Origin of the sequence: Streptomyces sp. NPDC048257 (assembly GCF_043201855.1) — a bacterium.
Lineage (GTDB): Bacteria > Actinomycetota > Actinomycetes > Streptomycetales > Streptomycetaceae > Streptomyces.
This window is the reverse complement of record NZ_JBICZI010000005.1, coordinates 389,304-446,974: the sequence shown is the minus strand read 5'-3', so window position 1 is coordinate 446,974 and position 57,671 is coordinate 389,304. Positions and strand designations below refer to the sequence as shown.

Genomic DNA, 57,671 nt, shown 5'->3' with positions numbered 1-57,671 from the left:
CCGTCCATGGCCTCGCCCCAGGCATCCGCGTCCCAGCCGGACTCGGAGTCCAGCTCGCCCAGCACGTTGACGTGGTCGAGGGCGGCCAGCTCCACCCGGCGGAACATGGCGTTGCGGACCAGGACGCGGAAGGCGCGCGCGTTCGCGGTGACCGGCTTGACCTGGTCGGCCTTCTCCTGGGCCTGCTCCGCCGTCTCCACCTCGGGGTTCGCCAGCTGCTCCCACTCGTCCAGCAGGCTGGAGTCGACCTGGCGGACCAGCTCGCCGAGCCAGGCGATCAGGTCCTGGAGGTCCTCGGACTTGAGGTCGTCGGGGATGGTGTGGTCCAGCGCCTTGAACGCGCTCGCCAGGTAGCGCAGCACGATGCCCTCGGTGCGGGCCAGCTCGTAGAAGGAGGTGAACTCGGTGAAGGTCATCGCGCGTTCGTACATGTCGCGGATGATCGACTTCGGGGAGACCGGGTGGTCGCGCACCCACGGGTGGCTCTTGGCGTACACGTCGTAGGCGTGCGAGAGCAGTTCTTCGAGGGGCTTGGGATAGGTGACGTCCTGGAGCCGTTCCATCCGCTCCTCGTACTCGATCCCGTCGGCCTTCATCTGGCCGACCTGGATGCCGCGCTCCTTGTTCTGCTGCGCGGCGAGGATCTGGCGCGGGTCGTCCAGCGTGGACTCCACGACCGACACCATGTCCAGCGCGTAGGAGGGGGACTCCGGGTCCAGCAGGTCGAAGGAGGCCAGGGCGAAGGTGGAGAGCGGCTGGTTGAGCGCGAAGTCCTGCTGGAGGTCGACGGTGAGCCGGATGGTGCGGCCCTCCGCGTCCGGGGTGTCGAGCTTCTCGACCACACCGCCGTCGAGCAGCGAGCGGTAGATCGCGATGGCCCGGCGGATGTGCCGCAGCTGGGCCTTGCGGGGCTCGTGGTTGTCCTCCAGGAGGTGGCGCATCGCCTGGAAGGCGTCGCCCGGCCGGGCGATGACCGACAGCAGCATGATGTTGGTGACCTTGAAGCGCGAGGTCAGCGCCTCAGGGTCGGCGGCGATGAGCTTCTCGAAGGTGGTGTCCGACCAGGCGACGAAGCCCTCGGGAGCCTTCTTGCGCACCACCTTGCGGCGCTTCTTCGGGTCGTCGCCCGCCTTCGCGAGCGCCTTCTCGTTCTCGATGACGTGCTCGGGCGCCTGCGCGACCACATAGCCCGCGGTGTCGAAGCCGGCCCGGCCGGCGCGTCCGGCGATCTGGTGGAACTCGCGGGCGCGCAGGGTGCGGACCCGGTTGCCGTCGTACTTGGTGAGCGCCGTGAACAGCACCGTGCGGATCGGGACGTTGACGCCGACGCCGAGGGTGTCCGTACCGCAGATGACCTTCAGCAGACCGGCCTGGGCGAGCTTCTCGACCAGGCGGCGGTACTTGGGCAGCATGCCGGCGTGGTGCACACCGATGCCGTGCCGGACGTAGCGGGAGAGGTTCTGGCCGAACTTGGTGGTGAAGCGGAAGTTGCCGATGAGGTCGGCGATCTTGTCCTTCTCCTCGCGCGTGCACATGTTGATGCTCATGAGCGACTGCGCCCGCTCGACCGCCTGGGCCTGGGTGAAGTGCACGATGTAGACCGGAGCCTGCCGGGTCTCCAGCAGCTCGGTGATCGTGTCGGTGATCGGCGTGGTGACGTACTCGTACGAGAGCGGGACGGGCCGGGTCGCGGAACGGACCACCGTGGTGGGCCGGCCGGTGCGCCGGGTCAGGTCCTCCTCGAACCGCTTCATGTCGCCGAGGGTCGCCGACATCAGGATGAACTGTGCCTGCGGGAGCTCCAGCAGCGGGATCTGCCAGGCCCAGCCGCGGTCCGGCTCGGCATAGAAGTGGAACTCGTCCATCACGACCTGGCCGATGTCGGCGTGCTTGCCGTCGCGCAGGGCGATGGAGGCCAGCACCTCGGCGGTGCAGCAGATCACCGGGGCGTCCGCGTTCACGGAGGCGTCGCCGGTCAGCATGCCGACGTTCTCGGTGCCGAAGAGCTTGCACAGGTCGAAGAACTTCTCCGACACCAGCGCCTTGATCGGGGCGGTGTAGAAGGTGACCTTGTCCTGGGCCAGGGCGGTGAAGTGCGCGCCGGCCGCGACCAGGCTCTTGCCGGAGCCGGTCGGGGTGGAAAGGATCACGTTCGCCCCGGAGACGACCTCGATCAGCGCCTCCTCCTGAGCCGGGTACAGGGTGATGCCCTGGTCCTCCGCCCACGAGGAGAAAGCCTCGAAGAGGGCGTCGGGGTCGGCGTTCGGCGGGAGCTGATCAATGAGGGTCACACCCCCCATCTTGCCTGGCTTCCGCCCGGATCAGGGAACCGGCGGACGGAATGAAGATCACCGACGGTACGCTGTGCCGTCGATGCGGCCCGAGCGAAACAGTCAACAGGGCCCGACCACACACCAGCGGGGCGGGAAACGACCATGATGGGTCCGGCGCACTCACTGTCCGGGGCAGCGGCCTGGCTGGGGGTGGGTGCGGCCACCGCGGCCGCCGGGCACCCCATGCCCTGGCCGGTCCTCGTCGTCGGCGCGCTGATCTGCGCCGGGGCGGCCCTCGCCCCCGACCTCGACCACAAGTCGGCGACGATCTCACGCGCCTTCGGCCCGCTCTCCAGGGGCCTGTGCGAGGTGGTCGACAAGATCTCCTACGCCCTCTACAAGGGCACACGGTCCAAGAAGGACGCCCGCCGCACGGGCGGCCACCGCACGCTGACGCACACCTGGCTCTGGGCGGTCCTGATCGGGGGCGGCGCCTCCGTGCTCGCCGTCACCACCGAGCGCTGGGGAGTGCTCGCGCTGCTCTTCGTGCACCTGGTGCTGGCGGTCGAAGGCCTGCTGTGGCGCGCCGCCCGGATGTCCAGCGACGTCCTGGTCTGGCTGCTCGGCGCGACCAGCGCCTGGATCCTGGCCGGAGTCCTCGACCAGCCGGGCAACGGCGCGAACTGGCTGTTCACCGGACCGGGCCAGGAGTACCTCTGGCTCGGCCTGCCGATCGTGCTCGGGGCCCTGGTCCACGACATCGGCGACGCGCTCACCGTCTCCGGCTGCCCGGTCCTGTGGCCGCTGCCGATCGCAGGCAAGCGCTGGTACCCGATCGGCCCGCCGAAGGCGTTGCGGTTCCGGGCCGGCAGCTGGGTGGAGCTCAAGGTCCTCATGCCGGTCTTCATCCTGCTGGGCGGCTTCGGCGGGGCCTCGGCCCTCGGCTTCATCTGAGTCACCCACCACCGCCTGCACCGTCACCCGCCCGGTCGTCTGGACCTGTGCGCGCAAGCGGGCCTTCGGCCCGGCCGCGGCCGGCCGGCCGCCGGATCCGGCAGCCGGGCGGCGGGCCGGACCAGGTCAGGTCCCGCCCGCCGCCCGCCCACTCCGGTCCCTACGCGGTCCGGCTCAGCCGTGCCAGGACCGCCACAGCGCCGCGTACGTCCCGTCGGCCGCGACCAGCTCGTCGTGCGAGCCGAGTTCGCTGATCCGGCCGCCCTCGACCACCGCGATCACATCCGCGTCGTGTGCGGTGTGCAGCCGGTGGGCGATGGCAATGACCGTACGGCCGTCCAGCACCCGGGCCAGCGAACGCTCCAGGTGCCGGGCCGCGCGCGGGTCCAGCAGCGAGGTGGCCTCGTCGAGCACCAGCGTGTGCGGATCCGCCAGCACCAGCCGGGCCAGCGCGATCTGCTGAGCCTGCGCCGGGGTCAGCGCCGTGCCGCCCGAACCGACCTCGGTGTCCAGCCCGGCCTCCATGGCCCGCGCCCAGCCGTCGGCGTCCACCGCGCCCAGCGCCGCCCACAACTCGGCGTCCGCGGCGCCCGTCCGCGCCAGGCGGAGGTTGTCCCGCAGCGTGCCCACGAAGACGTGGTGCTCCTGGTTGACCAGGGCCACGTGCTCGCGCACCCGCTCCGCCGGCATCCGTGACAGCCGCGCCCCGCCGAGGGTGACCTCGCCGGTCCGGGGCGCGTAGATGCCCGCGAGCAGCCGTCCCAGCGTGGACTTGCCCGCCCCCGAGGGCCCGACGAGCGCCATCCGGGTGCCCGGCGGCACGGACATCGACACCTGGTGCAGGACGTCCACGCCCTCCCGGTAGCCGAAGTGGACCTCCTGCGCCCGCACGTCCCGGCCCTCGGGCGCCACCTTCGCGTCCCCCGCGTCCGGTTCGATCTCCCGCACGCCCACCAGCCGGCCCAGCGAGACCTGGGCGACCTGCAGTTCGTCGTACCAGCGCAGGATCAGACCGATCGGATCGACCAGCATCTGCGCCAGCAGCGCCCCCGTGGTCAGCTGCCCGACCGACATCCAGCCCTGCAGCACGCAGTAGCCGCCGATCAGCAGCACCGAGCCGAGGATCGTCACGAAGGTGACGTTGATGACGGGGAAGAGGACCGTCCGCAGGAACAGCGTGTACCGCTCCCATGCGACCCACTGCGAGATCCGCCGTTCCGACAGCGCGATCCGCTCCGGCCCGAGGCGGTGCGCCTCGACCGTGCGGCCCGCGTCCACCGTCTCGGTGAGCACGGCCGAGACCGCCGCGTAGCCGGCCGCCTCCGAGCGGTACGCCGACGGCGCCCTCCGGAAGTACCACCGGCAGCCGATCACCAGCACCGGCAGTGCCACCAGCGCGGCCAGCGCCAGCGGCGGCGCGGTCACCGCGAGCGCCCCGAACAGCAGACCCGCCCACACCACACCGATGGCCAGCTGCGGCACGGCCTCCCGCATGGCGTTCGCCAGCCGGTCGATGTCGGTGGTGATGCGCGACAGCAGGTCACCGGTACCGGCCCGCTCCAGCACGCCCGGCGGCAGACCCACCGACCGCACCAGGAAGTCCTCGCGCAGATCGGCCAGCATCTCCTCGCCCAGCATCGCCCCGCGCAGCCGGACCAGCCGGACGAAGAACGTCTGGACCGCCAGCGCCAGCGCGAACAGCAGCGCCACGCGCCCCAGATGCAGCTCGCGCGCCCCCGCGGAGAGGTCGTCCACGATCCGGCCCAGCAGGTACGGGCCGACCATGGAGGCGATCACCGCGGCCGCGTTGACGCTCACCAGCACCACGAAGGCCCGCCGGTGGCGCCGGAACAGGCCGCGCACATAGCCCCGTACGGTCGCCGACGTGCCCACGGGCAGGGTCGCGGCCGCATCGGGGGCCGCCGGGTCGTACTGCGGCGGCGCCACGCCGATCATGCGGATTCCTCGATCTCTGTGAGTACGTCTTCCAGCTCTGTCAGTTCCAGCCCGCCGAGCCGCTGCTCCTCGTCGGTCTCGCGGGTGACGACCGCCCGGTAGCGCGGCTCGCCGTGCAGCAGCTCGCGGTGGGTACCGACCGCCGCCACCGTGTCCCCGTCGATGAGCACGACCCGGTCCGCGCGGTCCAGCAGCAGCGGCGAGGACGCCAGGACCACCGTGGTCCGCCCGGCGCGCAGGGCCGCGATCCCGTCCGCGATCCGCGCCTCGGTGTGCGAGTCGACCGCGGAGGTCGGCTCGTCGAGCACCAGCACCTCCGGGTCGGTGACCAGGGACCGCGCCAGCGCCAGACGCTGGCGCTGGCCGCCCGACAGGGACCGGCCGCGCTCGGTGATCCGCGCGTCCATCGGGTCCTCGACCCCGTCCGGCGCCGACTGCAGCAGCGCGTCCAGGACGTCCGTGCACTGCGCCGCGTCCAGAGCGGCGGCGGACTCGACCGCTCCGGAGGCCGGTACGTCGAACAGCTCCCGCAGGGTCCCGGACAGCAGTACCGGGTCCTTGTCCTGTACGAGGACCAGGGCGCGCGCGGTGTCCAGTTCGAGCTCGTCCAGCGCGACCCCGCCGAGGAGCACGGACGGCGTGCCGTCCGCCGCGCCGGGCTCCGATCCGGGCCCCCCACCGGAAGCCGGGTCCCCGTCCATCGGGTGGCCGCCGAGGCGTTCGGCGAGCCGTCCCGCCAGGTCCGGGTCCCCGCACACGACGGCGGTGAACCGGCCCGCGGGGGCCAGCAGCCCGGTCTGGGGGTCGTAGAGGTCCCCGCCCGGGGCCGGTGCCCCCACCGGTCCGGTGCGCGCGGGACGCGCGGCGCCGTCCGTCCGGGTCAGCGACAGCACCCGGGCGGCCCGCTTGGCGGAGGGACGCGAGAAGGAGTACGCCATGGCGATCTCCTCGAAGTGCCGCAGCGGGTAGAGCAGGGTCGCCACCGCGCTGAACGCGGCGACGAGTTCGCCCACCGCGATGCGCCCGTCCGAGACGAGCGTGGCGCCGTACCAGACGACCGTGATCATCAGCGCGCCCGGGAGCACCACCTGGATCGCGGAGATCAGCGCCCACATCCGCGCACTGCGCACGGCGGCCCTGCGGACCTCCTGCGAGGCCTCGCGGTAGCGGCCGAGGAACAGCTCCTCACCGCCGATGCCGCGCAGTACGCGCAGACCCGCGACGGTGTCGGAGGCCAGCTCGGTGGCCTTGCCCGCCTTCTCCCGCTGGATGTCGGCGCGCTTGGTGGCGCGCGGCAGCAGAGGCAGCGAGGCCAGGGCGATCAGCGGTACGCCGATGGCCACGACCACGCCGAGCTCGGGGGCGTAGAACAGCAGACCGACGCAGACGAGGGCGACGGAGAAGACGGCCGCGAGGAAGCGCGAGACCGCCTCGACGAACCATCCGATCTTCTCCACGTCGCCCGTGGACACCGCCACCACTTCGCCCGCGGCGACCCGGCGGGTGAGGGCGGAGCCCAGCTCGGCCGTCTTGCGCGCGAGGAGCTGTTGCACGCGCGCGGCGGCGGTGATCCAGTTGGTGACGGCCGTGCGGTGGAGCATGGCGTCGCCTACCGAGATGGCGACACCGATCACCAGGAGCAGGGCCCCGACGAGCAGCAGGCGGTTCGGCTCGCGGTCGACGACCGCGTCGACGCCCAGCCCCACCGCGTACGGCAGTCCGGCGACGCCGGAGAAGTGCAGCATCCCCCAGCACAGGCTCTTGAGCTGTCCGCCGAGTTGACCGCGCCCCAGCCACAGCAGGAACCGGGGGCCGGAACGAGCGTCGGGTACCCCTGGATCCGGATACGGAAGATCGCTGATCTGCATGACGCCCCATGACTGGTCGAGTGGTTCAAACCGTGCAAGGTTCGCCTTCCGGACCGGCGCCGGGCAATCGATTTTCCGCGGGGAACTCTCTACGGCCCGCAGGTTTACGGCGCCGGAGGGCGACGTGGCACCTGGTCACAGGGGTGGCGCGCACCGGCGCTCACGGGCGGGTGGTGTGCTCCAGTTCGAGCAGAGCCGAATGGCAACTTCGCCCCGTCGCCCGGTCCATGCCCACCTCGCACATCCGGTTCGCCGACAGGTGCGCGTCGAAGGCCCGCGCGGTCACCTCCGCAGCCTCGCGCGCCGTCGCCGAGGCCGTCAGCTCCGGGTGCAGCATGCCCCGGTCGCCCGCGAAGGCGCAGCAGCCCGCGTCGTCCGGGACCACCACCTCCTCGGCACAGGCCTCGGCGACCGCCCGCAGCCGGTCCTCGTCGCCCAAGTGCCGCATCGAGCAGGTGGGGTGGAGCACGGCCGAACCCACCGTGCGCCGGAGCTCCAGGTGCGGCAGCAGCTCCTCGGCCGCCCACACGATCGAGTCGAGGATCCGCAGCTCCGCGTGGAGCGCCCGGTTCTCCGGCGTCAGGTACGGGACCACCTCGCGCGCGATGCCCAGCGTGCAGGAGGAGGCGTCGACCACCAGCGGCAGCCGCCCGCCGGCCGTCCAGCCCCAGGCCGCCTCGACGATCCGGTTGGCCATCACCCGGGTGCCGGCCTCGTAGCCCTTGGAGTGCCAGATCGTCGCGCAGCAGGTGCCGGCGAGGTCGCCGGGGATCCACACGGGCCGCCCGGCCCGCTCCGACACGGCCACCACCGCCTCCGGGAGCGACGGGCCGGGCCGGCCCTCCGGGCCGCCGAAGATCCGGTTGACGCAGGCCGGGTAGTACACGGCCGAGGCGCCCACCCGCGGGTCACCCGGCCGTGGCGGGCGAGGGCCGCGTTGGCCCGGGCCACGGTGGTGCCGGGCCGGATCCGGGCCCGGCGGGCCTCTTCCAGCACCTCGATCCCGGCCCAGTGGCGGCGTACGTCGACGAGGATGTCCTCGCCCTGGGCCTGCTCGTTGAGCGAGGTCCCGGCGGCGCGGAAGACGACCTCGCGCCGGCGGCCGTGGGCGTACGAGAGCACCGCGGAGACGTCGTCGATGTCCTCGGCGATCACCACGACCTGGGGCACGAAGCGGTAGGGGGAGGCGTCGGAGGCGTAGCGGACCAGGTCCGAGACCTTCCACAGCACCTTCTCGGCGCCGAGAAGCTCGGCCAGCTCGGTCCGCAGCGGCTCGGGCGTGCCGGTGGCCCGGTGTGCGGGGACCCGGTCGGGGGCGGGGGCGCTGATGCCGCGGGGGCGCAGGGCCCCCGGCTTCGGTTCCAGCAGCGGCATCTGCGACCCCTCGCACCGACTCGGCCCACGGGTGGCCCACTCAGCAGGCGCGCTCCGCCGGGGCGTCCGACAGGGCGTTCAGCAGCCCGCCGAGCACTTCGCGCTGGTCGGCGGTCAACGGAGCCAGGATCTCCTCCGCCGCGTCGGTTCGCGCGTTGCGCAGACTGCGCAGCGTGGCGCGGCCGGTGTCGGTGAGCTCGATCCGGATGACGCGGCGGTTCGCGGGGTCGGGCGCGCGCCGGACGCACTCGGCCGCTTCCAGGCCGTCCACCAGTGTGGTCACCGCGCGGGGGACGACCTCCAGGCGGGCGGCGAGATCCGCCATCCGGGGCGCCTGCTCGCCCTCGTAGTGCGAGACGAGGCGCAGCAAACGACCCTGGGCGGGAGTGATACCGAGCGGCACCATGTGGCGCTTCTGGATCCGGTGGAGCCTGCGCGTCAGGCGCAGGAGCTGTTCGGCGAGGAGACGATCGCTGTCGGAGGCGGAGCTCATGCGGGAACAATATCAGGATGCCGTTCATTGTGAGCATAGGTAACAATGGCTTAAGCTCCGATGAACCGACTTTGCCGACCCCGAGAGGGCGCCCATGCCTCACGACGAACCGAAGTGGATCCCATCGAAAGACCCCCTCGATCCAGCCCGTCCCGCCCCGGCCGAGCAGCCGCGGGAGCTGCGCAGGATCGTGGGGCTGTTCCGGCCCTACCGCGGCCGGCTCGCCGTCGTCGGCCTGCTGGTCGGCGCCTCCTCGCTGGTCGGCGTCGCCTCGCCGTTCATGCTCCGCGAGATACTCGACGTCGCGATCCCGCAGGGCCGCACCGGGCTGCTCAGCCTGCTCGCGCTCGGCATGATCCTCACCGCCGTCGTCACCAGCGTCTTCGGCGTGCTCCAGACCCTGATCTCCACCACCGTCGGCCAGCGGGTCATGCACGACCTGCGCACCGCCGTCTACGCACAGCTCCAGCGGATGCCGCTGGCCTTCTTCACGCGGACCCGCACCGGAGAGGTGCAGTCCCGCATCGCCAACGACATCGGCGGCATGCAGGCCACCGTGACCTCCACCGCGACCTCGCTCGTCTCGAACCTGACGGCCGTCATCGCCTCCGTGGTCGCCATGCTCGCGCTCGACTGGCGGCTCACCCTCGTCTCGCTGCTCCTGCTCCCCGTCTTCGTGTGGATCAGCCGGCGGGTCGGCCGCGAGCGCAAGAAGATCACCATGAAGCGGCAGAAGCAGATGGCCGCCATGGCCGCGACGGTCACCGAATCGCTCTCGGTGAGCGGCATCCTGCTCGGCCGCACCATGGGCCGCTCCGAGTCCCTCACCTCCGCCTTCTCCGCGGAGTCCGAGAAGCTCGTCGGCCTGGAGGTGCGCTCCAGCATGGCCGGGCGCTGGCGGATGTCGACCATCGGCATCGTCATGGCCGCGATGCCCGCGCTCATCTACTGGGCGGCCGGTATAGCCCTCCAGACGGGCGCCCCCTCGCTCTCCGTCGGCACCCTCGTCGCCTTCGTCACCCTCCAGCAGGGCCTCTTCCGGCCCGCCGTGAGCCTGCTGTCGACCGGTGTGCAGATACAGACCTCGCTCGCGCTGTTCACCCGCATCTTCGAGTATCTCGACCTGCCGGTGGACATCACCGAGCGCGCGGACCCGGTGCGGCTGGACCGGGCCAAGGGCGAGGTCACCCTGGAGGACGTGCACTTCACGTACGACGCGAAGAACGGCCCGACCCTCTCGGGGATCGACATCACCGTCCCGGCCGGCGGCTCCCTCGCCGTGGTCGGCCCGACCGGCTCCGGCAAGAGCACCCTCAGCTACCTGGTGCCCCGCCTCTACGACGTCACCGGCGGACGGGTCGCCCTCGACGGGGTGGACGTGCGCGACCTCGACTTCGACTCGCTGGCCCGCTCGATCGGCGTGGTCTCCCAGGAGACCTACCTCTTCCACGCCTCGGTCGCCGACAACCTGCGCTTCGCCAAGCCGGACGCCACCGACGAGGAGATAGCCGAGGCGGCCCGTGCGGCCCAGATCCACGACCACATCGCGTCCCTGCCCGACGGATACGACACCCTCGTCGGCGAGCGCGGGTACCGGTTCTCCGGAGGTGAGAAGCAGCGCCTGGCCATCGCCCGCACCATCCTGCGGGACCCGCCGGTGCTGATCCTCGACGAGGCCACCAGCGCCCTGGACACCCGTACGGAGCATGCCGTCCAGCGGGCCATCGACCATCTCTCCGCAGGCCGCACCACCATCACCATCGCGCACCGCCTCTCCACCGTCCGCGACGCCGACCAGATCGTGGTCCTGGACGGCGGGAGCATCGCCGAGCGCGGCACCCACGAGGAGCTGCTGAAGACGGACGGCCGGTACGCCGCCCTGGTCCGCCGGGACCGGGACGCGGCGCTGGCGCCCGAGCCGCCCGAGGGAGTCCAGCTGGCTCCGGTGAATGTGTGACCGTATGACCGGCGCACGGGCCGGATGCCGGAAATGTGATGGATCGCGGGTTAGCGTTCCCGTATGCGTCTTGAGTACCGGCCGCCGCAGCGCCGTTCCCGGCTGACCCGCCGGGGCCGGCTGGCGCTCTTCCTCGGCATACTGCTCGCGATCGGTGCGGCCGTCCTGGTCCCGATACTGCGCGGTGGCGACGTGCCGGAGAAGCCACGCCGGTTACTGATCCCCGAGGGGTGGCGGGCCCCGCAGGTGTACGCCGCGGTCGACCGCGAGCTGAAGCTCCCGCCGGGATCCACGAAGACGGCGGTAGCCACCGCCGGGCTGGCACTGCCCGCCGAGGCCAAGGGCAATCCCGAGGGGTACCTCTTCCCGGCGACGTACCCGGTGACCTCGAAGTCCACCCCGGCCACGGTCCTCACGCACATGGTGCGGACGGCGAACGAGAGGCTCGCCACCCAGGCCGTCGCCGACGGCGGCAGGGCCCACGGGATGACCCCGTACCAGACGGCCACCCTGGCCAGCATCATCGAGGCGGAGGCCGAGAGCCGCGCCGACATGGGCAAGGTCGCACGGGTCGTGCACAACCGGCTGGCGAAGTCGATGCCGCTCCAGATGGACTCCACCATCAACTACGCGCTGAACCGCAGCACCCTGGACACCTCGCTGAGCGACACCCGGATCGACAGCCCCTTCAACACCTACGAACGCCAGGGACTGCCGCCCGCGCCGATCGACAGCCCGGGACTGGAGGCCATGGCGGCCGCCGTCGCCCCGACGCCCGGGAACTGGCTGTTCTTCGTCACCGTCAAGCCCGGGGACACCCGGTTCTCGGCGACGTACGAGGAGCACAAGAAGCACGTGGCGGAGTTCAACCGGCTGCGCGCGAACGCGGGCTCCCGCACAGGGCAGGCCGGTCCCACCGGGAAATGAGGGCGGCGGCTCCGGTAACGGTCTGCGCGTCCCGCACGCCCTCGTCCCGGCCCACCGAGAACTGGCGGGACCCGGTCGTCGAGGTGCGGGACGGGACGGTCCACGTCTACACGGACGAGGAGGCCAGGGAGGCCGCAACCCCGGACCGGGAGTTCCCCGTGGACACCCCCTGGAACAGCCGGGTCCAGGGAGGTGTCCGGCGGATCAGCCCACCGGCGCCGCGGCCCCTTCACGGCTCAGGAGACGTCGGATCTCGCGGACCGCGGCGCCGCCCGCGCGGTTGGCGCCGACGGTCGACGCCGACGGGCCGTACCCCACCAGGTGGATCCGTTCGTCGCGCACAACCCGGGTCCCCTCGACCCGGATGCCGCCGCCCGGCTCGCGCAGGCGCAGCGGGGCGAGGTGGTCGACGGCCGCGCGGAATCCGGTGGCCCACAGGATGACGTCCGCGTCCACCCGGCTCCCGTCCGCCCAGACGGCACCGGAGGCGGTGATCCGGTCGAATGCGGGCCGCCGGTCGAGCACGCCCGAGGCCAGCCCGGCCCGGACGGCCTCGTTCAGCGGAAGTCCCGTCACGCTCACCACGCTCTGCGGCGGCAGCCCCCGGCGCACCCGCTCGTCCACCAGCGCCACCGCGGCCCGGCCCTCGGCCTCGCCGAAGCTCCCGTCGCGGAAGACCGGGGGCCGCCGTGTCACCCAGGTGGTCTCCGCCGCCACCTCGGCGATCTCCAGCAGGTGCTGAACCGCCGAGGTGCCGCCGCCCACCACGATCACCCGGCCTCCCGCGAACTCCTGCGGGCCCGGATAGTCCGCGGTGTGCAGCTGGCGGCCGCGGAAGGTCTCCTGGCCCGGGTAGCGCGGCCAGAACGGCCGGTCCCACGTTCCGGTGGCGTTGATCAGGGCGCGCGCCGACCAGACACCGGCCGAGGTCTCCACGCGCAGGCGCCCCGCGTCCCCCTCGCGTACGGCGGACACGTCCACGGGACGGCGTACGCGCAGGCCGAAGTGGTCCTCGTAGGCGGCGAAGTACTCGGCGACGACCTGGGACGAGGGCCTCAGCGGATCGACGCCCGTCAGCTCCAGGCCGGGCAGGGCGTGCATGCCGTGGACCTTGCCGTAGGTGAGCGAGGGCCAGCGGAACTGCCACGCCCCGCCCGGTCGGGGCGCGTGGTCCAGGACCACGTGGTCGAGCCCCGCCCGGGTGAGGTGGTAGGCGCTGGACAGGCCCGCCTGCCCGGCGCCGATGACCACCACGTCCACGCCCCGCGTTATGTCGTTCACGGTTCTACCAACTTGTGGCGGGCGCAGGATCTTCCCGGACGCCGCCGTCCTGCGGGGCGCTGGGGCGCAGCGTCGCCAGGACCGGGCCGGCCGGCTGCAGGGTGAGCCCCGGGAAGACCCCGGCCCGTCCGCTCCCGCTGTCCAGGTGGAACCGCTGCGCCAGCACGGCCAGCACGAGCACGGCCTCCACCAGCGCGAACCGCGCCCCCAGGCAGGCCCGCGGACCGCCGCCGAAGGGGAACCAGGCGTGTTCGGGCACCGGATCCGGGGCGTCCGCGTCCCACCGCTCGGGACGGAAGGCCTCCGGGTCCGGGAACCAGCGGGCGTCGCGGTGCACCGACCAGGGGCTGGTCCACACCGAGGTCCCGGCCGGCACCGCGCGCCCGCCGAGGGTCGCCCCCTCCGTGGCCACCGCGGAGATCAGCCAGATCGGCGGATAGATCCGCAGGGCCTCCTTGACCACTTGCTGCGTCCAGGGGAGCCGCGCGTAGTCCTCGTACGTCGGCAGCCGTCCGCCGAGCACCCGGTCCAGCTCGTCCGTCAGCCGGGCCCGCGCCCCGGGTGTTCCGGACAGCAGTTGCCAGGCCCAGGTCAGGGTGGTCGAGGTGGTCTCGTGGCCGCCGATGTAGAGGGTGATCGACTCGTCCCGCAACTCCTTGCGGGAGAGCGGGCCGCCGTGTTCGTCGCGGGCCGCGAGCAGCCGGCTCAGCAGGTCGTCCCGCTCCGCGCCGGCGCTCGAGGCCGCCTCGTGCTCCCGTACGACGTGCTCGATCTCCCGGTCGAGCACCGCCACGGCCTCCCGCATGCGGCGGCGCCCGGGCGTGCGCACCCAGGGTGGCAGGAACAGCGTCAGCCCCCGGAACTCCGCCCCCAGTTCCCGCTGCGCCGTGGCCATCGCGGCGCTGATGGGCGCCTCGCGGCCCGCCGCGTCGCTCCCGAACAGCGTGCGCACCGCGATCCGCTGGGTCAGTGCGGCCATCTCCCGGTGTACGTCGATCCGTTCACCGGCGCGCCAGCCGCTCGCCAGGGCGTCCGCGCACTCCACCATGGTGGCGGCGTACGAGCGCACCTGACGCGGCCGGACGGCGGGCTGCACCAGGGCGCGTTTGCGCCGCCAGTCGTCCCCGGTGGCGACGACCACCCCGTTGCCCAGCAACTGGCGGAAGGCCCAGCCCAGTTCCGTCGGCCGGAAGGTGGACTCGACGGCTCCGAGCAGTTCCCCGGCGTGCTCGGGCCGGGAGACCAGGATGTTGCGCTGCGGGCCGAGCGCCCAGGGCACCCAGTCCCCGTAGTCGTCGCGCAGGGACTCGAAGAAGGCCAGGGGATCGCGGGCGAAGGCGGGCAGGTTGCCGAGCAGCGGCCATCGGTGCGGTCCGCCGCTGCGGGCGCCCGGGGAGAGGGTCGCGGTCACGCAGGCATGGTGACAGCCGCCCCCGCAGGGCGCCAGAGAGTGAACACGGCCTCCTCGGCGGGACCTGCGCCGCCCTGCATCGTTGACAGATAGTCTGCGCGCAGATAATCTACGGAAAGAACATCTAGTCAGGGGAGACCACCCATGTGGGAGTACGAGCACAGCATCGAGACCGGCGCCACCCCCGAGGCGATCTGGCGGCTCTGGGCGGACGTGGAGAACTGGGACGCCTGGAACCCTGGCATCCAGAAGATCGAGATCGACGGCCCGTTCTCGGCCGGTACGCAGATCACGATGACGCCGCCGGGGGAGGACCCGATCCCGCTGCGCATCGCCGAGGCGGTCGCAGGCGAACTGTTCGTCGACGAGGCGCGCTTCGGTGACCTGCTGCTGCGGACCGTCCACCGGATCGACCGCATCGGCCAGGGCCGGATCCGGGTGGTGTACCGCATGGAGATCACCGGCAACGGCGCCGACGAGGCCGGCCCGCAGATCGGCCCGTCCATCACCGCCGATTGGCCCGACACGATGGCCTCGCTGGCCGAGCTGGCGCTCCGCTGATGCCCCTCAGCCCCGGTGAGAGTCCCGGATTCCTGCTGTGGCACGCCACGCTGCGCTGGCAGCGCGACATCGCCGCGGCCCTGGCCCCGCTCGATCTCACGCACGTGCAGTTCGTGCTGCTCGCCTGCACCTGGTGGCTCAACAGCCAGGGCGAGCACCCCAATCAGCTGGCCCTCGCCCGCCAGGCCGGCACCGACGTCAAGATGACCTCCCAGGTCCTGCGCACCCTGGAACGCAAAGGACTCGTCGAGCGTGAGGTCGACCCGGCCGACACCCGCGCCAAACGGCTGCGCGTCACCGACACCGGCGCCGACCTGGCCCCACGGGCGATTGCCGCCGTCGAGCGCGCCGACGCACAGTTCTTCCGGCCGGTGCCCGTCGGCGACGCCGTAGCCCTGCTCGGCCGCTTGGCCCGGCAGGAGGATCCGGAAGGCACGGCCTGAGACGTCTTTCCGTACGAACGGACACGGCCGGGGCGGCACCCGGAGCCCCGGATGCCGCCCGGCCAAGGCGGCCATCCGGGGTTGCCTGTCTGCGCCGTTGGCCCGAAACGGGCCGGATCCGTCGCTCCAGGTCAGCGAGGGCTGAGGAGGCAGAACTCGTTGCTCTCCGGGTCAGCCAGAACCGTCCAGGAGATTGCAGACTGGTCAATGCCAGGGTCGGTGGCGCCCAGGACGCGCAGTCGGGCTTCTTCTGCTTCCAGGTCGTCACCGGGGTAGGGACAGATGTCGAGGTGGACGCGGTTCCACACGCTCTTGGTGTCGGGGGTGCGGAGGAACTCCAGGTAGGGGCCGACGCCTTTGGCGGAACGCATGGTCGCGTGCTCGTCGGTGACCTCGTGCAGCGTCCAGTCCATCGCCTCGCCCCAGAACCGGGCCATCGCTCGCGGGTCGGTGCAGTCGACCACCACCGCGGCGATCGGCCCGGTGTCCCGGTAGATCGACCGGGGTTCCAGGACGCAGAACTCGTTGCCCTCCGGATCGGCCATGACCGTCCAGGGGACGTTGCCCTGACCCACGTCGGCGAGCGTCGCGCCCAGATCCTGCAGGCGCGCGACCAACTCCGCCTGATGGGCGGTCGAAGTGGTGGCCAGATCAAGGTGCACCCGATTCTTCACCGTCTTGGGTTCCGGGCGGGCGACGAGGTCGATGCAGACCGCCACGGGGTCGGGGTATGCGAAGCCCACGGGTTCGAGGTTTGTCACGCCGGGTCCCTCGCTGTCGACACCCCACCCGAGTGCCTCCGCCCAGAACCGGCCGAGCACGGAGTCGTCTTGGGCCTTCATATTGATCTGTACGAGTCTTGTCGCCATGCCGGATACCCTAGAACCTGCCGTCGGCCCGGGCCGCGGCGACGGCATGTGCTCGACCCGGTGGTGGCCATGGCCGACCATGGCCCGGCTTTCAAGTGGCTCGGTGTGCGAGCAGCCACTCGTAGGCCGCGTCCGCGCTGAACTCCGGCTGTCCGCCCGGGAAGAGGAGCCCGGCGGACGCGAAGGCCGGGTCCCCCGCGATCTCGGGTGCGTACGGGATCGCCATGCAGGCCATGCCCGCGGCGTGGGCGGCCCGTACCCCCGGCGCGGCGTCCTCGACGACCACGCAGTCGGCAGGCTCGGCGCCCAGCCGGCGGGCCGCCTCCAGGAACACGTCCGGAGCGGGCTTGCCGTGCGTGACCTCCTCGGCGGAGATCGCGGTGGTCAGCAGTGCGTCCAGCCCGGTGCCCGCCAGTACGGCGTCGATGGCCTCCAGTGAGGAGCCCGACGCCACCGCGATCGGTGCGCCCTCGGTGTGCAGCCGCTCGACGAACTTGCGCATCTCGGGGAAGACCTCGGTCCGGGTGCGGGCCAGCTCCAGGTAGGCGGCGTTCTGCTCGGCGAGCAGCTGCTCGACCGGTGTCCGGATCCCGTACCGGTCCCGCAGGATCTCCAGTGTCTCCAGCGTGCCGATGCCGATGAAGCGGGAGTGCTGCTCCCACGTGAAGTCGGGGACCCCGTGCCGCTCCAGGGTGCGGCGCCCGGACTCGTAGTAGTGGGGCTCGCTGTCCACGAGAGTGCCGTCGAGATCGAATATGACAGAAATCATCCGTTGCGCCCGTCCTGCCGGTTGCATCCTGTCTCGGTCATCCTGTCAGCTTTTACCGGCATTTCTGCCCACGGATTCGACCAGCGGCAGCAGCCGGTGCGGCACCCGCTCGCGCAGGGCCACCTCCGTGCGGGTGCGGACCACGCCCGGGAGCTGGATCAGCCGCTGGATCACGTCCTCCAGGTGCCCGTTGTCCCGGGCCGCCACGCGGGTCAGCAGGTCCCCGCCGCCGGTGATCGAGAAGGCCTCGATGATCTCCGGTACGGCGGCCAGCGCGTCGCCCACGTCGTCCAGATGCCCCTGGGTGACCTCGATGTGCACGAAGGCCAGCACCGGATGCCCCAGCGCGGCGGGGGAGAGCACCGGTCCGGTCCCGGTGATCACCCCCGTGCGCTCCAGCCGGTCCAGCCGTGCCTGCAGGGTGCCGCGGGCGACGCCGAGGATGCGGGCGTACTCGCGGACGCTGGTGCGCGGCTGCTCGATCAGCAGGCGCAGGATTCTGGTGTCGAGCTCGTCCACCGCCACGCCCCGACTGTACCAATGGCCCCGTTCACCCCGATCGTTCCCGGCCAGGGGCCGACGGAGGCCGTGCGTGCAGCCGGACGTGCTCCAGAAAGGCCGTCACGGCCACCGACAGCACGATCACGGCGGGCGGTACCAGCAGCCATCCCACCGGCCAGCCGACCCCCACCAGCAGGGCCCCGCACAGCCCGCCGAGGAACATCGCCACGACGGAAAGGCCGCGCCGCACCCAGGTGGCCGACCCGTACACGGAGTCGCCCGGACCCAGGGTGGAGCCGCCGAGAAAGGCGGTCATGGACCGGGTGAGCAGGGTCGTCGGCACCCCCGGGACCTTCGCTCGCATGATCGTGAGCGTCCGCATCCCCATCGCCAGCGCCAGGACCGCCGTCACGACCAGATGCCGGTGGGTCGTGGACCCGTAGCGCGGCTCCAGCCCCCATCCGAGGCCCGCCGCGACCAGGAGCAGCCCGGCCTCCACGCCGAGACCGACGAGGAACCAGTGCCGCCCGCGGGCCTCGGCCGTCAGCTCCATCCGGGCCGCGCAGGCCACCCCCAGGACGAAGGCGCCCAGCGAGACCGCGGACGGCAGCGTCGGCAGCTCGCCCGCCCGGGCGGCCCCGAACGCCACGAACAGCACGTTGCCGGTCTGCATCGCCGTGAACACGGGCCCGAGCGCGAGCAGGCTCACCGCCTCCACCAGCCCGGTCGCCACCGTCAGTACGAGCATCAGCGTCGGCAACGCCGGCCCGGCCCGGGGCGCACCCACCGCCGGCCCGGTTTCACGGCTCTCGTCCATGACGCCCGACAGTGACACGCCCGCCCGGCTCCGCCGCCGCCGACATGCCGCAAGACGTAGGGTCCGAAGGATGAGTGACCTGTTGCTGGTGAGGCACGGCGAGACCGCCTGGAGCGCGAACGGGCGGCACACGGGACGCACCGACCTCCCGCTGACCGCGCGCGGCGTCGAGGAGGCCATCTCGCTGGCCCCCTTCTTCCGGGACCAGCGCCCGGCCCTGGTGCTGACCAGCCCGCTGCGCCGGGCCGTCGCCACCGCCGAGCTCGCAGGGCTCACCGGCGGCCGGACCGACCCCGACCTGTACGAATGGGACTACGGCGGCTACGAAGGGGTCACCACCGCGGAGATCCGGAAGACCACCCCGGACTGGTCCCTGTGGACGCACGGAGTGCCGCCCGGCGACGCCGACCACCCCGGCGAGAGCGCCGCCCAGGTGGGCGCCCGCGCCGACCGCGCCCTGGCCCGCGTCGCCCCGGTGCTGCGCGCCGACGACGGCGACGTGGTGATCGTCGCCCACGGCCACTTCCTGCGCGTCCTCACCGCCCGCTACCTGCGCCTCGAGCCCGAGCACGGCCGGTTGTTCCTGCTCCGCACCGGCACCGTCAGCGTGCTCTCCACGGAGCACGCCCTGCCGGTCATCGCGGGCTGGAACACCCGCCCCTGACCTCGGCCGCCTCGCCTCGCGCGGTGGTGCCGTCTGCGTGACCATTCGTACATGGGTCACGACTCGTACATGGACCGGGGTGGTGCGGGCGGCGGACCGGAGCCGGAGGGCCGGCAGGACGCGAGGCTCAAGGCGAACGCGATCGGCTTCCTCGACGCGCTCGTCATCGGCCTGAACTCCACCTCGCCCGCCTACTCCCTGGCCGCCGTCCTCGGGCCCATCGTGGCGTTGGTCGGGATCTACGCACCGGGCGTGATGCTGGCCTCCTTCGTCCCGATGCTGCTCATCGCCGCCGCCTTCTACTACCTCAACAAGGTCGACCAGGACTGCGGGACGACCTTCTCGTGGGTCACCCGGGCCATGGGCCCCTGGGCGGGCTGGCTCGGCGGCTGGGCCATCGCCATGACCGGCGTCCTGGTCATCGGCTCACTCGCGGACGTCGCCGTGCACTTCGGCCTGCTCGCCGCCGGACTCGACAGCTGGGCCGCCGACCCGTGGATCCGGCAGATCCTCACCGTCGTGGTGATCCTGGTCATGACCGGGATCTGCGTCATCGGCACCGAGCTCTCGGCCCACCTCCAGGACGTCCTCATCCTCGCGCAGGTCTTCTTCCTGCTGGCCTTCGCCGTGGTCGCCATCTACCGCGTCTACGCCGGCACCAGCACCCTGGAGGAGATAGAGCCGTCCCTCTCCTGGCTCAACCCCTTCGGCGCCGGCGGAGCCGCCCTCACCGGCGGGCTGCTGCTCGGCGTGTTCATGTACTGGGGCTGGGAGTCGGCGGTCAACCTCACCGAGGAGGTCAAGAACTCCGCCACCGCGCCCGGCAGGGCGGGCATCTGGTCGACCGTCATCCTCCTGGTCACCTACCTGTCCGTGGGCTTCGCGGTCGTCGGATACGCGGGCACCGAGTACCTCGCCGAGAACGCGGGCGAGGAGGAGGCCATCTTCGCGGTGCTGGCCCACGAGGTCATGGGCGGCTGGGACTGGATGGTGCTCCTCGCCGTCTGCACCTCCGCGCTCGCCTCCACCCAGACCACGATCATCCCCGCCTCCCGCACCGCCCTGTCCATGGCCCGCCGGCACGCACTGCCCCACGGGCTCGCACACATCCACCCGCGGTTCCGGACCCCCGACGTGAGCACCTGGTGGGTGGCCGGCATCGCCATCGGCTGGTACCTGGTCGTCAACCAGATCAGCGAGAACGCACTCCTGGACTCGCTCACCGCGCTCTCCCTGCTCATCGCCTTCTACTACGCGCTCACCGGCCTGGCCTGTGCCATCTACTACCGCCGCCACCTGTTCGAGAACCTGCACAACTTCCTGCTGATCGGACTCGGCCCGGTGGTCGGCGCCGGACTGCTGACCTGGCTGCTGGTGGAGTCGATCGGCGACATGTCCAATCCGGAGAACTCGGCGAGCGGCGTCTCCTGGTTCGGTCTCGGCCCGCCGCTGGTCATCGGGATCGCCATCGCGCTCGTGGGCGTGGCCGTCATGTGCTTCTGGCGGGTACGGGACGGCAGGTTCTGGCAGGAGCGGCGCGGAGTCGCCGACCCGGAACTCGTCCACGCGGGCAAGCGTCCGGAGGTGTCCTGATGTCCGTGGTCCTCGGATACGACGAGTCACCCGGCGCGGAACGGGCCCTGCAGGTGGCACTGGAGGTGGCCACCGCCTTCGGCGAACCCCTCGTCCTCGTCTACGGTGCGGCCGCCCCGGGCCCCACCGGCGAGGAGTACCGGGCCCACCGGGAAGCCGTCCGCCAGGCGGGCCGCAGCGCGCTGGCGCACGCGGTGGAGGAGGCCGACTCGGCCGGGGTGCCCTCGACGGTCGAGGTGGCCGACGAGAAGCCCGCGCAGGCCCTGCTGGATGCCGCGGAGCGCCACCACGCCCGGGTCATCGTCGTCGGCAGCTGGGGCGACAGCCCGATGCGCGGAGCCCTGCTCGGCTCCACCCCGCACAAGCTCCTGCACCTGTCGCCGATCCCGGTGCTGTGCGTACCTACCGGGCCGGGGGGCGCCTGAACAGCCGCGGTACGGCTGGGGCGGACACCCTCCGGTCCCGGTCCCGGTCGCCGGTCAGGGCCCGGACAGGGCGTTCTCGGGCTCGGGACGCGCGGGGGCCCGGCGGGTCACCTCCCTCCCGGTGCGCAACCGGGTCAGGGCCGGGCTCGTGATCGCCGTCGTCACCAGTGCCATCAGCACCAGCATGGTGAACAGCTGGGGCCCGATGACGCCGAGTTCGAGACCGACGTTGAGCACCACCAGCTCGGTGAGCCCCCGGCAGTTCATGAGGGCACCGATCGACAGGGACTCCCGCCACGGCCTTCCGCACGCCCGCGCCGCGCCCGTCGCGCCGCCCCACTTGCCGAGGAGGGCGACGACGAGGATCGCGGCCGTCCAGAGCCACAGTTCAGGAGAGGCCGTCAGACCCCCGATGTCCGTACGCAGCCCCGTGTGCACGAAGAACAGCGGCAGCAGCACCGGGACCGTGAACGCACGCAGCCGGGCCGCCGAGGCCTCCAGGCGCTGCCCGGTGCGCGGCGTGATCACCCCGAACAGGAACGCCCCGAACAGCGCGTGCACGCCGATCAGGTCGGTGGCCAGCGCGGACAGGCTCAGCCCGCTGAACAGCGCCACCAGGACCGCCGCGTCCCCGGCCCGCTCGGCGCGTTGTGCCCAGCGGGCCAGCAGCGGTTTCACCGCGTACAGCATGACGAGGGTGAAGGCCACGGCGAGTCCGGCCGTGGTGGCCGCCTCCATCGGGGACCCGGCCGTGGACAGGGCCACCACCAGGGCCAGCAGACACCACGCGACGACGTCGTCCACGGCCGCGCAGGCCATGGCGAGCGCCCCGAGCGGGGTCCCGTACAGGCCCCGGTCGATGAGGATCCGGGCCAGCACGGGGAACGCGGTGATGCTCATGGCCACGGCCATGAACAGCATGAACGGCATCCGGCCCACCCCGTCGGGCGCGAACCCGCCGTACATCCCGACCGCGAGGAGGGCGCCCAGGGCCAGGGGCAGCAGCATGCCCGCCTGGCTCACGGCCACCGCGACGCGGGTGTGACCGCGCAGGCTCTTCAGGTCCAGTTCCAGCCCGACCAGGAACATGAAGGCGAGCAGCCCGAGCTGCCCGAGCACCGAGGTGTACGGGAGCACGGACGGCGGGAAGAGCGCGTGCTGGGCCTGTGGCCAGAGCCAGCCCAGCAACGAGGGGCCGAGCAGGATGCCGGTGGCGATCTCGCCGACCACCGGGGGCTGCCCGAACCGGCGGCAGACGGCCGCCCCCACCTGGCAGGCCAGGATCACCACCGGAACGGCGACCAGCAGAGCGGGCAGCGGGTCAACGGACGACACGGGAACCTCCCTCGGGCGCGGCGGGTCGCAGTGCGGTGGGCAGGCCGAGGTGCCCGGCCGGCTGCGGAGCCGCGGCCGCCGCGGACCAGGGGGCGTAGCGGCGCAGCCCGTAGAGCAGGGGCTGCCGGTCGTCCCGTACGGTCAACCGGCCGACCTCGGCGAAGACGGCCGTGTGGTCCCCGAAGCCGACGGTTCTCACCACGGCGCAGTCCGCTACGGCGTGCGCGTCCGCCGTCAGGTGCGGTCCGCCCGCTCCCAGCGGCAGCCGCCACTCGACGCGGTCGAAACGGTCGGGTGCCCCGGAGGCGAACAGGTCCGAGGTGCCGCGGGCCCGCTCGTGCAGCAGGTTGAGCGCGAAGTGGCCCCCGGCGAGCAGGACGGCGAGGGTCGGGCTCGCCGCCCGTATGCACAGCACCAGCGTCGCCGGTTCGAGGGCGACGCTCGCGAGGGAGGTGCAGGTCAGGCCGTGCGGCACGGAATCGGAATCCAGTGTGGTGACGACGGACACCCCGGTGGGGAAGGCGGCCATGAAGGGACGGAGGTCGGCCGGCCGGCTCCCGGCCGACTCGTCCGGTGCGGCGGGGTGGGGCACGGAGCGGTGGGACATGACTGACTCCTGAGGTGGCTGAAGCAACTGCGGCCCGGCAGCCGGCGGGTGAGCCGTACTGCCGGGCCGTGGGAGCGGCGGGCCTTACGCGCCGTGCAGTCGGCGCAGGTAGTCGTAGGCACTGGGGAGGGTCTCCAGCAGGTTCTGCTGCTGGCGCTTGACCGCGTCGAAGAGGGGTTCGGCACCGGCCACCGAGTCCGGCCGGTGCGCGAGGGAGGGCAGCGGGGCGTCCGGCTCCAGGCCGAGGCCCGAGAAGATGCAGTAGTAGCTGCCGTTGGTCCAGAAGTTGCGGAACTCGGCCTCGAAGTTGCCGTAGTACGTCGACTCGTCGGTGATCGGCGAGTTGATGGGCAGGCCGGCCTTGTAGGCGGAGATCTTCTGCTGGATGTTGTCGGGGAGCGTCAGCTTCTTGTTGGCCTGCCAGAACGGCGTGTCGTTGCGCGGCGCGTAGAAGAAGTGCGCCTGGATGAAGTCGCGGGTGTCGTCGAACATCACCTCGATCTCGTGGTTGAAGCTGTTGATCAGACCGTCGTTGAAGGTCTTGTCCGGGAAGTGCTTGGCCAGCTGGTAGATCGCGGCGGTGATGAAGTAGATGCCGGTCGACTCCAGCGGCTCCAGGAAGCAGGAGGACAGGCCGATGCTGACGACGTTCTTCACCCACGCGCGGCGGTTGCGGCCGACGCGGAAGCGGATGTGGTTGAACTTCGTCTCCTGCGGGTCCAGGCCCCACATGTCCGCGAACTCGCGGGTGGCGGTGTCCTGGTCGGTGAACTTGCTGGAGTAGACGTAGCCGGTGCCGAAGCGGCCCAGCATGGGGATCTTCCAGGCCCAGCCGCAGGACATGGCGATCGCCGACGTGTACGGCTCCACGCCGTTCGCCTCGTCGTCGTGCGGGACGGCCGTCGCCACCGCGCTGTCGCACAGCAGGTGGTCGCTCATGTCGATGAAGGGCTCCTGCATCGCCTGGTTGATCAGCAGGCCGCGGAAGCCCGAGCAGTCCACGAACAGGTCGGCGTCCAGGGCCAGTCCGCCCCTGGTGTGCAGCGTGGTCACGTGGCCGCGGCCGTCCTGCTCGACGCGCACCATCTCGTCCTGGACGTGGTGCACGCCCTGCTTCTCGGTGCTGAACCGGCGCAGGAAGTCGGCCACCAGCTGGGCGTCGAAGTGCCAGGCGTACCGGGTGGCCGGACGGCCGTCGAGCCAGCGAGGAGCCTTCATCGCGTCCATCACCGGGGGCTCGCGGAAGCAGGCGTAGTCGAACGGCTCGGTGGTGCGGCCCTCGTACTTGCGCTTGAACCAGTAGTGCGACAGCGGGGTCTGGTCGTAGTCGGGGAGCAGCCCGAAGGGGTGGTAGAAGTGGTCCGGGCCGCCGCCCGGCAGCTCGCGCGCCGTCGGCTCGCCCTGCCCGTCGGTCCGCCAGTTGACGAAGCGCACGGCCATCTTGAAGCTCGCGTTGCACTCCCGCATCCACTCGTCCTCGGCGATGCCCAGGTAGTCGAAGAACGCGCGCTGCAGGTTGGGCACGGTGGCCTCGCCGACACCGATGCGCGGGATCGCCGGCGCCTCGAGCACGGTGATGTCGACCGTTCCCTGGAGCGCCTTTCCGAGGTATGCGGCCGTCATCCAGCCGGCCGTGCCGCCGCCCAGGATGACGACCTTCTGAAGCCGGGTGTCGCTGCTGGTCATGAAACAGCCCTCATTTCGGATTCGGCGGTTCGGGTGGTCGTGCTCATCAGTGTCGAAAGCCGCCCTATCACCGCCCTACACAGCCGGGATCCGGCCGTTGTAGGGCCCTTGTAGACCCCGCGGACACACTCCTCGCAGGCAGAGCGGCAGGCTGAAAACCACCGGGAGGACGCGATGACCACCGCAGCGACCGAGACAGCGGGGCCAGCGGTACGGGTCCGCTTCCTGGGCGACTTCGAGCTCACCGTCAACGGCGCCCCCGTCCAGCGCTGGCGGGCCGGCAAGGCCCGTGGCCTGTTCCAGTACCTCGTGGTCCACCGCGGCCAGATGCTCACCCGCGACCGGCTCTACGCCTCCCTGTGGCCCGGCACCGACAGCACCGCCGGCAGCTCCCTCAAGGTCGCCGCCCACGCCCTGCGCCGGGTGCTCGACGCCCACCCCGACCGCCCCGGCGACTCCGGGATCCAGCTGGTCTACCGCGACTTCGGCTACGTCCTGCACATCACCGGGCTCTGGTCCGACCTCGACCGCTTCCAGGAACTGGTGCACACCGGTCTGCGGGCCGCCGCGGCCGGCGACGCCCCGCTCGCCCGCACCCGGCTGCGGGCGGCGCTCGGCCTCTACGGCGGCGAGTTCCTGCGCGGCGAGAGCGCCGACTGGGTCGTCGAACAGCGCGAGTACCTCAGGGCGCTGGCCCTGCGGGCCCTGGGAGTGCTGCGCGCCGACGCCGAGGCCCGCGAGGACTTCGTGGAGCTGATCGAGGTCTGCAGACGCACGCTGGAGATCGACCGCCACCACGAGGAGACCTACCGCGCGCTGATGGCCGCACACGGCCGGCGCGGTGAACTCGCCTGCGTACGGCGCTGGTACGAACTGTGCGCCCGCCGGATGCGCGACGAGCTGGCCGTGGCACCGGGCCACGAGACCCAGCGGCTCCTGTCCACCCTGATCCCGGCCGCCGGGCGCCCCGCCGCTGCGGCCTCCGCCGCCGGGGCCCCGCCCGCCACCGTCCGCGCGCTGCGGCCCGCCGCCCGCCGGGCCGGGACCCCCGCCTGGATCCCGGACGCCCGGACGAACGCCCCGGCCCGCCCCGTGCGGCGGGCCAGGCCCGACAACCGGGCCCCGGCCGCCTTGGCCCGTACGGCCGACCAGGCGACCGCGTGAGACCGACCCAGCTGTTCAGCGAGCCCGTGATCCCGTGACCGAGTGAGGACCCCACCGTGACCGTGCTGACCGTGCCGACCGAGCCACAGGACTCCAGACCGTCCGGGGCCGCACCCGACGCGGCGCCCCTGCCGCCCCGTTACACCGACCAGTGGATCGGCGGCGCCTGGGTCGCCTCCGACGCCGACGGCCGCCTGGTCGTCACCGACCCCGGCACCGAGCGCGCCCTGGCCACCGTGCCCGCCGGCACCGCCCGGGACGCCGACCTCGCCGCGCGCGCCGCCGCGGACGCCTTCCCGCGCTGGGCAGCCACCCCGTTGCGCGAGCGCACCGCACTGCTGCGCCGGGTCGTCGAGGCCATGGAGGTCCGGGCCGACCGCTTCGCCGCGATCATCACCGCCGAGGTCGGGGCGCCCGCCCGGATGGCCCGCCAGACCCATGTCGGGCTCTCCCTCGGCATGGCGGCGCACTGCGTCGAGACCGCCGCCTCCTATGCCTTCGAGGAGCGCGTCGGCCATTCGCTCGTCGTGCGGGAGGCCGCCGGAGTGGCCGCGTGCATCACCCCCTGGAACACCCCCCTGTTGCTGACCGTGCAGAAGATCCTCCCCGCGCTGGCGGCCGGCTGCACGGTCGTCCACAAGCCGAGCGAGATCACCCCGCTGCACGCCCGGCTGCTCGCCGAGGCGATCGCCGAGGCCGATCTGCCGCCCGGGGTCTTCAACATGGTGGTCGGAACCGGCGCCGCCGTCGGCACCGCCCTCGTCACCCACCCGCTGGTCGACGTGGTCTCCCTGACCGGGTCCACCCGGGCGGGCCGCGAGGTCTCCGCGCTCGGCGCCGGCAGCGTCAAGCGCGTCCACCTCGAACTCGGCGGGAAGAACGCCAGCCTCGTCCTCGACGACGCCGACCTCGCCGCGTCCGTGGCCGCCACCGTCGACCAGATGCTCTTCAACACCGGCCAGACCTGCCTGCAGTGGAGCCGGCTGCTGGTGCCCAGGGACCGGCAGGACGAGGCCGTACAGCTCGCCGACGAGGCCATGGCCGGGTACGTGACCGGCGATCCGCGCGACCCCGCCACCGACCTCGGCCCGCTGGTCTCCGCCGCCGCGCACGCCCGCGTCACCGGCTACATCCGCCGGGGCATCGACGAGGGCGGCGCCCGGCTCGTGCGCGGCGGCCCCGGCCGGCCCGCCGGCCTGGACACGGGCTACTACGTGCAGCCGACGGTCTTCGCCGACGTGGACCCGCTGAGCACGATCGGCCAGGAGGAGATCTTCGGACCGGTGCTCTCGGTCATCCCCTACGACGACGAGGACCAGGCGGTCCGGATCGTCAACGGAACCCGCTACGGGCTGCACGGCGCGGTCTGGTCCGGCGACGGCGCCCGCGCCGAGCGGGTGGCCCGCCGCTTCCGCTCCGGCCTGGTCGACGTGAACGGCGGCCAGTTCAACCCAGCCGCCCCGTTCGGCGGGTTCAAGCAGTCCGGGATCGGGCGCGAGTGCGGCGCCGCCGGACTGGAGGCCTTCCTGGAGACCAAGTCGATGCAGCTCCCGCAGGGCGCGGGAGGCCAGGTGGTCGGCCCGCGCCTGCGGGCCACCGCCGCAGCCCGTCCCGCGGACACCGAGAGGAACGACGGATGACCGACCGGCTCGCCGAGTCCGCGGGGGCCACCGCCCCGCGCGTACCGGCCGACGACACACCGCCCGGCGCGGTCCGGGCGGAACCCGGCTCCGCCGGACCCGGCTCTGCGGGACCCGCGGACGGGGCGCTCCCGCCCCTGTTCGCCCGCCTGGAACGGTGGACCCGCGAACAGCCCAACGAGACGGCCGTCAAAGCCTTCGACGGCACCCTCACCTACGCGGCGCTCACCGCCCGCACCGCCCGCTACGCCACCGCCCTCGCCTCGGCCGGAGTCGGCCCCGAGACCTCCGTCGGGCTGCTGCTCGGCCGGTCCCGGGAGAGCGTGCCCGCCCTGCTCGCCGTCTGGAGCCTCGGCGCGACCGCCGTACCCCTGGACCCCGGGCACCCCGTCGAGCGTCTCGGCCGCGTCCTGCGCGACGCCGGGGCCGCCGTGCTGGTCGCCACCGAGGTCCCCACGGGCCTGGAGCCCGGCGGGATCACCCTGCTGGCCCCCGCCGACGTCCGCCGCAGCGCCCCCGGCGCGCTCGCCGTGTCCGTACCCGCCCCCGACAGCTGCTCGTACCTCATCTACACCTCCGGAACCACCGGCCGCCCCAAGGGCGTCGAGGTCACCTACCGGGGCCTGGACACGTTCGTCGAGGCCCTCGCCGGACTCGGCCTGCCGCCCGGCGGCCTCGGCCTCAACGCCGTCTCGCCCGCCTTCGACGGCTGGCTCTGGTGCACCCTGCTCTACCTGACGCACGGTCAGGGCGTGGCCCTCGCCGACCTCTCCCTGGACGGGCTGCGCCAGGCCGCCGCCGAGGGCCGCGAACCCCTGCCCGCCGGCCTGCGCACCGTGTCCCTCACCCCGTCGCTGCTCGCCGCCCACGGCGCCGGGATCGACTCCGCCGAGGTGGTCGTGGTCGCCGGGGAGGCGTGCCCGGCCGCGCTCGCCGAGCGGTTCGGCCGCGGCCGCCGGCTGCTCAACGTGTACGGGCCGACGGAGGTGACCATCGCCGCGACCTGGGCCGACAGCCGACGAGGGGACGACGTGACCACCATCGGACGACCGCTGCCCGGCTACCGGGCGTACGTCCTGGACGAGGAGCTCCGCCCGGTGCCCGCCGGCGCCGAGGGCGAGCTCTACCTCGGCGGCCCCGCCGTCGCCCGCGGCTACCGGGGCCGGCCGGGACTCACCGCGAGCCGCTTCCTGCCCGACCCCTTCCAGGGCGGCGGCACGCGCATGTACCGCACCGGCGACGTGGTCGTCCGCCGGCCCGGCGGCGAACTGGAGTACCGCGGCCGCCGCGACGACCAGGTGAAGATCCGCGGCCACCGCATCGAACTGGGCGAGGTGGAGCGGATCGCCGCCGAACTCCCCGAGGTCGTCGCCGCCGCGTGCTGCCCGCTCGCCGCCGGCCAGACCCTCGGCCTCGCCGTGGTCGCGGCCCCCGGCGCCGAACCGGCGGGCCTTGCCGCCCTGGTCGTCGAACGCTGCCGCAAACAGCTGCCCGCGGCGGCGGTGCCGAGCACGGTACGCGTGCTCGACCGGATCCCGACCCTGAGCACCGGAAAGGCCGACCGCGAGGCGCTGGCCAAGGCCCTGGCGGCACCGGAGGAGCAACCGGGTCCGGAGGCGGTGGCCCCGGGCGCCGGTCCGACCACGAGCGAGCGCGTCGTGATGGCCGTCTGGGCCGACGTACTCACCACCGAGATCCCCGGCCCCGACGCCGACTTCTTCGATCTGGGCGGTCACTCCCTGGCCGCCGCCCGCGCCGTGTCGGAACTGCGCCGCATCACCGGACTGCGGGTCGGCCTCGGCGCCCTGCTGGCCCTGCCGACGGCCGCGCACTTCGCCGCCGAACTCGACCGGCTCTCCGCCGAGCGCGAGGCGCAGGCCGCCGGCCCGGCGGGCGACACCCCCGAAGGGGCCTGAGCCATGGGCGCCTGGATATCCACCTGGACGAGCGACCCGGCCGACCACGCCCTGCCCGTCCTGCTCTGCCTGCCGCCCGCCGGAGCCGGCTGCCAGCAGTTCCGCGCCTGGCGGCCCGCACTGGCCGGCACCGCCCAGGTGTACGGAGTACAGCTGCCGGGCCGGGAGAACCGCTGGCGGGATCCGATGCCGGACACCTTCGACGAGGCCGTCGAGGCCATCGCGGCGGAACTGCGGGAGATCGTCGCCGACGGCCGGCCGCTGACCGTCTTCGGGCACAGCTTCGGCGGGCTCCTCGGCTACGAGGTCTCCCGCCGGGTCGCCCCGCGCGCCCTGGTGGTCAGCGGCTGCCGGGCCCCGGGCCACTGGGACGGCGCCGGCCGCGGCATCGTCGACGACGGCGAGGAACTGGACAAGCTCTTCGACACGGCCGGCCTCGACCCCCGGCTGCTCGACGAGGACACCCGCGCCCTGATGGTCGCGATGCTCCGCAAGGACGCGCAGCTGTCCCTGAGCTACGTCCACCAGCCGGGCGTCCGCATCGAGGTGCCCGTCCACGCCTGGGGGGCCGACGCCGACGAGACCGTCAGTTCCGAGGACCTGGACGGCTGGGCCGCGGTCACCACCGCCGCCTTCACCCGGCACACCACCACCGGTGGCCACCACGCCGTACTGCGCCACCCGCAGCCCGTACTGGACCACCTGACCGCCCTGCTGCGCGGCGCGGGCGCCGATTCCCCCGCCGCCGCCCCCACCCCCACCACGACCGGCGCCTGACCGCCTGACCACCCCCCCCGTCCGACCGCCCCCACCCGCCCGAGTCCGGAGGACACCGTGCCCACCACCCACCAGGTTCTCGTGAACCACGAGGGGCAGTACGCGCTGTACCCCGCCACACGCGAGACACCCGACGGCTGGACGCCGGCCGGGTTCGCCGGCACCGAGGACGAGTGCGCCGGCTTCGTGGACGCCCAATGGCCCGACACCCGCCCACTCAGCCTGCGAGGAGCCTGAGATGGAGATCGACCTGCTCGACCCGGGCCCCTTCGGCCGCAACGACTTCTGGCCCACCTTCACCTGGCTGCGCGCCCACTCGCCCGTGCACTGGCACCCCGAGCCCGGCAGCGACGACGGCGGCTTCTGGGCGCTGAGCCGGCACTCCGACATCATGAAGGTCTACGCCGACAGCGACACCTTCAGCTCGGCGCGCGGCATGCGGCTGGGCAGCGACCCGGCGGCCGTCGCCGCCGTCGCCCAGCGCATGCTCATCGTCTCCGACGTCCCCCACCACACCCGGCTCAAGCGCGCTCTCCACCAGGCCTTCGGCCCGCAGCAGATGCCGCGGCTGGAGGCGATGGTCGAGAAGGTGGTCGGCGAGCTGGTGACCGAGGCAGTCGAACGCGAGGAACTGGACTTCATCGACCTCGCCAAGCAGCTGCCCAACCGGGTCGTCTGCGCCATGATGGGCATCCCGCGCGCCGACTGGGCCTGGATCGGGGCCCTGACCACCGACGCCTTCGACTCCCCGGACGAAGAGGTGCGCACCAGCGCGCACTCGGAGATCTTCCTCTACTTCATCGAGCTGCTCGCCGAGCGCCGGGTCCGCCCGGGCGACGACCTGGTCAGCCAGATCGCCCACGACACCCTGGTCGACGAGGGCGACGGGGTCGAACGGCCGCTCAGCGACCACGAGATCGTCTTCAACCTCAACGGGGTCCTCTCCGGAGCCAACGAGACCACCCGCTACTCGGCGGCCGGCGCGGTCCACATGTTCGCCGAACACCCCGGCCAGTGGCGGCTGCTGCGCGGCCTCGGCCACGACGGCATCGCCCCGGCCGTCGAGGAGGTCCTGCGCTGGACCACCCCCGGGGTGCACGCCCTGCGCACCGCCGTCCGCGACACCGAGATCAACGGGATCCCGGTGGCCGAGGGAGCCCGGGTGACGCTGTGGAACGTCTCGGCCAACCGCGACGAGGACGTCTTCGCCGACCCCCATGTCTTCCGGGTCGACCGCCGCCCCAACCGGCACGTCGCCTTCGGGCACGGCCGTCACCTGTGCCTCGGCGCGCGACTGGCCCGTTTCGAACTCGGCGCCCTGCTCACCGGGATGCTCGGCGTGCTGGACGGCTTCGAGACGACCGGACCCGTCACCTTCAACTCGTCCAACTTCACCTGGGGGATCAACAGTCTCCCCGTGCGGCTGCTGCGCAGCCGAGCCTTCGCGAAGTAAGAAAGGGCCCGCACTGTGACCACCGCACTCGTCGACTTCAACCGTTCGGACGCCGCGTTCCCCGCCACCGGGTATCCGGAGCTCCTCGCCGAACAGGCTGCCCGCACCCCCCGGGCCACCGCCCTCGCGCAGGGCGACCGTAGCTGGACCTACGCCGAACTGGAGGCCGCCACCAACCGGCTGGCGCACGCGCTGATCGCCCGCGGAGCAGGCGCCGGCACCCGCGTCGGCCTCTGCTACCCCCGCAGTGCCGAGTACGTCATCGGCTCCCTCGCCATCCTCAAGACGGGCGCCGCGATCGTCGCCCTCGACCCGGTCAACCCCGACGACCGGCTCGCGGCGATGATCGCCGACGCCGCCCCGCTGCTGGTCCTCACCCCCGCCGACCTCGGCCGCCGGATACCCGAGGACGTCCCCCGGGCCGAGGTCGCCACGGCCGGGCAGGCGCAGCCGGACACCGCGCCCGCGGTGGTCAGCGGACCCGACACCGTCAGCCACCTCATCTACACCTCCGGCTCCACCGGCACCCCCAAGGCCGTCCTGGAGCGGCACGGCGCGCTCACCAACCTCGTGCACTGGACCACCCGCGCCTACGGGGTCCGGCCCGGCGACCGCGCCTCCTGGATGTCCACCCCCGGCTTCGCCGTCCAGATCATGGAGTGGCTCGCCTACCTGCCCGCCGGCGCGGCGATCCACATCCCCGAAGCCGGGCAGGCGCAGACCCCCGAGCAGATCCGCGACTGGCTGGTCCGCGAGGGCATCACCCACACCATGCTGGTGGCCGCCCTGGCCGAGCCCGCCTGGGGCCTTCACTGGCCCGCGGACACCGCCCTGCGGATCCTGGTCACCACGGCCGAGCGCGTCCACAGCTGGCCGCCCGTCGACACCCCCTTCCGGGTCGTGATGACCTACGGCACCACCGAGACCACCAACGTCCTGTCCTGCCTCGACCTCGGCGCCGGCATCGACTTCACCAGCCAGGCCACCTCCGGCGAGGTCCGCGCCACCCGGCAGGTCCCCGTCGGCGTGCCCATCGCCAACCTCCGCATCCACCTCCTCGACGAGGACGGCAGCCCGGTGCCCGAGGGCGAGGTCGGGCGGCTGCACGTCTCCGGCGCCGGGGTCTCGGCCGGCTACCACGGCCGCCCCGAGCTCACCGCCGCGAAGTTCCACCCCAACTTCGTGGCCGACGACCCGCACCCGGTGCTCTACGACACCGGCGACCTCGCCCGCCGCCGCGAGGACGGCGCCGTGGAACTCCTCGGCCGCTCCGACTCCCAGGTGAAGATCCGCGGCTTCCGCGTCGAGCTCGGCGAGGTCGAGACGCACCTCGCCCGCCTCGACGACATCGCCGAGGCCGTCGTCGTCACCCAGGAGCGCGGTCCGGGCGACAAACGGCTCATCGCCTACGTGTCCCCGGCCGGCGCCGCCGCACCGGACTCCGCCGCGGTGCGCGCCGAGGTCGCCCGTACCCTGCCCTACTACATGGTCCCCGCCACCGTCGTCGTCCTGCCCGTGCTCCCGCGGCTGCCCAACGGCAAGGTCGACCGGCGCAGCCTGCCCGAGCCCCCGGAGGGCCGCGACCGGGTCGGCGCCGGCTACGAGGCACCCCGCAACGAGGTCGAGGACGGGCTCAGCCGGCTGTGGGCCGAGGCCTTCCGTACCGACGGCGTCGGCATCCACGACAACTTCTTCGAGCTGGGCGGGCATTCGCTGCTGGCCTTCCAGCTGATCGACGAGATCCGCCGCCGCTACACCGTCGAGCTCAGCCTCTCCGACCTCTCCACCTGCCCCACCGTCGCCGAGCTCGCCACCCTCGTCACCACCGAACGCACGGGGGGCCGCGGCTCGTTCGGCGGACTCCCCGCGATCGTCCCGGACCCCGCAGCCCGGTTCCGGCCCTTCCCGCTCACCGAGAGCCAGCAGGCGCTGTGGATCGGCCGCGGCGGGCTCGTGGAACTCGGCAACGTCGGCTGCCACGGCTACTTCGAGTGGGAGAGCGAGCAGCTCGACGTGGCCCGCTTCGAGGGCGCCTGGCGCCGACTCGTCGAACGCCACGACGCGCTGCGCACCCGCGTCCTGCCCGACGGCACCCAGCAGGTCTTCGAGGAGATCCCGGCCTACGAGATCCCCGTCACCGACTTCGGCGGTCTCGACGAGGAGACCCGGCAGGCCGAGCTGGCGGCGCTGCGCGAGCGACTGTCCCACCAGGTCCTCGACGCCGACAGCTGGCCGCTGTTCGACGTACGCATCAGCCTGCTCGGCGGTGGCCGGGCCCGGATCCACCTCTCACTGGACTTCCTCGTCGCCGACGCCTGGAGCTACTTCCAGGTCCTGATCCCGGACCTCGTCACCTACTACGTGGAACCCGGCGCGGAACTCGCCCCGCTGGAGCTGACCTTCCGCGACTACGTCCTCGCGGTCGGCAACTCGCTGCGCGACAGCGAGCTCTACCGCCGCTCCGAGTGGTACTGGCGCGACCGCCTCGCCACCCTCCCGCCCGCCCCCGCGCTGCCGGAGCGCCCGGCCGACGCCCCGAAGCTGCCGGTCCGCTTCGAGCGCCGCAGCCACGTCGTCGCCCCGGAGCTGTGGACCCGGATCCAGGAGCGGGCGCACGCCCGCGAGGTCACCCCGTCCGGGGTCCTGGCCGCGGCCTACGCCGAGATCCTCGGGAGGGCAGCCGGACAGGCCCGGTTCACCATCAACTTCCCGCTGTTCAACCGGCTTCCGCTGCACCCGCAGGTCAACGCACTGCTCGCGGACACCACGACCACCCTGCTGCTCGCCGTCGAACAGAGCGACAGCACCTTCGCCGGGCGGGCCCAGGCCGTCCAGCGCCGGCTCTGGGCCGACCTGGAGCACCGCTACTTCAGCGGCGTGCAGGTGCTGCGCGAGCTCACCAAGCTGCGCGGCTCCCTCGCCCCGGCCATGCCCGTGGTGATGACCAGCCTGGCCGGCCACCCGCCGCAGTACGAGGAGACCGAACTGGGCGCCCCGGTCTACGGCATCTCCCAGACCCCGCAGGTCTCCCTCGACTTCCAGGTCTTCGAGAAGCCCGACGGCCTCACCTTCAACTGGGACTTCCTGCCCGCCGTCTACCCCGACGGACTCATCGACGCCATGTTCGAGGAGTTCACCGGCCTGCTGGAGGCCCTCGGTGAGGACGAGGTCTGGGAGCGCCACTCCCCGCCGCCCGGCGAGGACGGCGCCGCCCCCGGCAAGGCGGAGGAGCGCGACACCGGCGACGCCTGGGAGCGGTACTGGGCCGGGATCCAGCGGACCGGCCGCGGCGGCGACGTCATCTGGGACGCCGACAGCGGCGAGGAGTTCCACTGGCTGCTGGGCCAGGCGCAGCGCCACTTCCGCAGCGAGCTGCCGGTCATCGACCTGGGCTGCGGCAACGGCCGCTACAGCCGTGAACTCGCCCCGCACTACCCCTCGGTCATCGGCGTCGACGTATCGGCCAGCGCCATCGAGCACGCCAGGCGCGAGGCCGAGGGCGTCGAGAACGTCGACTACCTGGCGATCGACATGACCGACGCCGGGCAGGCCGCCGTCCTGGGGGAGGGGCCGTACAACATCTTCGTCCGCGGTGTCTTCCACGTCCTGGACGGCGAGGCCCGGGCCCGGCTCGCCGCCGTCGCCGACCGCCTGCTGGGAGACGAGGGCACACTGATCGTCCACGAGCCGGACTACTCCAGCAACTCCTTCGGCTACCTCGGCTTCGTCGGCGGCAAGCGGGGCCGCGCCGAGGACCTCGTGGGCCCGCTGGAGGCGGCCGGTGTCCGGCACTCGCACCGCTTCACCCGGCCCGAACTGGCCGAGGCCTTCGGCGCGGACGCCTGGGAGGTCGTGGAGGACGAGGCGATGGAACTGCATGCGATCGACCCCCGGTCGGACTCCGACGCGCTGCGGCTGCCCGGCTACTACGCGGTACTGCGCCGCAGGCGCTGATGGCCGGTACCGCACCGGCCGGTCTCGCACTGGCCGGGCCGACCGGAGCGGTGCTGGCCGCGGCCGGAGACGTACGGGAGCTGCTGACCCGTACCGAACTGGACCGGGCCGGCGCCCTCCGGTCGGCCGGCGACCGGGACGACTTCCTGGCCGCGCACGCTCTGGTCCGGCTCTGCGCCGGGCGGCTCCTCGGCCGCCCGGCGCAGGGCCTCACCGTCGTTCAGAGCTGTGGGAGCTGCGACCGTCCGCACGGCAGGCCGCGGCTCGTCGAGGCGCCCGGCACCGGCGTCAGCCTCGCCCACACCCGGGGCTGGGTCGCGGCCGCCGCGGCCCACGGCCCCGTCGGTGTGGACGTGGAGAGCGTCGACGGCCACCCGCTGGACCGGCGGGTGGCCGAAGCCGTCTGCACCGAGGAGGAACTGGCCGCCGTCCGGGCGGACGACGACCCGCGGCGCGCCTTCCTGCGCCAGTGGGTACGAAAGGAGTCCCTGGTCAAGGTCGGCGTGGCCACGCTCGACGACGCGGCCCGCATCGACCTTCCCGTGTACGGGCAGGAGCCGCCCCGCTGGCGCGGCTGGCGGCTGCTGGACTGGGGGAGTGAGCGGGTCGTCGGATGCGTGGCGGCCCGTGAGGAGATGCGGCTGCGGCTGCTCGGCTGAAAGACTGGACACGTGGAACGACCTACGACCGACCGGCTGCTCAGGGCACGCGCACAGGCGATCGGGGGCGAGGTCCGGGAGGAATCGGTCGCCGCCGTCCTCGACCGGGTGCTGGCCGTGCAGGCGCAGGACCTGCCCGCGGCGGAGCTCGGGCTCCGCGTCCGGGCCCGCGGGCTGACCCGGGACGCGGTACGCCGGGCCACCGACGCCGAACGCACCGCCGTCCGAGGCTGGTTCATGCGCGGCACCCTCCAGCTGGTGCCGGCCGCCGACGCCCGGTGGCTGCTGGCCCTCTTCGGCCCGGTCTACCTCGCCCTCGCCGCCCGGAGGCTGCGCGAACTCGGCCTCGACGAGTCCCTGTGCACGCGCTCCGAGCGGCTCATCACCGAAGCCGTCGACGGGGAGGGGCCGTTGACCCGCGCCCAGCTCACCGACCGGCTCACCACCCTCGGGGTGGAGCCGAAGGGACAGTCCGCCTTCCACCTGATCCGCCGCGCCGCCCTGGCCGGCCGCATCTGCCACGGACCGCAGCAGGGTGGCGAGGCCACCTTCGTCCTCCTCGACGACTGGCTGCCCGCCACCGGCCCGCTGCCCTTCACCGGAGCGGCCGCCGAACGGGAACTCGCGCGCCGCTACCGCGCCGCGTACGGACCCTCCGACGCCCTGGACTTCGTCCACTGGTCCGGGCTCAAGGCCACGACGGGCAAGAACGCGTGGGCCGCCGTACGGGACACCGCGTCCGAGCCCGCCCCGACCCCCGGGGAGCCCGACGTACGCCTGCTGCCGGCCTACGACAACTACCTCGTCGGCTACCGCAACCGGGACCTGTCCGTACCCGCGGAACACGAACGCCGGGTATGGCCGGGCGGCGGGCAGATCCGCGCCACCGTCCTGGTCGACGGCCTGGCCGTCGGCACCTGGTCGGGAGGCCGCCGCGGTGCTCCGGTGACGGTCGAACCATTCCCCGGGGCGGAGCCGCACAGCCCCGCCGTGGCGGCCGGAATCGCCCGCGAGAGCGCCGGCATCGCACGCTTCTCCAGCGGAACTCACGGCGTGTCTACAAGCGGTCTATAGTCCCGTCATTCATAACCGGACCCTAACTCCGGGTCCCTAGCTTGAGTGCCGTCCGACAATTCCGTACCCAATCAGAAAAGGGCGTCGACATGGCACTCGGTCGGCATTCCGATTTCAATCGCCTGTGGTTCGGGCAGACCGTCAGCAACTTCGGCGACAAGATCTCCCTCCTCGCACTTCCGACCCTCGCGGTCGTGGTCCTGGACGGGGGAGCCCTGGAGGTCGGCGTGCTGGGCGCGCTGCGCTTCCTCCCCTTCCTGCTGCTCGCCCCCTTCGCGGGGCTCGTGGCCGACCGGGTCTCGCGGCGCACCGTGATGATCGTCGCCGACCTGGGCCGCTTCCTGGCCCTCGCAACGATCCCGCTGGCATTCGCCCTCGATTCCGTCAGCATGACCCACGTCTACATCGTGGCCGCCCTCACCGGTGTCCTCACCACCTTCTTCGAGGTCTCCTACCAGTCCTGGCTGCCCCAGCTCATCGGTACCGAGAACCTCATCGAAGGCAATACGAAGCTCCAGATCAGCCGGAGCGTCGCGGAAGCCGTCGGAGCCGGCGCCGGTGGCGCGCTGATCCAGGTCCTCGGCGCCGCCCGCGCCGTCACCGCCGATGCGTTCACCTTCCTCATCTCGCTGGTCGCCCTCCTCGTCATCCGTCACCGGGACACCCGTGAGCGGACCGAAGAGCGCAAGACGTCCGCCAAGGCCGAGATGAAGGAGGGCATGCGCACCCTCTTCGGCAACCCGGTGCTGCGCGGCCTGTTCACCGCCAATGTCGTGGTCAACCTCGGTGCCGCGATGGGTGACGCCCTCCTGATCGTCTACGCCTACAAGGTGCTGGACCTCAGCCCCGGCCAGGTCGGCATCGCCTTCGCCGTCATGTCGGTCTTCGTCATCGTCGGTGCCGTGCTCTCCGAGGTGGTCTCCAAGAGCCTCTCCGTGGGACGCCTCCTGGTGATCACCGCCGTGGTCCTCGGCGCCGGCTACATCCTGGTTCCGACGGGCGGCGCGGTCGGCGGCTTCATCGGACTGATCGTGGTCCAGGCCGTCATCGGCTTCGTCTCCCCGATGTTCGACATCCACGTCCTCAGCCTCGTCCAGGGGGTCACCCCGAACGAGCAGATGGGCCGCGTCAGCGGCACCGCCCTCTCCGCGGTCTACGGCGCCCTGTCGCTCGGCTACTTCGCCGGCGGCGCACTCGGCGAGGGGATCGGTCTGACCGGCGGCCTCGCGGTGGCCGGTGCCGTGACCATCGTCGGAGGCCTGACCCTGCTGGCCGGACCGGTGGCCAAGATCAAGGAAATGCCCGCCGGCGACAGCGCCGAGGAGGGATCTCCGGCCGCCGACGAGGCCAGGATCACCGCCTGACCGACGCACGACGGGGGAGCGGGAGTGGGTGCCGGCCCCACGGCACCCACTCCGCACCGCGCCCCACCCCGTACGTCTGCACCCGTGCCCGGAGGCACACCCGTGCCCGGACGCACAGCCGTCCTCACCCGCACACCCGTCCTCACCCGCACACCCAGCGCCGCGCACCCCGCGGCGCCACCTCGCCGTATCCCTCTCCCGACTCCCGAAGACGCACGGAGGCTCAAGGTGAGCGAGTCCCTCGCCGAACGCATAGCCGCACTGCCGAAGTCCCGCCGGGCACTGTTCCAGGCCCTGACGGGCCGTAACGGCGGGCGCGCCGCCGTACGGGAGGACCCTGAGCCGGCACCCCGTGACCCCGCCGAAGCGCCGGTGCTCTCCTTCGCGCAGCGCCGGCTCTGGTTCATCGACCAGTTGCAGCCCGGCAGCCCCGCCTACAACGTGCCGGTGGCCACCCGCATCCGCGGCCCGCTCGACGTACCCGCCCTGCACGCGGCGCTCCAGGACATCGTGGACCGCCACGAGGTGCTGCGCACCGTCTACACCTACCGGGAGGGCGCCACCGAGGCCGTGCCCCGCGTCGTGGACGGCTACCGGCTGCCCCTGCCGCTGACCGAACTGCCCGGTGAGGAGGCCGTCCGGCCGTTCTACGACGCCGACGCGGGCGCCCCCTTCGACCTGGCCGGCGCCGTCCCGCTACGGGCCCGGCTGGGCCGGATCGGCGACGAGGACCACGTCCTCGTCCTCAACCTGCACCACATCGTCACCGACGGCTGGTCCATGCGCGTCCTCTACACCGAACTGGAGGGCGCCTACGCCGCCCGCACCGGCGCGCCCACCGGGGCGCCGGCCCCGCTCGCCCTCCAGTACGCCGACTTCGCCACCTGGCAGCGCCGCCGCGTCAGCGGGGACCGGCTGGAGAGCCTCACCTCCTTCTGGCGGGAGGAGCTCGGCGGGGCCACCCCCGTGGACCTGCCCACCGACCGGCCCCGGCCGCCCGTCTTCGGACACGCCGGAGCCTCCCGCTACATCGACCTTCCGCCCCGGCTCATCGCCCGGCTGCGGGAGTTCGGCAAGTCCGAGGGCGCCACCCTCTACATGACGATGCTGGCCGGCTTCGCCGCCACCCTGCGCCGCTGGACCGGCCAGGAGGACATCGTCGTCGGCACCTCGGTCTCCGGCCGCGACCACCCGGCCTTCGGCGAGCTCATCGGCTTCTTCGTCAACACCCTGCCGCTGCGCATCAGAACCGGCGGCGACCCCGGCTTCGCCGAACTGGTCCGCGCCACCCGCCACACCACCCTCCAGGCGTACGCGCACCAGGAACTGCCCTTCGACCTGATCGTCGACGCCCTCGCACTGCCCCGCGACCCGAGCCGGCCGCCGCTCACCTCCGTGATGTTCCTCCTCGACGAGACCCCGGACACCGCCCCGGGCCTGGCGGGCGTCGCCACCGAGCCCATCGACTTCTCCTCGCACGCCACCAAGTACGACCTGATGATCAGCGTCCACGACACCGGCACCGCGGTCCGCGCCCTGGTGGAGTACCCCACCGCCCTCTTCGACGCCGCGACCGTGGACCGGCTGCTCGGCCACTTCCTCACCACCCTCGAAGGGGCCGTCGACCGCCCGGACGTGCCGCTGTCCGCCCTGCCGCTGCTCACCGACGGCGAACGCCGGGCCGCCCTGGACGACTGGAACGCCACCCGCGCCCCCTTCCCCCAGGACGCCTGCCTGCACGAGCTGTTCGAGCAGCACGCCGACCGGCGGCCGGACGCGCCCGCCGTGGTCCTCGGCGGACTCGGCGGCTGGAACATCACCTACCGTGAGCTGGAGGAACGCGCCAACCGGCTGGCCCACCGGCTGGTCGAGGCCGGTGCGGGCCCCGACCGGACCGTGGCCCTGTGCCTGCGCCGCGGCCCCGGACTGGTCACCGCGATCCTCGCCGTCCTCAAGGCCGGCGGAGCGTACGTCCCCCTCGACCCGGACTACCCGGCCGAACGCCTGGCGCTGCTGCTGCGGGACTCCGCACCGCCCATCGTCGTCTCCGACGCGGAACTCATCGGCCGTCTTCCCGTCCCCGCCGGCACCGCCCAGGTCCTGCTCGACACCGACCGGGCCGCGCTCGCCGAGCTGCCCGCGACCCGCCCGGCCGTCCCCGTCACCTCCCGGGACCTGGCCTACGTCATCTTCACCTCGGGCTCCACCGGCACCCCCAAGGGCATCGCCCTGGAACACCGCGGCGTCGTCAACAACATCCTCGACCTCAACCGTTCGTACGGCATCGGGCCCGGCGACTCGGTCCTCGCCCTGTCCTCGCCCAGCTTCGACATGAGCGTCTACGAAACCCTCGGCATCCTGGCCGCGGGCGGCGCGCTCGTCCTGCCCGACCCCGCCGCCGCCAAGGACCCGGCCCACTGGGCCGACCTCGTCGACCGGCACGGCGTCACCGTCTGGAACTCCGCCCCCGCCCTCCTCGGGCTCCTCGTCGACCAGCTCGAACACGCCGGCGGGCCCGCACTGCCGAAGCTGCGCACGGCGTTCCTCGGCGGCGACTGGATCCCCGTCACCCAGCCCGACCGGATCCGCGCCTTCGCGCCCGGGCTGTCCTTCGTGGCGCTCGGCGGGGCGACCGAGGCCTCCATCCACTCGGTGGAGTTCCCCGTCGGCCGGGTCGACCCGCAGTGGACCAAGCTCCCCTACGGGCGGCCCATGGCCAACCAGCTCAGCTACATCCTCGACCCGAAGGACCGCCTCGTCCCCGTCGGCGTACCCGGCGAACTCCACCTCGGCGGGGCCGGACTGGCCCGCGGCTACCTCGGCCGCCCCGAACTGACCGAGGAGAAGTTCGTCCACGTCGAACTGGAGCCCGGCCGCACCGAACGGCTGTACCGCACCGGCGACCTGGCCCGCTACGGCCCCGACGGCACCATCGAACTGCTCGGCCGCACCGACTTCCGGATCAAGCTGAACGGTCTCCGCATCGAGCCCGGCGAAGTGGAGAGCGCACTGCGCGACCGCCCCGGGGTCCGCGAGGCCGTCGTGGCAGCCCGCCGCACCGCCGGATCCGACCGCCTCGTCGGCTACGTGGTCCCGGAGGAGGGCGCCGGCCTCGACACCGCGGCCCTGCGCACCGGGCTCGCCGCCGTCCTGCCCCCGCACTGCGTCCCCGCCGAACTGGTGCTGCTGGAACGGCTGCCGCTGAGCCCCAACGGCAAGGTGGACCGGGGCGCCCTGCCCGACCCGCGCCCCACCGTCACCGTCCAGGCGCCGGATCGGACGGCCGCCGCGCCCGCGGACGGGGATCCGGTGGCCCTGCGGATCGCCGCGGTCTGGGCCGAGGTGCTCGGTGTGGCGGACGTGGCACCCGACGACGACTTCTTCGCCCTCGGCGGAGACTCCTTCGCCGCCGTCCGCACGGTCCGCGCCGTCGCCACCGCCCTGCCGGACGGCGGAGCCGTCGCCCTGCGCGTCGTCGACCTCTTCAGCAACCCGACCCCGGCCGGCCTCGCCGCCCGGACCGCCGAACTCACCGCAACGGAAACGGGAACGGGACCGCAGCACCACCGGCTGCTGCACCGGCTCACCCCCGAACGCCCCTCCGGCACCACCTCGTTGACCCTCGTCTGCTTCCCGCACGGCGGCGGCGACGCCATCGCCTACCAGCCGCTCGCGGCCCAGCTCCCGCCGCACATCGAGCTCCTGGCCGTCTCCCCGCCCGGACACGACCCGCTGCGCCCCGGCCCGATGCTGCCGGTCCCCGAGTTCGCGGAACGCGCGGCCGAGGAGATCGCCCGCACCGTGCGGGGACCGTACGCGGTCTACGGCCACTGCGCCGGCGTCGTCACCGCGCTGGAGACCACCCGCGTACTGGAACGGCTGGGGCAGCGCCCGATCGCCCTGGACCTCGCCGCGGCCCTCCCGGAGGAGGACCCCGAGTACGCCCTGGAGATGGAACGCGTCTCCGGAGACGACGACCTCGTCGCCTACCTGACCACCATGGACGGCTTCGACGGCGTCCTCGACGACAGCGACCTCACCGCCGTCCTGCGGATGGTCCGCCACGACATGACCGAGGCCGCCCGCTTCTTCGCCCGCACCCCGGGAGGCTACGACCGGCCCCTGGCCACCCCGCTCACCTGCATCATCGGCGACGCCGACGACGCGACCGAGGGATACGAGAACGGCTACCGCGCCTGGGGCCGGTACGCGGCCGACGTGCGGCTCGCCGTGATCCCCGGGGGCCGCCACTACTTCGCCAAGCACCTGCCCGACCGGCTCGCCGCTCTCCTCGCCGACCTGCACCGCAACGGAGGAACCCATGTCTGATCTCGCCGAACGGCTCGGACGTCTGCCCCAGGGACAGCGCTCCCGCCTGCTGGGACGGATGCGCAACCAGATGACGGCCGGCGTGGGCCGCCGCATCGAACTGGCGCGCGCCGACCACGGACCGCGCTCCCGCTCCTCCTTCCAGCAGGAGCAGATGTGGTTCGTCGACAAGCTCGGCGCCGGCAAGGCCCGCAACAACATAGCCCTGGCCATAGGCCTGGGCGGCCCCCTCGACCGGGCCGCCCTGCACGAGGCGCTCAACGCCGTCGTCGCCCGCCACCAGGTGCTGCACAGCAAACTCGTCGAGATCGACGGTGTCCCCTGGCAGGAGCCCGTCCCCTCCTTCGTGCTCGGCGTCCAGAGCACCGACCTGTCCGGCAGCGAGGACGCGGACCGCGAACTCGCCGAGCTCACCGCCGGCTGCGCCGCCGCCCCCTTCGACCTGGCCGCCGCCCCGCCCGTCCGCGCCCACCTCGTACGGCTCGCCGCGGACCGGCACGTCCTGCTCTGGGTCGTCCACCACATCGCCTGGGACCCGGGATCCACCCGCATCTTCACCGAGGAGCTGACCGCCAGCTACGCGGCGGCCGCCGCGGGCAAGCGCCCCGAGGCCCCCCGGCTCGCCGTCGAGTACGCCGACTTCGCGGCCTGGCAGCGGGCCAAGCTGGAGAACGACGAGCACGGCCGGGCACTGGCGGGCAAGTGGCGCCAGATCCTGGCCGGCGCCGTGGCAACCGAGGTGCTGCCCGACCACCCGCGCGGCCCGGAGACCCGCGGTGACGGCCGCGGCCTGAAACTGACCCTGGACCAGAAGCTGCTGGACCGGCTCACCGAGCTCGCCGATGCCAACAGCACCACCGTCTTCACCACCCTGCTCGCCGCGTTCAACGCGCTGCTGCGGCACTGGACCCGTACCGAGGACGTCGTCGTCGGCACGGCGAGCGCTTCCCGGCCGCACCCCGACCTGGAGCAGGTCATCGGCTGCTTCGTCCAGATGATCACCCTGCGGACCGAGGTCACCGACCGGCTCACCTTCCGCGAGCTGGTCGCCCGTACCGCGGCCTCCGTCATGGACTCCTTCACCAACAGCGAGCTGCCCTTCGAGCAGGTGGTGGAGGCCGTCCGCCCCGTGCGCGACCCGTTGCGCCACCCGCTCTTCCAGATCGAGTTCACCTCGCTCGGCCGCTGGGGCACCCACCGCGCACAGGCCGCGGACATCGAGTTCACCATGGACCAACTGCACGACGGCGCCGCGAAGTTCGACATGAGCTTCCTGGTCGGCGAGAACGACGGCCTGGAACTCTCCCTCGAATACAACACCTCGCTCTACCGGCACGGCACGGCCAGCGCCCTGCTCGCCGCCTTCCGCCAGGTCCTGGAGCAGGTCGCCGAGAACCCCGACCTCCAGGTCGGCGACATCAGCCTGGTCGAGGAGCCGGCCGCCTCCCGGCACGCCCGCGAGCTGTCCCGCGGCGGCCCGGTCGACGAAGCCGCCTGGACCACCACCCTGGACCGCGCGTTCCGCGAGCGGGCCACCATCCACCCCGACGCCGTCGCCGTCCACCACGGCTCCACGCGGCTCGACTACGCGGCCCTCGACCGCTGGTCCGAGGCGATCGCCCACCGGCTGCGCGACCGCGGGGTACGGCACGGCGACCCCGTCGCGGTGTGCGTGTCCCGCGGCCCGGCCGCCGTCGCCGGGTTACTCGGCGTACTCAAGGCCGGCGCCCACTACATCCCGGTCGACCCGGCCGCGCCGGCCGAGCGGACCCGTACGGTCCTGGCCGACGCCAAGGTCCGGCACGCCCTCGCCGACGAGTCCGCGCAGCTGCCCGTTCCGCTGGAGCTGGTGACCACCGGAACGGCGGCCCCCGTCCGCGAGGTTCCCTCCCTCGCCCCGACCTCCCACCCGGGCGACCTGGCCTACGTGCTCTACACCTCGGGCAGCAGCGGAACCCCCAAGGGCGTCATGATCGAGCACCGCTCGGTCACCCACTTCTCCCGCACCATTGCCCGGGCCTACGAGGTCCGGGCCGAGGACCGGGTCCTGCAGTTCGCCCCGCTCACCTTCGACGTCTCCGTCTTCGAGATCTTCACCACGCTGCTGGCCGGCGGCTCCCTCGTCATCGCCACCGACGACGAGCGCCGCGACCCGGCCCTGCTCCAGACCCGCATGCGCGAGGACGCGGTCACCGTCGCCGAACTCCCGCCCGCGCTCCTGCCGCTGCTCGACCAGGCCGGCCTGCCCGACCTGCGTCTGGTCTCGGTGGGCGGCGAGGCCTTCCCGGGCAGACTGGTCGCCGAATGGACCGCGGGGGAGCGCAGGTTCGTCAACGGGTACGGCCCCACCGAGGCGACCGTCGCCGTCACGCTGATGGACTGCACCGGCAGCTACGACCGCAATCCGCCGATCGGCCGCCCCATGCCGGGCCACCAGGCCTTCGTCCTCGACGAGCGGCTGCGCCCGGTCCCGCCCGGCGTACCCGGCGAACTCTGCGTCGCAGGCCCGGGCGTGGCCCGCGGCTACCTCGGCCGCCCCGACCTCACCGCCGACCGGTTCGCCGACAACCCCTACGCGGACGGCCCCGAGACCGAGCGCCTCTACCGCACCGGCGACCTGGTCCGCTGGCTGCCCGGCGGCAACCTGGACTTCCTCGGCCGCACCGACCGCCAGCTCAAGGTGCGCGGCCACCGCATCGAGCCGGGTGAGGTCGAGTCCGTACTGACCGGGCACCCTTCGGTGCAGCAGGCCGTCGTGGTGGCCCAGCCCGCCGCGGGCGGCGAGCGCATGCTGGCCGCCTACGTCACCGTCGAGCAGGTGGGCTCGTACGCCTCCGAGGTCGCCGACGCCGAGGGCCTGCGCGCCTACGCGGCCGGCCGGCTGCCCGGCTACATGGTGCCGGTCGTCGTCGTCCTCGACGAGCTGCCCCTCACCCCGCACGGCAAGGTCGACACCGCCGCCCTGCCGCAGCCGGCCGAGCTGTCGGCGCAGGGCGGCACCGCACCGCGCGACGCCATCGAGGAGCAGATCTGCCGGGACATCCTCACCCCGCTGCTGGAATGGCAGAACCCGGACGTGGAGGGCGACTTCTTCGCTCTGGGCGGCAGCTCCCTCCAGGCCACCATCGTGGTCTCCCGGGTCCGCGCCCTCTTCGGCATCGACATCGCCCTCGCCGACTTCTTCGGCCGCCCGACCGTCTCCGGACTCGCCGAACTGGTCCGCACCGCCAAGGCCGAGGCCGCCGGCGAACAGGACCGGCTGCTCGCGGTCTTCGAGCAGATCGAGAACATGAGCGACGACGAGGCCGCAGCCCTCCTCGGCTCCCTGCAGCACCCGGACGGTGCCTGATGGCCGACCCGGCCGGGCTCGAAGGAGCGCTCGCCGCGCTCCCCGAGGCGAAGCGCGAGCTCGCCCGGCTGATGCTGGCCGCCCGGCAGCCCGTACCCGCCCACCCGGCTCCGCGCTGCGGCGCGGGGCCGGTCCCGCCCACCGCACTTCAGTCCCGGTTGTGGCGCCGCGAGCGCACCCACCCGGCCGTCGCCACCGGCTCCCACGCCCTGCGGCTGACCGGCCCGCTCGACCCGCAGCGCCTCACCTCGGCGCTCACCGGGGTGCTGCGCCGGCACGAGGCACTGCGCACCCGGCTCACCGTCTCCAGTACCGGCCAGCCGCAGCTGCACGTGGACGAGGAACCGTTTCTGCGGCTCACCCGTGCCGACCTCTCGGGCTTCACCCCGCAGGCCGCGGCCGAACGCGTGGTCCTGCAGACAACGGAGAGCGCCTCCACCGTCCTGGACCTGGAGAGCGGCCGCACCAGCGCGTTCCGCCTGCTGCGGCTCGCCCCCGACGAGCACGTCCTGATCCTCGCCTCCCACCTCGCGGTCTTCGACGGCTGGTCCTCCGGGGTCTTCCTGGCGGACCTGACCGCCGGCTACCGCGAGGGCGCCGCGGGCCCGGCCGGCTCGCCCGGACTCCAGTTCCCCGACTACGCCGACTGGCAGCACCGCTGGCTCGCCGGACCCGACGGCTCCGCCGAACTCGCCAGGCGCCGCGCCGTGTTCGCCGCAGACCCGCCCGCACCCCGGGCGCCCGGCGGATTCGAACGCGGCCACGTGCCCGTACGGCTGGCCCGCGGGCCCGTCGACGCCGGGCTGGAGCTCGGCGCGGCCGAGGGGGCCACTCCGTTCATGACGCTGCTCGCCGCGCTGGCCGTCGTCCTGGCCCGCAGGGAAGGCCGTACCTCCCTGGTGATCGGCACCCCCGCGGCCGGCCGCTTCGCCGGACCGCTCGAAGGCGCCGTCGGACAGTTCACCACCGTGGTGCCGATCCGCCTCGACCTCGCGGGCGGCCCCACCTTCCGCGAACTGCTGCACCGCACCCGCGCCGCGGTGGCCGACGCACTGGCCCACCAGCGCCTGCCCGTGGACGTCCTGTTCGGCGACGGCACACCCCCGCCGTACAACGTCCTGTTCGCCCTCCACAACTACCCGGCGGTCCCCCTGGACCTGCCGGGGATCGAGGTCGGCCAGCTGCCCGGACCGCCGGCCCGGCACCTGGAGCTCTACAGCCCCGACCCGGCCGCCGCCCTCGCCTGCATCGGCCTAGTGGAACGGGACGACGGCGAGATCGGCGGCACCGCCGAGTACAACCGCCACGCGGCCACGCCCGAGGATGTGCGGGGGCTGCTCACCGGAATCGAGGACGTGCTGGACCGGGCCACCGCCGCGCCCGCATCCCCGCTGACCACCTAGGGAGTTGCCCGTGCTCACCACCGAGTTCTACCGTGCGCCCGCGGACTGCGGGCTCGTACGGAGCGGAGCCGACGTGCCCCGCACCCCCATGCGGGCCCTGCGCGAGGACATCCACGACATTCTGGTCTCCACCCCCGTGGCCGAGGCCCGGCGCACCCGCGACCCCCGGCCCATCCACCGGGCCCTGGGCGAACAGGGCCTCCTCGCACCCCAGTGGCCCGAGGAGTACGGCGGCCGCGGCATCAGCCAGGTCGCGGCCGCCGTCCTGGTCGAGGAACTGGCCATGCACGACGTGCCCGACCTGCTGCACACCCTCACCGTCCAGATCGTCGGATCCACCCTGCTCAACGTCGCGAGCCCGGCCATGAAGGCCCGGCACCTGCCGGGCTTCGCGGCCGGCACGGCCTTCGGCTGCGTCCTGTTCAGCGAACCCCAGGCCGGCTCCGACCTCAACATCCTCTCCACCCGCGCCGTTTCCGACGGCAAGGGCGGCTACAAGCTGTACGGCACCAAGGTCCACTCGCTCTTCGCACGGCTCGCCGACTACGGGTTGTGCCTGGCCCGCGGCGAGGACGACGCCTTCAGCCTCTTCCTCGTCCCCCTGGCCCAGCCGGGCGTCACCATCCGGCAGATCCCCGGCATGGGCGACGACGCCTTCCACGAGGTCACCCTCGACGGCGTGGCCGTCACCGCCGACGACGTGGTCGGCGAGACCGGCCAGGGCTGGGCGATCGTCGTCAAGACGCTCGCCTTCGAGCGCACCGGACTCGACTACTACGTCAAGGCGCTGCGCTGGTACCGGGCCGCGGTGGAACGCCTTGAGGTCCACACCGACCGCCTGGAGGCCGGCCAGCACGACCAGATCGGCCTGGCCAAACTCAACGCCCGGCTGCTCGCCGCCGGCACCCTGGTCCGCCGCGTCCTCACCCGCCTCGACCGGGGCGAGCTCAACGAGGACGAGGCCGCCGCCGCCAAGTGGTACACCACCGAACTCGCCGCCGAAGTGGCCTGGTGGGCCGCGGAACTCGACGGCGACCGCAGCATGACCCTCGACGACCCCGAGGTCGACGGGGTGGCACACCCACTCGACGCGGCGTTGCGCGAAGCCCCGGGGATGCGGATATCGGGCGGCACCGCCGAAATGATGCTGGAGACGCTGGCCCGGCTGCGTCTCGACTCAGGTGCGGGGGTACGGCCGTGACATCACAGGCGGTCAACGGGAACGGCACGGGCGCGAAGGGCGCGGCGGCGCCCGAGCGCTGGCGGGAGCGGGAGGACGAGGACTCCCTCTTCCGCCAGCTCCGGCTCACCGTGCGCCAGGGGCTGGAGGTCGACGGGGACACCCCCGCCGGCGCCTGGGAGGCGCTGACCCAGGTCGGTGCCTGGGAGTTCGCCCTCCCCATCGGCAAGGACGGACTCGACCTGGGCCAGGCGGTCGTCGCCATGGTCTGCGAGGAGGCGGGCAACGCGATGCAGCCCGTCCCGCTCACCGACACCCTCCTCGCCCTGGACCTGATCTCCGGCCTCGGCCCCCTCGCCCCCGAGGCCGCCGACAGCCTCCTGGACCAGGTGCGGACCGGAGACGTGCAACTCGCCGTACCGGGCAGGCTGCCGGATCCGCGCGGCACCGTGCCGCCGGGCATCACCTGGAAACCGGACGGGGACACCGGCGGCGTCGTCCTCACCGGCACCGGCGGCCCCTTCGCCGCCGGCGTCGGGCCGGGCGCCCTGCTGGTCCTGGCGAGCGGCCCCGACGGCCCGTGCGTGGCGCTCGTCGGGCTGCCCACCGAGGGCGTGGCGGTACGCCCGCTGCGCGACCACGGCGGGGGAGCCGTCGCAGGTGCCGTCTTCGACGAGGCACGGCTGCCGGCCGGCGCGGTACTGCTGCGCGGCCTCGCCGCCGAACAGGCCCTCGCCCGCGTGGGGTTGCGCGCGGCCGTCCACCAGGCCTCGCTGCTGGCCGGGATCACGGCGGCCGCCCTGACCGCGGTCGTCTCCCGGATCCGCGGCCGGCAGCAGTTCGGCCAGGCCCTGGTCAAACACCAGGGCCCCCGGCTGCGGGTGGCCGGGCTGCTGGCCCGTCTCGACGCCGTGCGCTGGGCCGTGGGCGACGCCGCCCGGGACCTCGACGAGGCCCGGCTCACCCCGGGGGAGGCCGCCGGGCTGATCGCCCTCACGGCGGAGACCACCCTCGACGTGACACGGGACGCGGTCCATCTGCACGGAGCCTCGGGCCTGGTCCGGGACGGCCTGGTGGCGGGCTGCTACCGGCGCGCGGCCTGGGAGGCCATGCGCTGCGGGCGCCCGGCCCAGCTGTGGGACACCGCGGCGCACACCCCCTGACCGGGCGCCGCACGCGAGAAGGGGCCCCCGCACCGCGGGAGCCCCTTCTGCGTACGGCAGGACCGTCAGACCAGGTCGCGGCGCATGACCCAGCGGTGGCGCTTGTCGCTCTTGGCCTCGGTGCGGTGCACCCGGCGGAAGCCGGCCCGCTCGAACATGTCCATCGTCCCGACATAGGCGAGCGTCGGATTGACCCGGCCGCCCTCCGGGTCCACCGGATATCCCTCGACGGCGGGCGCACCGTGGGCCCGCGCGTGCTCGACGGCCCCCTCCAGCAGGCCCGAGGCGACCCCCTTGCCGCGGAACTCCTTGCGTACGACGAAGCAGGTCACCGACCACACGGGCAGATCGTCCACCGGTGTGATCGTCTTCGAGGAGGTCAGCCGGTCGAGCTGGCGGCGCGGCGCCACGTTGCACCAGCCGGCCACCTCGCCGTCCAGGAACCCCAGGACCCCGGGCGGCGGATCGGCCTTCTCCATGAGGCCCTGCAGGTGCTCGCCCCGCTCGTCGGCGGTGAGCCGCCCGTAGTCGCCGGTCGACAGCCGCCACGCCATGCACCAGCACGTGTGCGCGCTCTTCTTCGGCTGGAGCACCTGCCGGATGTCGTCCCACAGATCCGCCGTGGCGGGCCGTACTTCTAAGCTCATGCTGCTACTTCGCTCTCTTCCGCTTCTCACAGGTGTCCCGCGGGCGCGGTGTTCCGCGCCGCGGTGACGACATCGGTCACAACGGCGGCGAGCACCTCGAGGGCTCGCCGGCACGCCTTCCGTCCCACATCCAGATGAGTGACCAGCCGGACCGTCCGCGGACCGGGCGCGGTCACCAGCACTCCTTCCCGTGCGGCCCGTGCGACGACCTCGTCGGCGCCGGGAACCTCGATGAGGACGATGTTGGTCTCCGGCGGGCGCACGGTGCATCCCGCGTCCCGCAGCCCCGCCGCCAGCAGCGCGGCGTGGGCGTGGTCCTCGGCGACCCGCTCCACGTGGTGGTCCAGGGCGTACAGTCCCGCAGCCGCCAGGATGCCCGACTGCCGCATGCCGCCACCCAGTCCGTGCCGCAGCTTCCGGGCCCGCGGCAGGTGTTCGGCCGGCAGCAGGAGCACCGACCCGACGGGCGCGCCCAGCCCCTTCGACAGGCACACGGACAGGGAGTCGGCCGTCTCCCCGTACTGGCGCGCGGAGGTGCCCGTCGCGGCCATCGCGTTCCAGATCCGGGCCCCGTCCATGTGCACCGCCAGGCCCGCGCCGGCCGTCAGTTCCCGTACGGCGCGCAGCGTCGGGAGCGGGTGGACCGTCCCGCCGGCCCGGGTGTGGGTCTGCTCCACCTCCACCGCACGGGTGCCGAGCGTGTACGGGTTCCCCCGCCGGACCACCCCGGCCAGCAGGTCCGCGGTGATCACCCCCCGCTCGGCCGACACCGTGCGCGTCTGGATCCCGCCGTAGCGGGCCGGTGAGGCCTCTTCGTGGGCCAGGACGTGTGCCTCGGCATCGCACACCAGCTCCTCGCCGGGACCGACGAGGAGCTGGAGGGCGATCTGGTTGGCCATCACCCCGGACGGGGTGAACAGGGCCGCGGAGAAGCCGAAGAGCCCGGCGAGCCGGTCCTCCAGTGCACGGACGGTCGGATCCTCCCCGAACAGGTCGTCGCCGACCTCCGCCGCGGCCATCGCGGCCCGCATCCCGGGCCCCGGCCGGGTCACCGTGTCACTGCGCAGGTCGGCGGTCTCGAAACTCCCGATGCTCATGACGGTGCGTCAACTCCTTGCTCGCTGGGCCGTGGGGTGAGTTCGCGGGCCGCCATCCAGTCCAGCAGGGGGCGTACCGACTGCCAGGTCTCCCGCACCAGTTCCGCGGCGCGGGCCGTGTGCAGGCCCGCCTCCGGCCCGTACCGGCGCCCGGCGTCGATCGTGCGGTGGCGCAGCAGCCCCAGCCGCGGGTGGTCCGCGGGGACCCCCCGCGGCCGGGACCTGAGCCGGTCGCCGCCCAGGGTGAACCCCTGGTCCTCGAGCCGGGCCACGATCGCGGCCAGCTCCGCGCCGCCGTCCACCTGCTCGACGGCGGCGCGGTAGCGGGCGACCTCGGCCCCGGCGTACGGATACCAGCGGCCGGAGGCGTACAGGCCGTGCCGGTCCAGGTGCACCCACAGGCCCAGACAGGGCAGCAGGTCCAGATGGGCACCCTGGTAGCTCTTGTACGGGGACTTGTCGTGGGACATCCGGGTGTCCCGGACCGGGCCGAGCACCTGCACCTCGCCCGCCCCGGTCGACTCCCGCAAACACACGGTCAGTTCAGCGGCCAGCTCGTCCATCGGCGCACGTACGTCACGCTCGTACCGTTCGCGGTGGCGCAGCCGCCACGCCTCCTTGCTGTTGTCGGCCGCGAGGTCCTCGTACAGGCGCAGTGCCGAGGGCGGGAAGCCGCTGAAGGTCACGGCAGGTACCCCGGCAGGGGGTGGGCGGCGCACAGCTCGGAGACCCTGGTGCGCACCCGGTCGCGCAGCACGTCCGGCAGTACGCCGCCCTGCGTGCGCAGCGCCGTGAGGACGTCGGCGACCAGGTCGGCGCACTCGGCGGCGACCGCGTGGTCCATCCCGCGCGCGGCCAGCGTGTTGGTGCCGAGCCGCAGTCCGCCGGTCACCCGGACCGGGGTGGTGTCGCCGGGGACCCGGTTGCGGTTGACGACGATCCCGCAGGACTCCAGGGCCTGCTCGGCGACGTCTCCGGTAACGCCGGTGCCGCGCAGGTCCAGCAGCACCATGTGGGTGTCCGTGCCGCCGGTGACCAGCCGGAACCCCCGGTCCGAGAGGCGTTCGGCGATCGCCTGCGCGCCGTCGGCGAGCCGCTTGGCGAGCTCGGCGAAATCGGGGCTCGCCACGAAGTCCAGGGCGCGCGCCTTGGCCGCCACCGACGCGAGGTCGGGCGTGCCCTGGGTGAAGGGGAACACGGCGCGGCGCAGGGTCGCGGCCAGGGTGCCGCGCTCCGGTCCGGCCCTACGGGCCTCCCGGCCGAGCAGGATCAGCCCGCCGCGCGGGCCGTACAGCTGCTTGTAGGTGCTGGTGGTCGTCACGTGGGCGTGGTCGACGGGGCTCTGGTGGAGGCCGGCCGCGACCAGTCCCGCGATGTGCGAGATGTCGGCCAGGAGGTAGGCGTTGGCCTCGTCCGCGATCTCCCGGAAGCGGGCGAAGTCGATGCTGCGGGGGTAGGCGCTCGCTCCGCAGACGATCAGCTTCGGGCGGTGCTCCAGGGCCAGCTCGCGGATCTGGTCGTAGTCGAGCAGCCCTTCCGGTGTCACCCGGTAGCCGTGGGCCCGGTAGTAGCGGCCGGTCACCGAGGCGGGGGAGCCGTGGGTGAGGTGCCCGCCGCAGTCCAGGTCCAGCCCGAGCAGGGAGTCGCCCGGGCTCAACAGCGCCGTGATCACGGCGAGGTTGGCGGAGGAACCGGAGTGCGGCTGCACGATCGCGTCCTCGGCCCCGAACGCCGCGCACGCCCGCTCGATCGCGAGGCGCTCGATCTCGTCGGCGACCCCGCAGCCGGCGTGGTAGCGGTTGCCGGGGAAGCCCTCGGCGGTCAGGTTGCCGAGCGCGCTGCCCTCGCAGGCCAGGACGGAGGGATCCGCGACGCTGGACGCCGCGACCATCATCAGGGTGTCGCGCTGGCGCGCCGACTCCCGGGCCAGCAGCGTGTACAGCGCGCCGTCGCGCTCTCTGAGCCGAGCCGTGGCGTGCCGGGCGAAATCGACCAGGTCGGGGTCCGGACCGGGTGCGGGCGCCGCGGGCAGCTGCGGCTCGGTGACGGGCGCGGGCAGGGTGAGACTCATGACTGTCCCCTCTCGGAATCGTCCGTGATGACCGTGCTGTGCCGAACCACGTCCCCGGCCGGCGCGTCGGCCACGTCGGCCTCGTCCTCCTCCAGCTCGCCGAAGGCCTCCGCGGCGGCGGTCGCCTCCGCGCCGTGCTGCTCGTCCACGGCGATCTTCTCCGCCAGCTCGGAGATCACCGGGTTCTGGAACACGGTCTTGACGGGCACCGGCACCCCCAGCAGCTCCTTGAGCAGGCCGGCCAGCCGGGTGCCGCTGAGCGAATCGCCGCCCAGACTGAAGAAGTTGTCACCGGGCCCCACCCCGTCCAGGCCGAGGATGTCCGCGACCGCCGCGCACAGCACCAGCGCCAGGGCGCTGCCCGGCTCGTCGCCGGAGTCCCGTACGGCCGCCTCGTCGGCGGACTGCTGCCGCCCGGCGGAGGAGGCCAGCAGCAGCCGGTCGACCTTGCCGTTACGGGTCAGCGGGAGCTCCGGCAGCACGGTGAGCGCAGCCGGCACCATGTAGCCGGGAAGCTGAGCGGCGAGCCGCTCCAGCACCGGCCCGGCCGCGTCGGCTCCGGCCACCACGAAGGCGTGCAGCCGCCGCACCCCGTGGGCGCTGGCCGGGGCCACCACCACGGCCGCCTCGACCTCGGCGTCCTGGCGCAGGACGGCCTCGATCTCGCCCAGCTCGATCCGGTGGCCCTGGATCTTGACCTGGAAGTCGTCGCGGCCCAGGATCTCGATGCTGCCGTCCGGCAGGTACCGGCCCAGGTCACCGGTCAGATAGGCGCGTTCGCCGCTCTCCGGAAGCTGGACGAAGCGGTTCGCGGTGCGCTCCGCGTCGTTCCAGTAGCCGAGCGCGAGCCCGACGTCACTGGCCACGGCCATCTCGCCGACCACCCCGAGCGGGCGCTCGTATCCGGACGCGTCGACCACGTAGTAGCGCTGGTTGGTGATCGGCTTTCCGTACGGGATGCTCGTCCAGGAGGGATCGACCTCGCCGATCGGCTGGAACAGCGACCAGCAGATCGTCTCGGTCGGACCGCCCGAACCCACCACCTGGATCCGGGGGCTCTGTGCCCGCAGCCGGTCCGGCAGCGTGAGCGGGATCCAGTCGCCGGAGAGCACGGACAGCCGCAGGGACTCCAGCGGCCGGCCGCCGCCGCGGCGCTCGCGCACCTCGGCCTCGCCGACGAGCAGCTCCATCAGGACGGGTACGGAGTTCCACAGGGTGACCTGCTCCGCCTGCACCAGATCGGCCCAGACATCGGGCTCGGCGTGCTCGAACGGCGGTGGCAGCACCACGGTCCCGCCCTGCGTCAGCACTCCGAAGACGTCGTAGATCGAGGCGTCGAAGTGGAGCCCGGAGATGGCCAGCAGCCGGTCCCGGGAGCCGACCCCGAAGCGCTCGGCGACGTCGCGGACCAGGTTGACCACACCGATGTGGTCGACCATCACGCCCTTGGGCTCACCCGTCGAGCCGGAGGTGAAGATCGTGTAGGCGAGGTCCGCGGGAGTCTGCGCGGTGTCGGGCCGGGTGTCCGGCCCCGACTCGAAGTCCCTGTCCACCCGGTAGCGGCGGGCCGTGGGGGGCCAGCTGATCCGGGACTCCAGGGAGGACTGGGTGAGGATCCGGTCGACCTTGGCCTCGGTGAGCAGGCGGCGCAGCCGCTCCGGCGGCACCGACGGGTCCAGCGGCAGATAGGCGGCGCCGGAGGCCAGGATCCCGTACACCGCGGCGTACTGCTCCCAGCCCTTCTCCATCACGACGGCGACCAGCTCACCCGGGGCGGCGCCGTGGTCCCGCAGTGTGTGCCCGATCCGCCAGGCGTACGAGGCCAGTTCGGCGTAGCTGAGGCGCCGGCCCGCGTCCACCACGGCCTCGGCGTCGGGCGTGCGCTCCACCTGCCGGGCGAACAGCTCGTGCAAGGTGGTGTACGGGATCTGCCCGGCCGTGTCGTTGACCTGGCGGCGCAGGGTCCGCTCGGCCGCCGGGATCAGGTCGAAGCGCCGGGCGTGCAGGCTCTCCGGGTCCCGCGTGAGCCGCTCCAGCAGGTCCACGTACACGCCGAAGGCGGCGTCGACGAAGCCGGGCGCGAAGGCCCCGTCGACGAAGTCCCAGATGACGCGCAGTTCACCGGCCAGCTCGCGCAGCTGTACGTCGAGCGAGACCTGCGGGGTCTGCGAGATCGAGTACACCTCCCGGCCCAGGTCCGTCACGGGCCTGCGCACCGGGTAGTCGAGCAGGCTGGTGACGACGACCGGCATGCCGGCCTGCGCGCCCACCCCGTGCAGCCGGGTCAGCTCGCGCAGCACCCGCACGCCGTTGAAGGCGCCGTGTTCCGCGTCGCGGGCGAGCTGGTCGCGCAGGGCGTGCGCCCGGTCCAGGAAGGTCGCGCCGGAGCCGTCTGCGGCGAGCATCACGGCGTTGGTGAAGTCACCGAGCACGCCGGCGATGTCCGGGTGCACCGGCGGGCGCTGGAAGATCGGGTAGTTGATGGTGAAGTCGGACTCCTCCGCCCAGCACCGGACCACCTCGGCGAAGGCGGCGGTGAGCAGGACCGACGGGGTCAGCCCCGCCTCGTGCGCCCGCGCCGAGAACCGCTGCCAGTCGGCGGGGGAGAGGCGGTGCTCGCGCCGGTCGAAGCGCACCTCGCTCCCGCCGCCGGCGGAGCCGCCGGTGGGCAGCGAGGGGGCCGGCGGCAGGGTGGGCACCCGCTCCAGCCAGTAGTCGCGGGCGGTGCGGAAGGCCTCGGTGTGCGGCAGGGCGTCGGCGCGCCAGCGGGCGTACTCGGCGAAACCGATACCGGGCTCAGGGAGTTCGGCGTCCGGGTTCTCGTACAGGTCGACCAGCTCGGGGAAGAGCACCTGGAAGGCGCTGGAGGCGTCCAGCACTTGGAGGTCGATCCCGAGGTGGACCCTGCCGATGTTCCCCGGGCCGCCCAGCCGGATGATCCGCAGGTCGAACAGAGGCCAGCTGCCCACCGGGAAGACCACGTGGCTCATCTCGTCCCGCAGCGCGGCGAGCCGCGCCCGCGAGGCCTCGGCGGACAGGTCGCGCAGGTCGACCACCGGTATCCCGAAGGGCAGCGGGTCGGCCGGGACCCACTGGGTGCCGTCCGTGCGCCCGATCGCGCGGAGCATGTCGTGCCGGGCGACCACCTTGCGCCAGGCGACGGCGAAACGCTCGGGGTCGAGGTCCGCACGCTCCCATTCGAAGTATCCGTAGCAGCCGATGCCGCCCAGCTCGACTGCTTCACCTCGCCCGATCATCAGTGCCTGCTGCGTCTCGGTCATCGGGAAGGACGCGGCACTGTCCGCGCGAGCGGGCAGGAGCTCGGTCATGGTCCAACTCCATTCGGTGTTACGGGCCGGTGGCCTGTGCTTGCCTGGGGTAGATGCGGGCCGGAGCGCCCTGCTGCGGGGCAGGGCGAGGCTAGGGGCGGTGAGTTAGCCGCCGGTTATGTTCCGTCCGGGCGGCGGCCCCGCGGCCGGGCGCGGCCCCCTCGTCCAGGGAGAGCGCGAAGAGCCGTACGAGCGGATGGAAGAGGTAGCAGGGCTGGCCCCACTCGTCCGCGCCGCTGACCTCCAGCAGTGCCGCGTCGGCGAGCGCCTCCAGCAGCCGCTCCGCCTCGGTCTCCGGCAGGCTCAGTGCCCTTGCCGCATCCGCGGCGGGGAACGGC

At 73.0% G+C, this 57,671-nt stretch carries 43 protein-coding genes and 1 pseudogene (2 of these 44 cut by a window edge); 23 read left to right on the top strand and 21 right to left on the bottom strand.

Translation table 11 applies throughout. The features are described 5' to 3' along the window. Positions 1-2,291, bottom strand: partial view of a DEAD/DEAH box helicase gene (locus ACGFZK_RS15195; protein WP_393849316.1) — the 5' portion only. It extends 232 nt beyond the left edge of the window; 2,291 of the gene's 2,523 nt are visible here — the first part of the coding sequence; the start codon lies at positions 2,289-2,291; its stop codon lies beyond the left edge, outside the window. 144 nt (positions 2,292-2,435) lie between these two features. On the opposite strand from ACGFZK_RS15195, the gene ACGFZK_RS15190 reads away from it, so the two are divergent. Then, a complete protein-coding gene (locus tag ACGFZK_RS15190; protein WP_393849315.1) occupies positions 2,436-3,227 on the top strand; it encodes a metal-dependent hydrolase in 792 nt (263 codons plus the stop codon). A 174-nt stretch (positions 3,228-3,401) separates the two neighbouring features. Here ACGFZK_RS15190 and ACGFZK_RS15185 read toward each other — a convergent pair whose 3' ends face one another. The 5 genes from ACGFZK_RS15185 to ACGFZK_RS15165 form a co-directional block, all read right to left on the bottom strand. Then, on the bottom strand, positions 3,402-5,183 hold the full coding sequence (locus tag ACGFZK_RS15185) for an ABC transporter ATP-binding protein (protein ID WP_393849314.1): 1,782 nt from the start codon (positions 5,181-5,183) through the stop codon (positions 3,402-3,404). Further along, positions 5,180-7,051 carry an ABC transporter ATP-binding protein gene (locus ACGFZK_RS15180; protein ID WP_393849313.1) on the bottom strand — a complete coding sequence of 624 codons (1,872 nt, stop codon included), beginning with the start codon at positions 7,049-7,051 and terminating at the stop codon, positions 5,180-5,182. Before ACGFZK_RS15180 ends, ACGFZK_RS15185 begins: the two co-directional genes overlap by 4 nt. A 160-nt stretch (positions 7,052-7,211) precedes the next feature. Then, the gene (locus ACGFZK_RS15175; protein WP_393849356.1) at positions 7,212-7,499 is read right to left on the bottom strand and encodes a hypothetical protein; all 288 of its coding nucleotides are present in this window, start codon (positions 7,497-7,499) and stop codon (positions 7,212-7,214) included. Positions 7,500-7,747: 248 nt separating this feature from the next. Next, on the bottom strand, positions 7,748-8,425 hold the full coding sequence (locus tag ACGFZK_RS15170; protein WP_393849312.1) for an FAD-binding oxidoreductase: 678 nt from the start codon (positions 8,423-8,425) through the stop codon (positions 7,748-7,750). A gap of 40 nt (positions 8,426-8,465) precedes the next feature. Beyond that, on the bottom strand, positions 8,466-8,918 hold the full coding sequence (locus ACGFZK_RS15165; RefSeq protein WP_393849311.1) for a MarR family winged helix-turn-helix transcriptional regulator: 453 nt from the start codon (positions 8,916-8,918) through the stop codon (positions 8,466-8,468). 94 nt (positions 8,919-9,012) lie between these two features. Here ACGFZK_RS15165 and ACGFZK_RS15160 point away from each other — a divergent pair, with 94 nt between their 5' ends. Next, the gene (locus tag ACGFZK_RS15160) at positions 9,013-10,875 is read left to right on the top strand and encodes an ABC transporter ATP-binding protein (RefSeq protein ID WP_393849310.1); all 1,863 of its coding nucleotides are present in this window, start codon (positions 9,013-9,015) and stop codon (positions 10,873-10,875) included. Between the two features lie 63 nt (positions 10,876-10,938). Next, positions 10,939-11,802: an endolytic transglycosylase MltG gene (mltG, locus tag ACGFZK_RS15155; RefSeq protein ID WP_393849309.1), complete on the top strand. Its 864-nt coding sequence runs from the start codon at positions 10,939-10,941 to the stop codon at positions 11,800-11,802. 204 nt (positions 11,803-12,006) lie between these two features. On the opposite strand, the gene ACGFZK_RS15150 is transcribed toward mltG, so the two are convergent. Both ACGFZK_RS15150 and ACGFZK_RS15145 read right to left on the bottom strand, forming a co-directional pair. Continuing rightward, positions 12,007-13,083: an FAD-dependent oxidoreductase gene (locus ACGFZK_RS15150; RefSeq protein ID WP_393849308.1), complete on the bottom strand. Its 1,077-nt coding sequence runs from the start codon at positions 13,081-13,083 to the stop codon at positions 12,007-12,009. A 4-nt stretch (positions 13,084-13,087) separates the two neighbouring features. Further along, positions 13,088-14,494, bottom strand: coding sequence for a cytochrome P450 (locus tag ACGFZK_RS15145; protein ID WP_393849307.1), 1,407 nt, complete (start codon positions 14,492-14,494; stop codon positions 13,088-13,090). A gap of 144 nt (positions 14,495-14,638) precedes the next feature. On the opposite strand from ACGFZK_RS15145, the gene ACGFZK_RS15140 reads away from it, so the two are divergent. Continuing rightward, positions 14,639-15,055: an SRPBCC family protein gene (locus tag ACGFZK_RS15140; protein WP_393849306.1), complete on the top strand. Its 417-nt coding sequence runs from the start codon at positions 14,639-14,641 to the stop codon at positions 15,053-15,055. Further along, positions 15,055-15,498, top strand: a complete 444-nt coding sequence (locus tag ACGFZK_RS15135) for a MarR family winged helix-turn-helix transcriptional regulator (RefSeq protein ID WP_393849305.1) — start codon at positions 15,055-15,057, stop codon at positions 15,496-15,498. The genes ACGFZK_RS15140 and ACGFZK_RS15135 overlap by 1 nt, the downstream gene beginning before the upstream one ends. Positions 15,499-15,629: 131 nt before the next feature. Here ACGFZK_RS15135 and ACGFZK_RS15130 read toward each other — a convergent pair whose 3' ends face one another. The 4 genes from ACGFZK_RS15130 to ACGFZK_RS15115 form a co-directional block, all read right to left on the bottom strand. Further along, on the bottom strand, positions 15,630-16,367 hold the full coding sequence (locus ACGFZK_RS15130) for a VOC family protein (RefSeq protein WP_393849304.1): 738 nt from the start codon (positions 16,365-16,367) through the stop codon (positions 15,630-15,632). A gap of 91 nt (positions 16,368-16,458) precedes the next feature. Continuing rightward, entirely contained in the window at positions 16,459-17,136 is a 678-nt protein-coding gene (locus tag ACGFZK_RS15125) for an HAD family hydrolase (protein WP_393849303.1), read from the bottom strand. 45 nt (positions 17,137-17,181) lie between these two features. Next, complete coding sequence (locus ACGFZK_RS15120; protein WP_393849302.1) at positions 17,182-17,661, bottom strand: Lrp/AsnC family transcriptional regulator; 480 nt, start codon at positions 17,659-17,661, stop codon at positions 17,182-17,184. 25 nt (positions 17,662-17,686) lie between these two features. Continuing rightward, entirely contained in the window at positions 17,687-18,454 is a 768-nt protein-coding gene (locus ACGFZK_RS15115; protein ID WP_393849301.1) for a YoaK family protein, read from the bottom strand. A gap of 70 nt (positions 18,455-18,524) precedes the next feature. Here ACGFZK_RS15115 and ACGFZK_RS15110 point away from each other — a divergent pair, with 70 nt between their 5' ends. The 3 genes from ACGFZK_RS15110 to ACGFZK_RS15100 all read left to right on the top strand — a co-directional run bounded on the left by ACGFZK_RS15110 (position 18,525) and on the right by ACGFZK_RS15100 (position 21,136). Next, positions 18,525-19,118 carry a histidine phosphatase family protein gene (locus ACGFZK_RS15110; protein WP_393849300.1) on the top strand — a complete coding sequence of 198 codons (594 nt, stop codon included), beginning with the start codon at positions 18,525-18,527 and terminating at the stop codon, positions 19,116-19,118. A 69-nt stretch (positions 19,119-19,187) separates the two neighbouring features. Continuing rightward, a complete protein-coding gene (locus tag ACGFZK_RS15105) occupies positions 19,188-20,711 on the top strand; it encodes an APC family permease (RefSeq protein ID WP_393849355.1) in 1,524 nt (507 codons plus the stop codon). Further along, positions 20,711-21,136, top strand: a complete 426-nt coding sequence (locus ACGFZK_RS15100) for a universal stress protein (protein ID WP_393849299.1) — start codon at positions 20,711-20,713, stop codon at positions 21,134-21,136. Before ACGFZK_RS15105 ends, ACGFZK_RS15100 begins: the two co-directional genes overlap by 1 nt. 54 nt (positions 21,137-21,190) lie before the next feature. Here ACGFZK_RS15100 and ACGFZK_RS15095 read toward each other — a convergent pair whose 3' ends face one another. The 3 genes from ACGFZK_RS15095 to ACGFZK_RS15085 form a co-directional block, all read right to left on the bottom strand. Then, positions 21,191-22,471 (bottom strand): cation:proton antiporter, encoded by a 1,281-nt coding sequence (locus tag ACGFZK_RS15095; protein WP_393849298.1) that lies wholly within the window; start codon positions 22,469-22,471, stop codon positions 21,191-21,193. Continuing rightward, positions 22,458-23,078, bottom strand: coding sequence for a flavin reductase family protein (locus ACGFZK_RS15090; RefSeq protein ID WP_393849297.1), 621 nt, complete (start codon positions 23,076-23,078; stop codon positions 22,458-22,460). The genes ACGFZK_RS15095 and ACGFZK_RS15090 overlap by 14 nt, the downstream gene beginning before the upstream one ends. An 84-nt stretch (positions 23,079-23,162) precedes the next feature. Next, positions 23,163-24,764 (bottom strand): tryptophan halogenase family protein, encoded by a 1,602-nt coding sequence (locus ACGFZK_RS15085; protein ID WP_393849296.1) that lies wholly within the window; start codon positions 24,762-24,764, stop codon positions 23,163-23,165. 174 nt (positions 24,765-24,938) lie between these two features. Here ACGFZK_RS15085 and ACGFZK_RS15080 point away from each other — a divergent pair, with 174 nt between their 5' ends. The 15 genes and pseudogenes from ACGFZK_RS15080 (at position 24,939) to ACGFZK_RS15010 (ending at position 50,189) form a co-directional block, all read left to right on the top strand. Then, the gene (locus ACGFZK_RS15080) at positions 24,939-25,928 is read left to right on the top strand and encodes a BTAD domain-containing putative transcriptional regulator (protein ID WP_393849295.1); all 990 of its coding nucleotides are present in this window, start codon (positions 24,939-24,941) and stop codon (positions 25,926-25,928) included. Between the two features lie 128 nt (positions 25,929-26,056). Beyond that, positions 26,057-27,568: an aldehyde dehydrogenase family protein gene (locus ACGFZK_RS15075; protein WP_393849354.1), complete on the top strand. Its 1,512-nt coding sequence runs from the start codon at positions 26,057-26,059 to the stop codon at positions 27,566-27,568. Continuing rightward, entirely contained in the window at positions 27,565-29,484 is a 1,920-nt protein-coding gene (locus ACGFZK_RS15070) for a non-ribosomal peptide synthetase (RefSeq protein WP_393849294.1), read from the top strand. The genes ACGFZK_RS15075 and ACGFZK_RS15070 overlap by 4 nt, the downstream gene beginning before the upstream one ends. Positions 29,485-29,487: 3 nt before the next feature. Then, entirely contained in the window at positions 29,488-30,261 is a 774-nt protein-coding gene (locus tag ACGFZK_RS15065) for a thioesterase II family protein (protein WP_393849293.1), read from the top strand. Between the two features lie 54 nt (positions 30,262-30,315). Beyond that, positions 30,316-30,498: pseudogene (locus ACGFZK_RS15060) on the top strand (MbtH family protein); the annotation flags it as partial. Position 30,499: 1 nt separating this feature from the next. Then, the gene (locus ACGFZK_RS15055) at positions 30,500-31,714 is read left to right on the top strand and encodes a cytochrome P450 (RefSeq protein ID WP_393849292.1); all 1,215 of its coding nucleotides are present in this window, start codon (positions 30,500-30,502) and stop codon (positions 31,712-31,714) included. Between the two features lie 15 nt (positions 31,715-31,729). Next, the gene (locus ACGFZK_RS15050) at positions 31,730-35,668 is read left to right on the top strand and encodes an amino acid adenylation domain-containing protein (RefSeq protein ID WP_393849291.1); all 3,939 of its coding nucleotides are present in this window, start codon (positions 31,730-31,732) and stop codon (positions 35,666-35,668) included. Then, positions 35,668-36,327 carry a 4'-phosphopantetheinyl transferase family protein gene (locus tag ACGFZK_RS15045; RefSeq protein WP_393849290.1) on the top strand — a complete coding sequence of 220 codons (660 nt, stop codon included), beginning with the start codon at positions 35,668-35,670 and terminating at the stop codon, positions 36,325-36,327. Before ACGFZK_RS15050 ends, ACGFZK_RS15045 begins: the two co-directional genes overlap by 1 nt. 12 nt (positions 36,328-36,339) lie before the next feature. Further along, positions 36,340-37,401 carry a winged helix DNA-binding domain-containing protein gene (locus ACGFZK_RS15040; protein WP_393849289.1) on the top strand — a complete coding sequence of 354 codons (1,062 nt, stop codon included), beginning with the start codon at positions 36,340-36,342 and terminating at the stop codon, positions 37,399-37,401. A gap of 89 nt (positions 37,402-37,490) precedes the next feature. After that, the gene (locus ACGFZK_RS15035) at positions 37,491-38,765 is read left to right on the top strand and encodes an MFS transporter (protein ID WP_393849288.1); all 1,275 of its coding nucleotides are present in this window, start codon (positions 37,491-37,493) and stop codon (positions 38,763-38,765) included. 228 nt (positions 38,766-38,993) lie between these two features. Beyond that, positions 38,994-43,094 (top strand): amino acid adenylation domain-containing protein, encoded by a 4,101-nt coding sequence (locus ACGFZK_RS15030; protein ID WP_393849287.1) that lies wholly within the window; start codon positions 38,994-38,996, stop codon positions 43,092-43,094. Further along, on the top strand, positions 43,087-46,443 hold the full coding sequence (locus ACGFZK_RS15025; RefSeq protein ID WP_393849286.1) for an amino acid adenylation domain-containing protein: 3,357 nt from the start codon (positions 43,087-43,089) through the stop codon (positions 46,441-46,443). Before ACGFZK_RS15030 ends, ACGFZK_RS15025 begins: the two co-directional genes overlap by 8 nt. Beyond that, positions 46,443-47,846: a condensation domain-containing protein gene (locus ACGFZK_RS15020; RefSeq protein ID WP_393849285.1), complete on the top strand. Its 1,404-nt coding sequence runs from the start codon at positions 46,443-46,445 to the stop codon at positions 47,844-47,846. The genes ACGFZK_RS15025 and ACGFZK_RS15020 overlap by 1 nt, the downstream gene beginning before the upstream one ends. A 10-nt stretch (positions 47,847-47,856) precedes the next feature. Further along, entirely contained in the window at positions 47,857-49,047 is a 1,191-nt protein-coding gene (locus ACGFZK_RS15015) for an acyl-CoA dehydrogenase family protein (RefSeq protein WP_393849284.1), read from the top strand. Then, positions 49,044-50,189, top strand: coding sequence for an acyl-CoA dehydrogenase family protein (locus ACGFZK_RS15010; protein WP_393849283.1), 1,146 nt, complete (start codon positions 49,044-49,046; stop codon positions 50,187-50,189). The genes ACGFZK_RS15015 and ACGFZK_RS15010 overlap by 4 nt, the downstream gene beginning before the upstream one ends. Before the next feature lie 65 nt (positions 50,190-50,254). Here ACGFZK_RS15010 and ACGFZK_RS15005 read toward each other — a convergent pair whose 3' ends face one another. From ACGFZK_RS15005 to ACGFZK_RS14980, 6 genes are all read right to left on the bottom strand, one after another. Beyond that, a complete protein-coding gene (locus tag ACGFZK_RS15005) occupies positions 50,255-50,836 on the bottom strand; it encodes a GNAT family N-acetyltransferase (RefSeq protein WP_393849282.1) in 582 nt (193 codons plus the stop codon). A 26-nt stretch (positions 50,837-50,862) separates the two neighbouring features. After that, the gene (locus tag ACGFZK_RS15000) at positions 50,863-51,933 is read right to left on the bottom strand and encodes a threonine aldolase family protein (RefSeq protein ID WP_393849281.1); all 1,071 of its coding nucleotides are present in this window, start codon (positions 51,931-51,933) and stop codon (positions 50,863-50,865) included. After that, on the bottom strand, positions 51,930-52,619 hold the full coding sequence (locus ACGFZK_RS14995) for a DUF2461 domain-containing protein (RefSeq protein ID WP_393849280.1): 690 nt from the start codon (positions 52,617-52,619) through the stop codon (positions 51,930-51,932). The genes ACGFZK_RS15000 and ACGFZK_RS14995 overlap by 4 nt, the downstream gene beginning before the upstream one ends. Further along, positions 52,616-54,004, bottom strand: a complete 1,389-nt coding sequence (glyA, locus tag ACGFZK_RS14990) for a serine hydroxymethyltransferase (RefSeq protein WP_393849279.1) — start codon at positions 54,002-54,004, stop codon at positions 52,616-52,618. Before glyA ends, ACGFZK_RS14995 begins: the two co-directional genes overlap by 4 nt. Then, positions 54,001-57,333 (bottom strand): amino acid adenylation domain-containing protein, encoded by a 3,333-nt coding sequence (locus ACGFZK_RS14985; protein ID WP_393849278.1) that lies wholly within the window; start codon positions 57,331-57,333, stop codon positions 54,001-54,003. Before ACGFZK_RS14985 ends, glyA begins: the two co-directional genes overlap by 4 nt. Before the next feature lie 91 nt (positions 57,334-57,424). Next, positions 57,425-57,671, bottom strand: partial view of a BTAD domain-containing putative transcriptional regulator gene (locus tag ACGFZK_RS14980; RefSeq protein ID WP_393849277.1) — the final stretch only. It continues 1,625 nt past the right edge of the window; only the last 247 of its 1,872 coding nucleotides appear in the window; the start codon falls outside the window, past its right edge; its stop codon occupies positions 57,425-57,427.

Bases quoted from the DNA above. Each gene is read 5' to 3' on its own strand.
- ACGFZK_RS15080 (WP_393849295.1), top strand. From the start codon at position 24,939: ATGACCACCGCAGCGACCGAGACAGCGGGGCCAGCGGTACGGGTCCGC.
- ACGFZK_RS15065 (WP_393849293.1), top strand. From the start codon at position 29,488: ATGGGCGCCTGGATATCCACCTGGACGAGCGACCCGGCCGACCACGCC.
- ACGFZK_RS15175 (WP_393849356.1), bottom strand. From the start codon at position 7,499: ATGCGGCACTTGGGCGACGAGGACCGGCTGCGGGCGGTCGCCGAGGCC.
- ACGFZK_RS15000 (WP_393849281.1), bottom strand. From the start codon at position 51,933: ATGAGCATCGGGAGTTTCGAGACCGCCGACCTGCGCAGTGACACGGTG.
- ACGFZK_RS14985 (WP_393849278.1), bottom strand. From the start codon at position 57,333: ATGACCGAGCTCCTGCCCGCTCGCGCGGACAGTGCCGCGTCCTTCCCG.
- ACGFZK_RS15135 (WP_393849305.1), top strand. From the start codon at position 15,055: ATGCCCCTCAGCCCCGGTGAGAGTCCCGGATTCCTGCTGTGGCACGCC.
- ACGFZK_RS15140 (WP_393849306.1), top strand. From the start codon at position 14,639: ATGTGGGAGTACGAGCACAGCATCGAGACCGGCGCCACCCCCGAGGCG.
- ACGFZK_RS15005 (WP_393849282.1), bottom strand. From the start codon at position 50,836: ATGAGCTTAGAAGTACGGCCCGCCACGGCGGATCTGTGGGACGACATC.
- ACGFZK_RS15090 (WP_393849297.1), bottom strand. From the start codon at position 23,078: ATGTCCCACCGCTCCGTGCCCCACCCCGCCGCACCGGACGAGTCGGCC.
- mltG (WP_393849309.1), top strand. From the start codon at position 10,939: ATGCGTCTTGAGTACCGGCCGCCGCAGCGCCGTTCCCGGCTGACCCGC.
- ACGFZK_RS15180 (WP_393849313.1), bottom strand. From the start codon at position 7,051: ATGCAGATCAGCGATCTTCCGTATCCGGATCCAGGGGTACCCGACGCT.
- ACGFZK_RS15035 (WP_393849288.1), top strand. From the start codon at position 37,491: ATGGCACTCGGTCGGCATTCCGATTTCAATCGCCTGTGGTTCGGGCAG.
- ACGFZK_RS15045 (WP_393849290.1), top strand. From the start codon at position 35,668: ATGGCCGGTACCGCACCGGCCGGTCTCGCACTGGCCGGGCCGACCGGA.
- glyA (WP_393849279.1), bottom strand. From the start codon at position 54,004: ATGAGTCTCACCCTGCCCGCGCCCGTCACCGAGCCGCAGCTGCCCGCG.
- ACGFZK_RS15160 (WP_393849310.1), top strand. From the start codon at position 9,013: ATGCCTCACGACGAACCGAAGTGGATCCCATCGAAAGACCCCCTCGAT.
- ACGFZK_RS15020 (WP_393849285.1), top strand. From the start codon at position 46,443: ATGGCCGACCCGGCCGGGCTCGAAGGAGCGCTCGCCGCGCTCCCCGAG.
- ACGFZK_RS15165 (WP_393849311.1), bottom strand. From the start codon at position 8,918: ATGAGCTCCGCCTCCGACAGCGATCGTCTCCTCGCCGAACAGCTCCTG.
- ACGFZK_RS15070 (WP_393849294.1), top strand. From the start codon at position 27,565: ATGACCGACCGGCTCGCCGAGTCCGCGGGGGCCACCGCCCCGCGCGTA.
- ACGFZK_RS15185 (WP_393849314.1), bottom strand. From the start codon at position 5,183: ATGATCGGCGTGGCGCCGCCGCAGTACGACCCGGCGGCCCCCGATGCG.
- ACGFZK_RS15085 (WP_393849296.1), bottom strand. From the start codon at position 24,764: ATGACCAGCAGCGACACCCGGCTTCAGAAGGTCGTCATCCTGGGCGGC.
- ACGFZK_RS15025 (WP_393849286.1), top strand. From the start codon at position 43,087: ATGTCTGATCTCGCCGAACGGCTCGGACGTCTGCCCCAGGGACAGCGC.
- ACGFZK_RS15125 (WP_393849303.1), bottom strand. From the start codon at position 17,136: ATGATTTCTGTCATATTCGATCTCGACGGCACTCTCGTGGACAGCGAG.
- ACGFZK_RS15110 (WP_393849300.1), top strand. From the start codon at position 18,525: ATGAGTGACCTGTTGCTGGTGAGGCACGGCGAGACCGCCTGGAGCGCG.
- ACGFZK_RS15190 (WP_393849315.1), top strand. From the start codon at position 2,436: ATGATGGGTCCGGCGCACTCACTGTCCGGGGCAGCGGCCTGGCTGGGG.
- ACGFZK_RS15130 (WP_393849304.1), bottom strand. From the start codon at position 16,367: ATGGCGACAAGACTCGTACAGATCAATATGAAGGCCCAAGACGACTCC.
- ACGFZK_RS15115 (WP_393849301.1), bottom strand. From the start codon at position 18,454: ATGGACGAGAGCCGTGAAACCGGGCCGGCGGTGGGTGCGCCCCGGGCC.
- ACGFZK_RS15055 (WP_393849292.1), top strand. From the start codon at position 30,500: ATGGAGATCGACCTGCTCGACCCGGGCCCCTTCGGCCGCAACGACTTC.
- ACGFZK_RS15100 (WP_393849299.1), top strand. From the start codon at position 20,711: ATGTCCGTGGTCCTCGGATACGACGAGTCACCCGGCGCGGAACGGGCC.
- ACGFZK_RS15170 (WP_393849312.1), bottom strand. From the start codon at position 8,425: ATGCCGCTGCTGGAACCGAAGCCGGGGGCCCTGCGCCCCCGCGGCATC.
- ACGFZK_RS15105 (WP_393849355.1), top strand. From the start codon at position 19,188: ATGGACCGGGGTGGTGCGGGCGGCGGACCGGAGCCGGAGGGCCGGCAG.